Below are 55277 nucleotides of genomic sequence, written 5' to 3' on the forward strand. Positions count from 1 at the left end.
GTCGTGGATCTCGAGGCGTTCCAGCCAGCGGTTGCCCGGTTCACCCCCGCCGACATACACGGAACGGGGACGATCCGGGTCTCGCCGGTGTTTGCCGGGACGACGGATGAGCAGCGGACGGAGCCCGTGCGACCGTCTCAGGTTTTCGAGCAGCTCACGGCGCTCGGCGGGGAAGGCCTCGTCGAGGACGTTTTCCAGCGCGTCCGCGGGCCAGGGGCCCGGCTGCTCGATGAGCAGCCAGCACCGCATGTCGGCCGCGGTGCCGGCGGGGCTCGCCCCGAGCATGCGCGCGACGGTGGCGCAGCCCGGCAACGCGGCGGGCGGCGCTTGCGTGTCCGAGAGCTGAGTGGTCATCGGCTGACCCCTCCGGACCTCACCTTAGGCATGCCTTAGCTTACCCCGTCCGGGCTCCCTTCACACTTCTCGCCTCCTGTGACTTTCAGCCGATCGAGAGCAATCCCTGCGTGGTGAGCTCGCCGAGGAAGGCCCGCACCGTCCCCCGATCGAGTTCGGACAGCTCGGCGAGTCGCTTGACCGCCTGCGGCGTGCCGTCGAGCAGCGCCTTCAGCAGCGGGGCCGCGGCTCCCGCGAAAACGAACCGTTTCCCGTCCGCGAGCAGGGTCACCCGGCCGTCACCCTCTTCGAGCACCGCCCTCGGGACCAGGAACCGGACCTCGGTCTCGTCGCCGTCCGGCAGCAGGCCGGGGGTCGCCGCCCAGGGCAGGCCGACGCGCGGATGCGCCGGGGCCGCCGAATCGCGTTCGGCGAGGAACCTGTCGACGACGTCGGTGGTCAGCGTGGCTTCCAGTTCCGCGCGCAGTGCCGCCGCGCGGGCCGCGCGCTCCTCCGCCGTCCCGAACCTCGGGAGGTCCTGCCGGAAGGCGGTGCTCGCCCGCAGCTTGTCGGCGAGCCACGAGACGAGGTCGATCCCCGTCGCCGGGCTGAAGCCGAGCGTGAGATGCAGCGACATCTCCCCCACCGCGGTGACGTCGTGCCAGTGCCCGCGCGGGACGTAGAGGACGTCGCCGTCTTCGAGGACGAAGTCGTCGATCGGTTCACCGGGCCGCTCGGGCTGCTCGACGTCGCGATGCAGCGGCGCGGGCCTGGTCGGGCCGTGCATCCGCCAGCGTTTACGGCCGGCGACCTGGATGATGAACGCGTCGTGGTCGTCCCAGTGCACGTCGAAGCCGTGGGTCACGCCCCAGCCGGCGTACAGGTTGACCTGAACGCTCTCCCGGAGGTCGTGTTCGAGGCTCCTGGCGAGATCGCCGATCGGGTCGCTGAGTTCCTGGATGGCGTCGAGCACCATCGTCGCGCCGCCGCGCAGGTGCTCGGTGAACGGAGCGGCCTGGAGGCGGGGGACGGTGCCACTGCGGCGGGTGGGGACGAGATCGGTGTAGCTCTCCATGGGCACCGGGGTGCCGTCGAGCGCGAGGCGCAGCCGCGGGAACTCCAGGCGGTGCTGCCGGAGGATCGCGTTCAGCGCCGGCCACGGCAGCAGGTCGGCGAACCGGCCCGCGCGGCCTTCGAAACGGCGGTAGGTCTCGCCCTGGACGTCTTGGAAGAACTGGCTGACCCCGAGCGGAGCCACGAGGTCAGCCAGCGTCGGCGTTCCGGGCACTCAGCCGTCGTTGCCGTCGTTGTCGGCGGCCGCGCCGTTGGCCTTCCCGCGGTCGACCGCGGTCGGGATCTTCTCGACCTCCAGCAGCAAACCGCTGTCGGGAGCCTGCGTACCTGACTGTTCCTGTGCCATCCTGCCACCTTTTTCTAGACGAGCGGACGGACCGAAAATCGGCCTGGAGCGCCGCCAAGCCTACGACACGTTTCCGGAAAATTCACTGTCCAGCAGGGAAAAACGGCCTTGTGAGCGATCTTCGACACCGTGGCGCCAGTTCACCCGGACAGCGGTTCTAAGCTGCCATTCATGGCTGAACCGGCATCCGTCCCCCGCCCGCGCCGGGACGCGTTCGCGGCCATCGGGGCGGGTGGCGCGGTGGGCAGTCTCGCCCGCTACGGCCTCTCCGTCGCGATCCCCCACTCCCCCGGCCGGTTCCCGCTTTCCACCTTTGCCACCAACGTTTCCGGCTGCCTGCTGATCGGTGTCCTGATGGCGCTGCTGACCGCGGCGACGAAACCGCACAGACTGCTGCGGCCGTTTCTCGGGGTCGGGATCCTGGGCGGCTACACCACGTTTTCGACCTATGCGGCGGACACACTCGATCTTGTGACGGCGGGACGTCCGTTCACCGGGTTGGCGTACGCGTTCGCCACGGTGGCCGCCGCACTGGTAGCCGTCTACGCCGGACACGAGATCACCCGCGCGGTGAGGAAATGACCGTTCTGTTCGTCGCGCTCGGCGGCGGCCTCGGCGCGATCCTGCGCTTCCTGACCGACCGGCGCGTCCAGGCCTGGCGGAAACCCGCGTTCCCGTGGGGCACGCTCACAGTGAACGTCGTCGGCTCGGCGATCCTCGGCGTGCTGACCGGCTGGGCCCTGCACGGCGGGCAGCCGGACGCGGTCCGCGCGCTGCTGGCCGTCGGTTTCTGCGGCGGGCTCACGACGTTCTCGACGTTCGGGTACGAAACCCTGCTGCTGTTCACCGGAAAGACGCGAGCACGCGCCGTGCTGTACGTCGGCGTCACGATGGCCGCCGGGATCGGCGCCGCGGCGATCGGACTGCTGATCGCGTCCGCGATCTGGCGCTGACTCAGTCTTCGGGCGCCATCCGCCACGCGGCCGCCGCGATCGCCTCGCGCTGCTCCGCCGGGAGGTCGGCCGCCATCTCCTCCAGCTTCTCGACGACGCCTTCGTGGGCGGCGTTCGCGAGCCGGAGCCCTTCTTCGGTCAGCGTGATCTTCAGCGCGCGGCGATCACAGGAATCCGCGACCCGCTCGACGAGCGCGCGCCGCTGCACACGATCCACCAGGCCGGTGACGCTGGACTTCTCGAGGTTCAGCATCTTGCCGAGGTCGGTCATCCCAACGCCCGTCTCCCCCTGTGCCAGCACGCAGAGCAGCTGTGCCTGCTGCGGCGTGAGGTCGTGGGACCGGCCGACGTCGATGAAAGCCCGCTGCACGAGATGCGAAAGCCGCACCAGCGCCGTCGCGAATCCGAGGTCTTCGGCCGTGGTCATGACCGCAGTCTACTTGACGATCGTTCGGAGTACGAACTACTGTAGTTCGTAGTACCAACATTACGCACTACGAACTAGGGGATCTCATGACCACGACCGTGGCCGTCATCGGCGGGGGATACGGCGGCACCACCGTCGCCAAGGAGCTGGACTCGTTCGCCGACGTCGTGCTCGTCGAGCCGCGCGAGGACTTCGTCCACCACGTCGCCGCCTTGCGGGGGCTCGTCGATCCCGAGTGGACGGATCGGCTCTTCTACCCGTACGCCGGGCTTCTCGAACGCGGGCGGGTGCTGCGCGACCGCGCGGTGAGCGTGGACCAGGGCGGCGTCACGCTCGCGTCGGGCGAGCGGCTCGCGCCGGACTACGTCGTGCTGGCGACCGGTTCGGCGTACCCGTTCCCGGCGAAGATCGATTTCCAAGACAGCGCTTCGGCGAAGGCGAAGATCCGCGCCACCCGCGAGGAACTCGCGGGCGCGGAGAAGGTGCTGCTGCTCGGCGCGGGCCCGGTGGGGCTCGAACTGGCGGGCGAGATCAAGACGGTCTGGCCGGAGAAGACCGTGACGATCGTCGACCCGGCGCGGGAGATCCTGGCCGGTTTCCCGGACGAGTTCCGCGCGGAGATCCGCCGCCAGCTCGACGAACTGGGCGTCGAACTCCTGCTCGGCACTTCACTGACCGAGGCCCCGGTCTCCGAGCCGGGACAGGCCAAGACGTTCACCTCGGGCCTCACCGGCGGTGGTGAAGTGACCGCCGACCTGTGGTTCCAGTGCTACGGCGGCGCGCCGCACACCGCGTACCTCGACGGCGAACTGGCCGCCGCGCGGCAGGCGAGCGGGCGGGTCGAGGTGACGCCGGAACTGCGTCTTCCGGGGCAGCCCCGCGTGTTCGCGCTCGGCGACATCACGGCGCTTCAGGAGGGGAAGCTCGCGAAGGTGGCCGGTGATCACGCGGAGATCGTCGTGGCCAACATCCGGGCGCTGATCGAAGGCGGCGAACTGCGGACGCACACGCCGGGCGGGCCGATGATCTCGCTACCGCTCGGACCTTCCGGGGGCGCGACCTACGCGGAGGAGGTCGGCGTCCTGGACGCGGCGACGACCTCGGAGATCAAGGGGTCGCACATGATGGCGTCGCGGTACGACGAGCTGTTCAACGTCGCCTGAGTGCCTCGGATGTCATGAAAGGGTCGTTCAGGACAAAAGATGTCCTGAACGACCCTTTCATGACACGCGTCAGCGCGGAGCGAGACCCCGCACGTGCGCGAAGGGATCCTCCCCCGTCGGCAACAACGCGATGATCGGCGTCGTCAACCCGTTGTCCACATAGGACTGCACCTGCTCGCGGCAGGATTCGAGGCTGCCGTGCACGATCAGGTCGTCGACGACCTCGTCCGGGATGACCTGGTTCGCCTTCTGCCGGTCGCCCGCCGCCCACGCCTCGTGCATCGGCGCGAGCGCGTCGCCCCGGCCGAGCCATTCGTGGAACGCGGCGTACACCGGCACGGTCAGGTAGCTCGAGATGAGCATCCGCCCGAGCCCGCGCGCGGCGTTCTTGTCCTCGGTGGGACACACGAAGATCCGCGCCGCCAGTTCGACGTCCGGCCCGATCTCCGCCCGCACCTTCGGCACGTCGGAGGCGGCGAGCCAGTTCGTGATGGCGCCGTCGGCCTCCTTCGCGGCCAGCCGCAGCATCCCCGGCCGCAGCGCGGCGAGCATGATCGACGGCGGCGGGTCGGCGGGCCGCTCCAGCCGGAACTTGCTGACGGAGAACGATTCGTACTCCTCGGTGACCTTCTCCCCCGCCAGCGCGGAACGCAGGAAGCGCAGGGTGTCCCGCGAGCGCGCGAACGGCGCTTCGAACTCGGCGGCGTTCCAGTTCTTCACGATCACCGGCGACGACGCGCCGATGCCGAGCACGAACCGGCCGGGCGCGAGTTCCGCGACGGTCGCCGCGCTCATCGCCAGCAGTCCTGGCCCGCGCGTGTACACCGGCACGATCGCGGTGCCCAGCCGCAGCTGCGGCGCCCATTGCGAAGCCAGCACCAGCGGGGTGAAGGCGTCGTGGCCCGCCGTCTCGGCCGACCACGCGTCGGTGTAGCCGAGATCCGGCAGCTCCCGCACCATCTCCTCGTGCGCCACGAGCGGCACCCCGGTCAGCGGAATGGTGATGCCCCACCGTTTCATGCGTTCTCCTCGCTCTTGACCGCGGCACCGGACAGCTCACGCACGATCCAGTCCACCTGCGTGCGCATCAGGTTCTCCGCGACCTCTTCGGCCTGCGGCGTCATATGCGTCGCGCCGGCCAGCGGCAGGAACACGTGCGCGCGTCCCTTGGCCAGCAAGGCCGACGACAGGCGCAACGAGTGGGCGACGAAAACGTTGTCGTCGGCCAGTCCGTGCACGATCAGCAAGGCCCTCGAGAGGTCACCGGCGCCGGCGATCAGCGAGTTGTGCTCGTACGCCGCCGTTTCCTCCTGTGGCAGCCCGAGGTACCGCTCGGTGTAGTGCGTGTCGTACAGCGACCAGTCGGTCACCGGGGCACCCGCGACACCGGCGTGGAAGACGTCGGGACGCCGCAGCACGGCCAGCGCGGACAGATAGCCGCCGTAGGACCAGCCGCGGATCGCGACCCGTTCCAGATCCAGTTCCGGATGGAGCGCGGCCGCCGCGTGCAGGGCGTCGACCTGGTCGGCGAGGGTGACGTCGGCGAGTTTGCCCGCGATCTCCTTCTCCCAGGCCGAACCCCGGCCGGGCGTCCCGCGCCCGTCGGCGACCAGCACGGCGAAACCCTGGTCCGCCAGCCACTGCGGCGTCAGGAAGGCGTTCCGGGTCTGCAGGACACGCTGGGCGTGCGGGCCACCGTACGGGTCGAGCAGCACCGGGAGCTTGCCCTCGCTCTCCTCGTACCCGGTCGGCAGCACCAGCGCGGCACGCAGGCCCCGCTCCCCCAGCGTCAGCCAGGTCAGGTTCGGCACGACGTCGGGGTCGACGGTGTAGGAACCGATGCGCGCCACGGTCTTCTCGCCGGACACGACGGTCACGACCGGGCCACTGCGCTCCAGGGTCCACGACGAGAGCACGGTCAGCGAAGCGTTCCCGGAGCCGACGTGCACACCGTCCTCAGTGGACAGACGGCGGAGCTCGCCGCCCTCGGTGCGGAAGACGTGGATCTGCGTCGGGTCGGCCTCCGACGCGCTGAACAGCACCTCGTCGCCGACGTGCAGGACCGAGCGCACCTGCAGTCCCGGCGGGGTGACGGCCACGCCGTCGACGACCAGCCGGTGGTCGCCGTCGGCGGCGCTCTCGCGCACCAGGCGGCCGTCGGAGGTCCACGCCGGGACACCCGCGGCGAGCTCGACCCAGTCCTCGTCGGTCTCGGTGTGCAGCACCTCGACCGCGCCGGTCGACGGCTCGACCGCCTGGATCTCCAGCTTCCGCTGATCACGCGACTGGACCGACAGCAGCGGCTTGCCCGCGGCGGACCAGTGCACCGCGGCCAGGTACTCCCAATCGGTCTTCTCCACGTCGACGCGGGAGCCGTCGAGGCCGAGGACGGCCAGCGTCACGTCCGCGTTCGTGGAGCCCGCGGCCGGATACGCGACGACGTTGGCCGCCGACTGCGGGTTGGCCGGGTCGGCGATCGTCCAGCGCGGCACGGCGGCCCGGTCGGACCGCTCGGCGAGCACGCTCTTCCCGTCCGGCGACCACCAGTACCCGCGAGTGCGGCCCATCTCCTCGGCCGCGATGAACTCCGCGAGACCCCAGGCGATGTCGTCGCCCGCCTCCTCGACGAGCACGCGGTCCTCGCCGGTCGCCCGGTCGATCACCCGCAGGCGGCGGTCGCGGACATAGGCGACGTGCGTGCCGTCCGGGCTGGGCCGCGGGTCGACGACCGAACCGTCGACCAGCACTGCGACCTCGCCGGTGGCCAGGTCGAGGGTGTGGAGCTTGCCCGAGAGCGAGAACGCGGCGACGGTGAAGGCGTCGTCGACCGCGTAGCCGACCACGCCGCCGCCGGTCTCCCGGCTGCGCTCGCGGCGGGCGCGCTCCTCCGGCGGCAGGTCCTCTTCACCGGGCAGCAGCTCGGCCGCGTCGACCAGCTTCGTCTCCTCGCCCGACGCGACGTCGAACGACCACAGGCTGTGCCGCGGGTCCGTCCCGGACTCGGACCGCAGGAACAGGATGCGGGAGCCGTCCGGGGAGACCTTGAACTCTTTGGGCGCGCCGAGGGTGAAGCGCTGGGTGCGGGCCTGGCGGCGGAGGAACGGGAGATCTTCGAGGCTGATGTCGGTCACGCCCGCACTCTCTCAGACGATCAACCGGAGACGCCAACGCCTTCGAGCTTCTTCAGTTCCGTCTCCGGGTCGAAGTCGGCGGGCGGGAACTTCGGGTCCATCCCCTCGATCGTCTCGATCAGCAGCCGCGCGACCAGCCAGTTGCGGTACCACTTGCGGTCGGCCGGGACGGCGTACCAGGGCGCGCCCGCCGTGGAGGTCTTGGCGAAGATGTCGGCGTAGGCCTTCTGGTAGTCGTTCCACTGTGCCCGCGCGTCGAGGTCGGCCGGGTTGTACTTCCACCACTTCGCCGGGGTCTCCAGCCTCGCCCTGAGCCGCTTCAGCTGCTCCTCCGGCGAGATGTCGAGGAAGACCTTCACGATGGTCGTGCCCGCCTCGGTCAGCTCCTTCTCGAACGCGTTGATCTCGGCGTAGCGTTTGCGCCATTCCGCCGCGGGCACCAGCTTCTGGACGCGCGGTACCAGGATGTCCTCGTAGTGGGAGCGGTCGAAGACACCGATCTGCCCCGGCGACGGGAGCTGTTTGCGGATCCGCCACAGGTAGTGGTGGCGCCGCTCGGTCGCGGTCGGTGCCTTGAACCCGGCGTACCGCACGCCCATCGGGTTGACCAGACCGAGGACGTGGCCCACGGTTCCGCCCTTGCCGGAGGTGTCCATCCCCTGCAGGACCAGCAGGAGGCTGCGGTTCCCACCGCCGACGCCCTCCGCGTACAACGCCTCCTGCAGCTCGGCGAGCCTGCCTCCGGCGTCCGCGAGGTCTTTGAGCCCCTTGGGCTTCTTGGTCGGCCCGATCGGGAACGAGCCCGGATGGTGCCGCTCGACGCCCTTGCCGATCCTCAGCGTGTCCCGGACGAAGACGGTGTCCTTTTTCGCCATCCGGCGACGATAACCGCGGTCCGGGCCCGGCGCCTCCGGTGATCGAGTACGCCGCTGCACGATTTCGCCACTCGATGGAGTCGATACGCAACGAACAACGGGTCAAAGCAACGTTTCCCGGATGAAAGCAGCCGGATGGACATCTAACCTGAACGCATGACGACCGCCGACTTCATCGCGCTCGACGAGCAGTGGAGCACGCACAACTACCACCCCCTGCCCGTGGTGATCGCCACCGCCGAAGGCGCCTCGGTCACCGACGTCGAGGGCAAGACCTACCTCGATTTCCTCTCCGGTTACTCGGCGCTGAACTTCGGGCATCGCCACCCCGGGCTCATCGCGGCCGCGGTCGAGCAGTTCGGCCGGGTGACGCTGACCTCGCGCGCCTTCCACCACGACCAGCTCGGGCTGTTCTGCCGGGAGCTCGCCGAGCTGGCCGGTACCGAGATGACCCTGCCGATGAACTCCGGCGCCGAAGCCGTCGAGTCCGCGGTGAAGATCGCCCGGAAGTGGGCGTACCGGGTCAAGGGCGTCCCTGACGGGACGGCGGAGATCATCGTCGCGGGTTCCAACTTCCACGGCCGGACGACGACCATCGTGTCCTTCTCCACCGACGAGACCGCGCGCGCCGACTTCGGCCCGTTCACGCCCGGCTTCGTCACGGTCAAGTACGGCGACGCCGAAGCGCTGCGCGACGCCATCACCGAGCGCACCGCCGCGATCCTGCTGGAGCCGGTGCAGGGCGAGGCGGGCGTCATCGTGCCGCCCGCCGGGTACTTCGCCGAGGCGCGGCGGCTGTGCGACGAGCACAACGTCCTGCTGATCGCCGACGAGATCCAGTCCGGGCTCGCCCGCACCGGCACCGTCCTCGCGCTCGACCACGAGGGCGTCCGCGCCGACGTCTACACGCTGGGCAAGGCGCTCGGCGGCGGCATCATGCCGGTGTCCGCGGTCGTCGGCGGCAAGGACGTGCTCGGCGTGCTGCGGCCGGGTGAGCACGGCTCCACCTTCGGCGGGAACCCGGTCGCGTGCGCGATCGGCCGCGCCGTGGTCGGTCTGCTCAAGACCGGCGAGTTCCAGGAGCGCTCGCGGGAACTGGGCGCTCACCTGCACTCGCGGCTCGGCGAACTGGTCGGGAACGGCCTCGCCGAGGTTCGCGGACGCGGGCTGTGGGCGGGCATCGACATCGCCCCTGGCGGGCCGACCGGGCGCGAGGCGTCGACGGCGCTGGCCGAACGCGGCGTGCTGTGCAAGGAGACGCACGACCACACGCTGCGGATCGCGCCGCCGCTGGTGATCAGCCGTGAGGAGCTCGACCGCGGTATCGACGCCATCACGGAGGTCGTCAAGACGCGGTGAACCTTTCGGACGGGTTGTACGTTGCCTGTCCATGGGAGAAGAGCGGGAGTGGGTGGAGCGGCCGCTGGTCGGCACCGAGACGGTGTCGCCGGAGGACTGGTCCGCCAGGGGCAAGGCGCTGCGGGCCGAGGCGCCGACGTCCGCGCACGATCACGCGGCGGCGGGCGAAGGACGGCCGAGCGTGGCGGAGTTCTTCGCGCGCACGAACGAAGGCCGTCTGCCGGAGCTGGTGGAACTGCGGCGCGAGCGCATGCTCGCGTCGCCGTTCACCTTCTATCGCGGGGCCGCCGGGCTGATGGCCGCCGATCTGGCAGGCTCGCCGTCGTCCGGGCTGACGGCGCAGCTCTGCGGCGACGCGCACGCCGCGAACTTCGGGCTGTACGGCACGCCCGAAGGCCAGATCGTCATGGACATCAACGATTTCGACGAATCGGTGCCCGGCCCGTGGGAGTGGGATCTCAAACGGCTCGCCGCGAGCCTCGTCCTTGCCGGGCGTGAGGGCGGCATCGGCGAATCGGGCTGTCGTGAAGCCGCCGAAGACGCGGTGAAGTCGTACCGGCGCACCATCCGGGGGCTGGCGGAGCTGCCGTTCCTGCGGTCGTGGAACGCGTTGCCGGACGCGTCGGTGCTGAGCAAGGTGCGCGCGCACGATCTGATCGACGACTTCGAGGAAGCGGCCGAAAAGGCGCGGAAGAACACCAGTGCCAAGGTCACCGCGAAGTGGACCAGGCGGATCGACGACCACGAGACCGGCCTCGAACGGCACCGTTTCGTCGAAGACCCGCCCGTGCTCACGCACGTCGACGACGCGACCGCCGAAGCCGTCGTGACCGGACTGGTGTCCTATGTGGACACGCTGCGTGAATCGCGGCGGACGCTGCTCTCGCGGTACCGGGTGTCCGATGTGGCTTTCCGGGTGGTCGGCACCGGGAGTGTCGGGCTGCGCAGCTATGTGGCGCTGCTGCACGGGAACTCCGGCGAAGACCTTGTCCTGCAGGTGAAGCAGGCGAACCCGTCGGCGCTCGCGCCGTTCCTCGGCCTGCCCGCCCCGGAGCACGAGGGCCGCCGGATCGTCGAAGGCGCGCGGCTCGTGCAGGCCGAGACGGACATCCTGCTCGGCTGGACGACCATCGACGGCGTGCCGTACATCGTGCGGCAGTTCCGGAATCTCAAGGGTGACATCGACCCGGCGGAGCTGAAGAAGGACCACCTCGACGACTACGGCCGCCTGGCCGGCGCGTTGCTGGCGCGGGCGCACGCGCGGTCACTGCATCCCCGGATGCTGGCAGGGTACTTCGAGGACGACGAAGACCTCGATGAGGCCATCGGCGCCTACGCCATGCGGTACGCGGATCAGACCGAAGCGGACTTCGAGGCCTTTGCCGCCCTCTGACCCCCCGCCGCATTTAGTCCTCTGAATGCGGCAGGTTGGCGGCCGGGGAACAACCGATCCGGCACCTTCGCGCGGCTCCTCACGGTGGTCGTGAGTGGCGTTTCGGGTTCTAACCCGAAACGCCACTCACGACCACCTGGACCGATCGGCCGCCCTCGCGTGATCGAAGACGGAACTCGCGTGATCAGCGGCGGAACACACGAGTGCGGCCTCCAATCACGCGAGTCACGTCCCTGATCACGCGAGTCACGCCTTCGCTCACGCCGCGTCTGCCGCATTTAGTCCTCTGAATGCGGGACCTCACACCAGGGCCAGGACGTCGTCGGCGCAGCCCCAGGCGACGGTGATCCCCGCGCCCCCGTGCCCGTAGCAGTGCACGACGCGGCCGTCCCGCTCCAGCCGCACCTCGGGCCGGAACGGCCGCAAGCCGACCTTCGCGCCCAGCACGGGCGCGTCGGCCAGCGCGGGCACGAGTTCCCGGCACCGCCGCACGATGTCGGCGGTCACACCGGGGTCCGGTTCGACCGAATCGCGGCCGGGCTCCTGCGTGCCGCCGCAGACGACATGGCGGCCGTGCGGGATCACGTGCCGCAGCACCGGAGTCGAGCCGTCGACGATCCATTCGGTCAGTCCCGGATCGGCGAGGTGGACGACCTGGCCGCCGACCGGCACCACGGTGCCGTCCCCTGCCAACCGCCCCCCGCCGAGCCCGGCGGCGTTCACCACGAGATCCGCGTCGAGGTCGTCCAACCGTGACACGGTGCGGTGCTCGGTCCGGACGCCCAACGCGGCGACTTCGCCGGCGAGCCAGTCGAGGTACACCGGGGTGTCGACCACCGCGGTGGTGAAGCTGAGCCGTCCGGGTTCGTGGTCGAGGCCGGGCATGGACAGCGCCCACGACGGCAGCGCCGCCTCGCGCGGGACGACGTAGGTCCCCCGGAGCATGCGGACGCCGGGGGCCCCGAGGGTGCGGTACTCCTCGACGCTCGTCGCGGTCCAGCGGTCGACCCGGTCGGAGTTCGCCGCCAGCGGCGGGAACAGCACGCCACCCGCGACCGCCGACGTCGTCTCCCCCGGTCCGGCGTCGGTGAGCACCGTGACGTCGTGCCCGGCGCCCGCCAGCCGGTGCGCGCAGCTCAGCCCGATCACCCCGCCGCCGACCACACTGATCCGCATCGAAAGCCCCCTTCGTCCTCGCGAGCCGTCCCTGCATGGTGACTGATCGCCCGTCACGTAATCTCCCCGGATGAGCGGAAGAGCGCCGTACGGGCTGGTCGCGGTGACCTGTGCCGTGATCATGGTCGTGCTCGGCGTGCTGGTGTCCGGCGAAGGTGTCTCCGGTCCGGACGAGCTCGCCGTGCGATGGGTGGAGCGCGCCTTCGGCCCCGGCACCGACCTGCTGCGGCTACTGGTGCTGCCGACCGAGGCCTACGTCCTGATCCCGGTCGCGGTGCTCGCCGCCGTCCTGTGCCTGATCGGCGGCCGCAGGCTCGAAGCGGTGCTGACCATCGTGGGCCCGCTCGTCGCGATCCTCGCGAACACCTGGGTGCTCAAGCCGCTCTTCGGCCGCTGGAAGTACACCTACCTCGCCTACCCCAGCGGGCACACCGTCGCGCTGGTCGCCGTGCTGACCGTGCTCGTCCTGCTCGCCCGCCCCGGTGTCGCGAAGGCGGTCATCGCGACGGTGGGCGCGGTGGCGCTGTGCGGCGTGACGATCGGCATGATCGGCCTCGGCTACCACTACCTGACCGACGTCGTGGGCGGCACGCTGTTCGCCGTCGCGACCGTGTGCGCCACGTGGGTCCTGCTCACCTGGGCTGCACGGCGTCGCGCGCCAGTGCCGTCAGACGGCTGACGGCGCGCAGGTACTTCTTGCGGTAGCCGCCGTTCACCATCTCTTCGGTGAACAGTTCGGGCACGGGCTCTCCCGAGACCACCAGCGGGATCGCACGGTCGTAGAGCCGGTCGGCGAAGGCGACCAGCCGCAGCCCGACGTTCTGGTCGGGCACCGGGTGGATGTCGCGCAGGTGCACCCGGGTCACGCCGTCGAGAAGCCTTCCGTAGCGCGAAGGGTGCAGCTTGCCGAGGTGCTCGCACAGCGCGTCGAAATCGTCCACAGTGGACGCCGGATGCGCGGCGGCGGAGGCTTCCAGCTCTTCGGCGCTCGCCGGCGGCGGCGCGTCCGGCAGGCCGCGGTGGCGGTAGTCCGGACCGTCCACACGGCAGACGCCGAACCGGGCGGACAGCGACTGGATCTCGCGCAGGAAGTCCGCGGCGGCGAACCGGCCCTCGCCGAGTTTGTCCGGCAGCGTGTTGGAGGTCGCCGCGACGAACACCCCGGCCGAGATCAGCTCCTGCAGCAGCCGCGTGACGAGCATGGTGTCGCCGGGGTCGTCGAGTTCGAACTCGTCGATCGCCAGGAACCGGTGCTCCGACAGCCGCCGCACCGCCTCGGCGAACCCCAGCGCGCCGACGAGGTGCGTCAGCTCCACGAAGGTCCCGTACGCCTTGGGCGACGGCGTCTCGTGCCACGTCGAGGCGAGCAGGTGCGTCTTGCCGACGCCGAATCCGCCGTCGAGGTAGAGCCCCATCGGCCCGGACGGCGCCTCGTCCCCGCCGCCGAACAACGCGCGCAGCTTCGACTTCGGCTTCCGGTTCGAGGCCTCCGCCACGCGCTTCGCGAACGCGCCGCAGTCGACGACGGCCTGTGCCTGGCTCGGCTCGTCCGGGTTGGGCACGTAGGTGGAGAACCGGACCGCGTCGAACCTCGGCGGCGGGACGAGCGCGGTGATCAGCTCGTCGGCGGACAGCTCCGGACGGCGATCGATCAGGCGGGCGGGCATTCGCCGAGCGTAACGGCACCGTCGTCGCGGGTTCACTCTCCCTGACCGGGCGTATCCCCCGCTCAGCGGTGCCGTCGGGCGCGTGCTGGGATGGCGGTGTGCAGCTTTTGTGGCCAACGACACCGGCGGAACCCGTCTCCGACGGCGACCTCGAACGGCTCTACGGCTATCCGGAAGGCCTGACCCGGCCCTGGGTCCAGGTCAATTTCGTCAGCTCCGCCGACGGCGCGGTGGCGGTCGACGAGCTGTCCGAGGGGTTGTCCTCCCCCGCCGACAAGCGGATCTTCCTGATGGGGCGGCTGCTTTCCGACGTGATCCTGGTCGGCGCCGGCACGGCGCGCGCCGAGGGCTACCGCGGCGCGCGGGTCACTCCCGAACGCGCCGCCCGCCGCGTCGCGCTCGGGCTGTCCGAGGTGCCGCCGATCGCGGTGGTGACCCGTTCCGGTGAACTCGACCCCGAAGGCCCGTTGTTCACCGACACCAAGGTGCCGCCGATCGTCATCACCACCGGGAAGGCGCCCCGGACAGCGCTGGAACGCGCGGGCGCCGAGGTGCTCGTCGCGGGGACCGAAGACGTCGACCTGCACCGCGCGCTCGCGCTGCTGGACGAACGCGGGCTGCGCCGGATCGACTGCGAGGGCGGGCCGGCGCTGTTCGCCGACCTGATCGCGGCCGACCTCGTCGACCAGCTGTGCCTGACCGTCGCCCCGCTGCTGGCCGGCGCGGGCGAACGCCGGATCGCCGACGGCCGCCCGTCCCCGGAACCACGACGGATGGACCTCGCGTCCGTGCTCTTCGAAGACGGTTTCACCATGCTGCGCTACCGCCGCCGGGAGAGCGGGTGAACGAGGCCGCGCCGGTTCCGGACGAGGAACTGGCGACCCGGGCCGCCGCCGGGGACCACGGTGCCTTCGACCTCCTGGTCCGGCGGCACACGGCCAGGATGTACCGGGTGGCGCTGCGGATCACCGGCAGCTCGTCGGAGGCCGAGGACGTCGTCCAGGAGGCCTGGCTCTCCGCGTGGCGCGCTTTGCCCGGCTTCCGGTTCGAATCCGCGGTGTCGACCTGGCTCTACCGGGTGACGACGAACGGCGCACTCGGCGTGGTCCGCCGCCGGAAACCGACGGTGCCGCTCGACGAGGGCGACGCGGGTGTCGTGCCTGGTCCGGAGGGGTACGTGGTGAGCGCCGAACAGGTCGGCACGGTGCTGCGCGCGATCGCCGAACTCGACGTCGGCCAGCGGATCCCGCTGATTCTGCGAGAATTCGAAGGGTTGACCTACGACGAGGTGGCCGAGGTGCTGGAAGTCAGCGTGCCCGCCCTGCGCGCCCGCCTGCACCGCGCGCGGGTGGCGCTGCTGGCGAAACTCGGCGACAACTTCCGACCCGGGGAACGGTGATGAGCGAGGATCCGCGCGACGACCCCCGGTGGCAGCAGGTACGCGCCGCCGCGAGCCGTCCGGTACCGACGCCGCCGGGACTCGTCGAACGGGTGCTCCGTTCGGTCAGCGGCGTCCGGGGCGGGCACACGACCGCGCCGCTCGACCTGCCGTCCTCGGGCGGGAAGACCCAGGTGTCGGAGCGGGCACTGGTGCTGATGACCAGGAGCCTCGCCGCCGAAATCGGCCGCGAACTCGGCGGCGTCCACGTCTCGGCCGTCGCACTCGAAGAGGACGTGCTCCAGGTGCTGGTGACGATCCGGTTCGGCGTCGAGGCGGCCGTCGCGGAGCTGTTGCGGCACCGGGTCGGCGCGGCGCTGTCCGGCCAGCTCGGTTCGGCCCCGCCCACGATCAACGTCCACGTCGTCGACGTCCACCCGGACTGAACCGCAACTGATTACTCCATCCGGGGGATGAAGCGTGACGGCTCGGCGTGCGCGTGTGTCCAGGTCGGTGAGAGCGTAGGGACCGCCGCGCGCGCAGGTCGCGCGGTACAGGCCGAGAAGGAGCGAACTTCATGGCGCAGCCGAGCGCGAGCAAGCCCGACACCCCGGTCACCGGGGCGTCCCTCAACGAGGAAGGAGCCGCCGGCAAGACCACGATCTCGTCGGTGGTGGTGCAGAAGGTGGCCGGACTCGCCACCCGCGAGGTGACCGGGATCCACGCGCTGGGCGGCGGCGTCTCGCGGGCCTTCGGCGCGATCCGCGAGCGCATCCCCGGCTCCGGGACCGTCACCACGTCCGGTGTCTCGGTCGAGGTCGGCGAGAAGCAGGCGGCGATCGACCTCGACGTGGTCGTCGAGTACGGCGCCCGCATCGTCGACGTCGCGCGCGCGGTGCGCCGCAACGTGATCGGCCAGGTCGAGCAGATCACCGGCCTCGAGGTGATCGAGGTCAACATCGCGGTCAACGACATCCACCTGCCGGACGAGAACGGCGGCGAGACCGAGACCTCGCGGGTGGAGTGATGAACGGGACCCAGACCGGCCTGCTCGCCGGCCTCATCCTCGGCCTCGCCGCGACCCAGGGCTTCACCGCGTTCCTGGTGACACTGGCCGTCGGCGTCATCGGCCTCGTCCTCGGCCGCGTGCTCGACGGCGAACTCGACCTCGGCGACCTGTTCGGCCGGGGCCGCGACAAATGACCCTCCCGGCCGAACCGGAGGACCGCGGCACCCTCACCATCGCGCCGTCCGTGGTCCGCAAGATCGCGCAGCACGCCGCGGACCAGGTCGACGGGACCACGCGCGCCGAGCGGCGGATCGCCGGGCTCGGGCTGGGGACACACGGTGCGAGCGCGAAGGTCGGCGGCGAGGGCAACGACGTCGATCTCGTGCTCGACGTCGCGCTGAACTACCCGGCGCCGGTGCGGCGGATCGTCGGCGACCTGCGCGCCAAGGTCACCGAGGAGGTCGAACGGATCACCTCGTACCAGGTGCGGGACATCTCGGTGACGGTCTCCGCGCTCCTGCCCGACATCGCACCCCGCGTCCGCTAAAAGGAGCACCCGCATGCGTTTGTTCGTCCGCCTGCTGTCGGCCCTGCTCGGGCTGGCACTGGCCGCCGCCGGGGTCCTGCTGGCGCTGGAGGTCGGCTGGGGCTGGTGGCGGCCGGGACGCGGGCCGCTGTTCGTGCCGTGGGACGACTGGCGCGACAGGCTCGCGGAACTGTCCTGGAACACCCCCGAAGTCCGGTATCTCTCCATCGCCGTCGCGGTCGCCGGGCTGCTGCTGATCCTGGCGGCCGCCTCGGCCGGGCGGCGCGCCATCCGGCTGACCGATCCGGCGAACGAGGTCAGCGTGACCACGTCGCCGCGTTCGCTGGCCAGGCTCATCGGGGTGACGGTGCGCGCGCAGGACAACGTCGTGGGCGCGAAGGTCACGGCCACCGCCAAGAAGATCCGCGTCCGCGCGACGAGCAGGCTGGAAACCGAAGGCGAGCTGCGGCCGCGGCTGCTGGAGACGGTGTCCGGTCTGCTCGACGACGTCCCGCTGGTACGGCGGCCGAAGGTGTCGGTCGTCGTCGACTCCCCGAAGGACCGCCGATGACCCGTTCGGTCTCCGCCAAGGCACTCGGCCGGTCCACCGGCACGGAACGGACGCTGACCGTCCTCATCGGACTCCTCGCGCTGCTCGGCGGGGCAGCGGCGCTGGTGGTCGGCGCGGGCTGGCTCGGCACGTACCGCGCGGGCCGGCCGCTCGTGGACCCGATCGCCCTCGATTGGCTGTCGGGGCACGCGCTCGCCGCCCGCATCGGCGCGATCGTGCTCGGTGTCGTCCTGCTGTGGCTGGGCCTGTGGTGGTTCTTCCGGTCACTGCGCCCGGAAGGCCGCCCGGACCTCGAACTCGACGACGATCTCGTGGTGACCTCCTCGGCGATCTCCGAGGCCGTCCGCCTCGACGCCGAGACGGTCGACGGGGTCGGGCGCGCCCGGGTCCGCGCGGTCGGCGACAAGGAGAACCCGGCGCTGCGCATCACGCTCTGGCTCGTCGAGGGCACCGACCTGAAACGGGTCTGGGAGCAGCTCGACCACACCGTGCTGGCCCGTGCGCGGGAGTCGCTGGGAGTGGACGTCCTGCCGACCGCCGTCCGGATCGAACTCGACACGACGGCACCGCAACGGGTGCGCTGACCGCGCCGGTGCGGCAAGAATGGCCGTCATGTCGCTTCCCTTGACGCCGCCGGTCAAACCGATGCTCGCCAAACCGGCGAAGGCGATCCCCGATTCCGGCGGGCTGCTGTTCGAGCCCAAATGGGACGGCTACCGCTGCCTGGTGTTCCGCGACGGCGACGAGCTGACCCTGCAGTCGCGGTCGGAGAAGCCGCTGAACCGCTACTTCCCCGAAGTCGTCGAGCGCTTGAAGGCTGCGCTGCCCGAGCGGATCGTGCTGGACGGCGAACTGGTGGTCGCCCGGGGCGGGAAGCTGGACTTCGACGCGCTCACCGACCGGGTCCACCCCGCCGAAAGCCGCATCAAGCTGCTGGCGGAGCAGACCCCGGCGGAGTTCGTCGCGTTCGACCTGCTGGCGCTCGGCGACGAGTCCTTTCTGGACGAACCCACGTCGAAGCGGCGGGAACGGCTGGAGAAGCTCGCCTCCGACGGCATCCACCTGACCCCGGCCACCGCGGATCCGGCGATCGCGCGGCACTGGTTCGAGCTGTTCGAGGGCGCCGGGCTCGACGGCGTCATCGGCAAACCGCTCGACGAGCCCTACACGCCCGGCAAACGGGTGCTGCTGAAGTACAAGCATTCGCGTACCGCCGACTGCGTGCTCGCGGGGCTGCGGTGGCACGTCGACGGCGAACCGGGCGAGCTGGTCGGCTCGTTCCTGCTCGGGCTCTACGACGAGAACGGCGTGCTGCACCATCCCGGTGTCGTCGGCTCGTTCCCGGTCACCCGGCGGCGTGAACTGGCCGAGGAGCTGGCGCCGCTGATCACCGACGGGGCCGATCACCCCTGGCTGGGTGACAACGTGCGGGAGCACCAGCGGATCCCCGGCGGGATCACCCGGTGGAAGGCCAAGGAAGCCCCGTGGGTGCCCCTGAAGCTGGAGAAGGTGGTCGAGGTCGGCTACGAACACACAGAAGGCGGATATCCGTCGCGGTTCCGCCACACCGCCCAGTTCAAACGCTGGCGCCCCGACCGCGAGCCGGACTCCTGCACCTACGCCCAGCTCGACGAGGTGGCCCGCTACGACCTGGACGCGGTGTTCCGCGGCGAGGTGAAACGCACCCGCTAACCGTGTCCTGACATCCGACCTGCGAAGCTCTGTCCCGAGCTTTGTCATGCCTTGGAAGTGAGGACCAGCCCGTGAGCACCGCCCGCCGCACGCCACGGCTGATCCTGACGACCACCGTGGTGGCGGCCGTGCTCGCGGGCTGCACCGCCGGGCCGTCGGTCCGGCCCGCGGTGATCGACAACGACGGAAAGCCGGAGCCCGGCGGCCAGACGACGGCGCAGCAGGTGCCGCTGCCGCCGCTGGCCGAACCCCGGTCGCCGTCGATCAAATGGGAGGACTGCGACGAAGCGACCAGGCAGCGGCTGGGGCAGCCGTCCGTGCCGGACACGCTGAAGTTCTCCTGCGCCAGGGTGGCCACCACGCTCGACGCGCCGGACCTGCCCGGGCGCGGGCTCTCACGGCTGTCGGTGGTCAAGACCGGCGGCGGGCCGATCCCGCTCGTCGTGGTCAACGACGTCGACGGTGAGCCGGGTTCGCTGTACGCCGCGCGGCTGGCCACGACGCTGCCGCCCGAGTTCCTGCAGAAGTTCTCCCTGATCGGGGTGGACCGGCGAGGGACCGGATCGTCCGCGCCGGTGCAGTGCATCCCGGCGGAGATCCGCACCGAACTGCTGGGCGGCGACCCGGCGGCCGCCGACCTCGAAAGCGTCGTCGACGCGGCCCGCAAGGCGGGCCAGCAGTGCGCCATCGAACTGGACGACTCGCAGTTCGCGATGGACAGCTGGCGGGCCGCGGGCGACCTCGAAGAACTCCGTGAACAACTGGGCATGGACAAGCTGCACGCGCTGGGCCGCGGCGACGGTTCGAAGGTCCTCGCCGAGTACGCCGTGCGGTACCCGGCACAGGTCGGCCGGGTGATGCTCGACGGGCTGCCCGACCCCGCCCCCGACGCGACGGCCGTGCAGGAATCGGTCGCCGCGAGCGCGCAGGCCACCCTCGACGCTTTCGGAGCCGACTGCATCGCGAGGGGCTGCCCGATCGGCGACGCCCGCTCCGCCGTGACCGCCGTCGCGGACCGGCTCCGTTCCGCCTCCGCGACGACCACCGACGGCGCGGAGATCACGCCGGGGATCGCGTTGTACGCCATCTACTCCGGGCTCGCGCAGCGCTCACGCTGGGTGGAACTCGCCGAAGCGCTCAAGACCGCGCAGACCGGCGACGTCACCCCGCTGGCCGCGTTCGCCGAACCGGTGCTGAAGGACTCCCGGGCGCGGCCTTCGCGGCTGGACGGCACGCTCGCGACCAAATGCAACGACAGCGCGAGCCGGCTCTCGGCCGAGGAGCTCACGCGCGCGGCCACGACACTGCGCGACAAGTACCCGCAGTTCGGCGTCTTCGCCGCGCAGCAACTGGCCTGGTGCAGCCCGTGGCCCGTGCGCCGCGAACCGCTCCCGCCCGCGGGCGCACCGGGGGCGCCGCCGATGCTCGTCGCGGGCACGGCGACCGACCCGGTCACCCCCGAACAGGGCACCGGCCGGGCCGCCGACCAGATGCCGAGCGCGGTCACGATCACCTGGCAGGGTGCCGGACACGGCGCGCTGAGCCTCTCGCCGTGCGTCGCGGACGCGACGCGGGCGTTCCTGATCGACGGGAAGGTGCCCGTCGACGGGACTCTGTGCCCGGCCTGACTTCCCGCCGCCTGCGTCGCCTCGCGAAATGTCATGAAAGGGTCGTTCAGGACGTTTTTCGTCCTGAACGACCCTTTCATGACACTTCTGGTGCGACTCCAGCGAGCATCCCGCGCCCCGCCGAGCATGGCGTCCCTCGGGCCAGCGCGCCTTGCGAAAGCCACTTTCGCAACGTTGAAGGTTGCGAAAGTGGCTTTCGCAACCTCACCCGCCCCACACTTCCCACCCGCGTGCCATGAACGGTCCGTTCCTTGCAAATTTTGCAAGGAACGGACCGTTCATGGCGTCAGCCGGGACCAAAAGGGCTACTGCCGGTAGGACTCCACCTCGGAAACCGGCCGCGCCGTGGCCTGATCCGGGTCGTCGTCGAACTCCACCCGCGCCCGCCGCTGCCGCAGCAGGTCCCAGCACTGGTCCAGCTGCTGCCCCACGCTCGCCAGGCGGGACCGGTCGTCCGAGCTGAGCCCGGTGCCGATCGCCCGCGAACGGAGTTCGTGCTCCTCGCTGACCAGCTCGTCGATCCGGCTGAGGATGTCCCCGTCGGCCATACGCACCTCCCGCGAAACGTGGGTTGCTCCATCCGAGACGCTACGCGCACTCGCGGGAATGCGCGTCCCGCCCGATTCGTTACGCCGGGCATGAGCACTGTGGAGCTGACCGCCGCCAACTTCGACCAGGTCGTTTCCGAGAACGACTTCGTCATCATCGACTTCTGGGCGGGCTGGTGCATGCCGTGCCGTCAGTTCGCGCCGACGTACGAGAAGGTGTCGGAGAACCACGACGACATCGTGTTCGCGAGCGTCGACACCGAGGCCGAGCAGCAGCTGGCCGCCGCCTTCGACGTGCGCTCGATCCCCACCCTCGCGGTCATCCGCGACAAGACGGTGATCTACGCCCAGCCGGGCGCGCTGCCGGAGAAGACGCTCGAAGACCTCATCCAGCAGGCGCGCGACATCGACATGGACAAGCTCAAGGAAGAGGCCCAGGAGGCCTGACGAGTATGGAGAAGGCGCCCTTCCCGGCGGGTTTCGCCGGGAAGGGCGCCTTTGTCTTTCAGCGGAACAGTGCCACTCGGGACCGGGTCAGCCCCTGGTGGCGAGTCCGCGCAGGAAGAACGCCAGGTTCGCCGGGCGTTCCGCCAGCCTGCGCATGAAATAGCCGTACCATTCGTCGCCGTAGGGGACGTAGACGCGCATCGTCTTGCCGTCGCCCGCGATCCGGCGCTGCTCTTCGGGACGGATCCCGTACAGCATCTGGAATTCGTGATCGTCCGCCTTGCGGCCCGCGTCCGCCGCGAGCTTCTCGGCGATCGCGATCATCCGGGGGTCGTGCGAGGCGACCATCGGATAACCCTTGCCCTGCATGAGGATCTTCAGGCAGCGCACGTAGGACTTGTCCACTTCGGACTTGTCCTGGAACGCGACCTCCTCGGGTTCGGCGTAGGCACCCTTGCACAGCCGGACGCGCGACCCCTCGACCGCCAGGTCACGGCAGTCCTGCTCGGTCCGCCGCAGGTATGCCTGCAGCACCGCGCCGACCCACGGGTACTCGGTGCGCAGTTCCTTGAGGATGCCCAGCGTCGAGTCGGTGGTGGTGTGGTCCTCCATGTCGAGGGTCACCGTGGCACCGACCGCTTCGGCCGCCGCGCAGATCTTGCGGGCGTTCTCCAGCGCGACCTTCTCGCCGTCGGCGGGCAGGGACTGGCCCACCGCGGACAGCTTCACCGACACGTCCGCACCGAACGCGAGGCCGTCGGCCGCCAGCGCGGTCAGCAGTTCCTCGTAGGCGCGGACCGTGGTCGCGGCCTGCTCGGCGTCGGCGGTGTCCTCGCCGAGGTGGTCGAGGGTGACCCGGAGGCCGTCGTCGGCCAGTTCGCGGACCACCCGGGCGGCGTCGGGCGTCTTCGCGCCGGCGACGAACCGGCTGACCACCGATCGGGTGGCGGGGACGACCTCGACCAGCTTGCGCATCCGCTGGGATCGAGCGGCGGCGAGCAACGGGGCACGCAACATCACGAACTCCTGGTTCTCAGCCCTGGTGGGGGTAACGGACGCTGGTGGGCGGGACGAAGGTCTCCTTGACCGAGCGCGGGCTCGTCCAGCGGAGCAGGTTGAACACCGAACCGGCCTTGTCGTTGGTGCCGGACGCGCGACCGCCGCCGAAGGGCTGCTGGCCGACGACCGCACCGGTCGGCTTGTCGTTGACGTAGAAGTTGCCGGCGGCGAAACGCAGCGCCTCGGACGCCTTCGCCACGGCGGTGCGGTCGTTCGCGATGACCGCACCGGTGAGCGCGTAGTCGGCGGTCTCGTCGACCAGCTTCAGCACCTTGTCGAAGTCCTCGTCCTCGTACACGTGCAGCGCGAGGATCGGGCCGAAGTACTCGGTGCGGAAGATCTCGTGGTCCGGGTTGTCCGACACCAGGATCGTCGGGCGCACGAAGTAGCCGACGCTGTCGTCGGCGGTGCCACCGGCGATGACCTCGATCTCGGCGTCTTCGGCCGCGCTCTTCAGCACGGCGGCGTGCTTGTCGAAGGCGCGGCGGTCGATCACGGCGCCACCGAAGTTGTCCAGGTCGTTGACGTCGCCGTAGGTGATGGCCTCGGTCTCGGAGACCAGCTCGTCCTTCAGGCTCGCCCAGAGCGAACGCGGGACGTAGGCGCGGGACGCGGCCGAGCACTTCTGGCCCTGGTACTCGAAGGCGCCGCGGATCAGCGCGGTGCGCAGGACGTCGACGTCGGCGGAGGCGTGCGCGAGCACGAAGTCCTTGCCGCCGGTCTCGCCGACCAGGCGCGGGTACGTGCGGTAGCCGGAGATGTTGGCGCCCACGGTGGCCCACAGGTGCTGGAAGGTCGCGGTGGAACCGGTGAAGTGGATCCCGGCCAGGTCGCGGTGGGTCAGGGCGACCTCGGAGACGGCCTTGCCGTCACCCGGGAGCAGGTTGATGACGCCCGGCGGCATACCCGCCTCTTCGAGCAGCCGCATCAGCATGTGCGCGGCGTAGCTCTGCGTCGGCGACGGCTTCCACAGCACGACGTTGCCCATCAGCGCGGGCGCGGTCGGCAGGTTGCCGGAGATCGCGGTGAAGTTGAACGGCGTGATGGCGTACACGAAGCCCTCGAGCGGGCGGTGCTCCATCCGGTTCCAGATGCCGGGCGAGCTGACCGGCTGCTCGGCGAGGATCTGACGGCCGAACGCGACGTTGAAGCGCCAGAAGTCGATGAGCTCGCAGGCGGAGTCGATCTCGGCCTGGAAGGCGGTCTTCGACTGGCCGAGCATGGTGGCGGCGTTCAGCTTGGCGCGCCACGGGCCGGCGAGCAGGTCGGCGGCGCGCAGGATGATGGCGGCGCGGTCGTCGAAGGACAGCGCGCGCCAGCCGGGAGCGGCGGCCTTGGCGGCGGCGATCGCGTCGTGGGTGTCCTGCGCGGTCGCGCTGTGGATGACGCCCAGCACCGCCTTGTGGTTGTGCGGCTGGACGACCTCGATCTTCTCGCCGCCGCCCTTGCGCTGCTCACCACCGATCGTCGCGGTGATGTCGATGGGGTCGGCGTTGCCCAGCAACTTGAGCGCGCCCTCGAGTTCAGCGCGCTCAGCGCTGCCCGGCGCGTAGTTCAGCACCGGCTCGTTCTTCGGGGCGGGGGTCTGGGTCACGGCGTCCACTGACTGCTCCTGACTTCACTTCGCCGGATAGAGGTCTCACCCCGAACGGTAGACCGGACGGCTTCGCCACGGCTTGTTCGACTGGCTAGAATCGGGGTGACCATCTTGTCCGATCGGCTTAATCCGGTGATGATCTGACCACGGATACGACCACAGGCGCCTCGCTCCGGCATGTCCTCGCCACGCTCGGGGAACCGCTGGTCAGGATGCTCGCGGCCCCTGGCGGGCTCGGCGTGCAGGTGGAGGACGTCGTCATCCACGATCCGGAGGATCCGCCCGACGCCCATCCGGGTGACCTCGTCCTGGTGATCGGCGCTCGCGGGCGCTCGGCCTCCGGCGCGATCCGGGCGGCGGGGCGGTCCGGCGCGGCCGCCGTGGCGGTCAAGAACGGCTCGGCCGTCGTGAACGTCGCGGCCGACGCGGGGATCGCGCTGATCGAGGTCGGCCACGAGGCGCGCTGGGAGCAGGTCGAAGCCCTGGCCAGGGGCGTGGTCGACGCGGCGCGCACGGGTGGCGAGGCGGACAGCGGCGAGGTGCTGGGCGATCTGTTCTTGCTCGCGCAGACCATCGCGACGCTGACCGGCGGCCTGGTCAGCATCGAGGACACCGCGAGCCGCGTGCTGGCCTATTCGCGGGCGGGCGACGAGGTGGACGAGCTGCGCCGGCTCTCGATCCTCGGCCGCGAAGGCCCGGAGCGGTATCTCGCGATGCTGCGCGAATGGGGTGTCTACCAGCGGCTTCGCGCCGGTGAAGGCATCGTCCGCATCGACGAGCGGCCCGATCTCGGCATCCGGCGGCGGATCGCGGCCGGGATCCACGCCGGATCGCAGCCGCTGGGCACGATCTGGGTCCAGGAGGGCGCGCATCCGCTCACCGAAAGCGCGGAGGTCGCGCTGCTCGGCGCGAGCCGGGCGCTGGCACCGCAGCTGATCCGCCACCGGACGCTGCCCAGCCCCGAGCTCCGGCTGCGCGAGGACCTGCTGGCGGGCCTGCTCGACGGACGCGTCGACGCCGAGTCCGTCGCCGACGACATCGGCGCGGATCCCGGGAAACCCGCCATGGTGCTGGCGTTCTCGCTCCCCCGCGACCGGGCCGCGACCGACCGGCAGCTGCGGCGCGCCGAGCTGGTGCACCTGATCACCGTGCACACCGCCGCGTACCGGCGGAGCGCGCTGGTGAGCGTGATCGGCGGCCGGGTCTACGCGCTCCTTCCCGACCTCCCCGAACACGCCGAAGCGCGGATCCTGGCGCTGGCCAAGGAAATCGTCGGTACCGCGCAACGGCATCTCGACGTCCGGGTGCGCGCGGCGCTGGGCGGTGTCGTGCCCCGGCTCTCGGACGCGGCGGCCTCACGCGGCGACGCGGACCGCGTGCTGGCGACGATGGCGCGCGGGCACGAGACCGCGGACGTCGCCTCGCTGGCCGACGTCCGCGCCGAAGTCCTGCTCTCGGAGGTGCTCGCGTTCCTCGGCGAGCAGCCGAGGATCCGCGATCCGCGGCTGACCGGACTGATCGCGCACGACGCCGAGCACGGCGGCATCCTCGTGCCCGCCGTGCTCGCCTACCTCGACGCGTTCGGGGACGTCCGGCGCGCGGCACGCGAGCTGAACATCCATCCGAACACGGTCCGCTACCGGGTGCGCCGCGCCGGCGAGGTGTCCGGGATCGACCTGGACGACCCCGCCCAGCGCATGCTCACCCAACTCCTTTTGCGCCTCTAGGTTTCCACCCGGGTTCAGGCCAGGGTCAGGCTGAACCGGCGGTTCTGGACGTCCAGTTTGTCCAGTCGCACCGCGACGGCCGCCCCGGCGGCGAACGGGCCGGTTCCGCCGACGGTCGGCAGCAGCCCTTCCATCCCGGGGGCCACTTCGACGAACGCGCCGAACGGGAGCACCCGGGTGACGATTCCGTCCAGAACGCCGCCATCGGCGTGCGTGACGACGAACTCGCGCCAATTCTCGGTGGGAGACATGCGATTCACCTCCTTTCCGCGCATGGTCCACATGAGGACACCTACGCGGAGGCGGGCTGCGGGCCCGCGCGGAGATCAAGCGGCGGCCGGGGAATCCGTCCGCTCACGGCACGAGGCCGACCCGGCAGTCATGGCCGTGACCCTAGCAAAGGTCACGACACCGCGGCGAGGCTCCGCAACCCGGCGACCTCGGCCAGCGCGCGATAGGACTCGAGCCGCTCCGCCTGGTCGAAAGTGCTGGTGGTCACCAGGATCTCGTCGGCACCGGTCTTGGCGACGAGATCGGCCAGCCGGTCGCCCACCTCGTCCGGGGTGCCGGCGAGCTGACCGTCGAGCGCGCGGTCCAGCCGGTCCCGGTCGCGGTCCGACATCGGCCCGGCGAGGATCTCGTCCACCGGCGACAACGGCGGGAAGACACCGTGCGTGCGCGAGTACACGGTCGACCACGCTTCGGGGATCAGCAGCCGCCGGGCCCGTTCGGCCGTCTCGGCGACCGCGATGGCCGTGGACACCACGACATACGGCCGCGAAGCCCGCGCGGAAGGGCGGAACCCGGAGCGATACCCCTCGATGGCCTCCAGCAGCGGCCCCTCGCCCCGGACCGGCGCGATCACCAGCGGCAGCCCCAATTCCGCGGCCAGCCGCGCCCCGGCACCGGTGGCCAGCAGGAACGCGGGCACGCGCAGTCCCTCCGCGGGGATGGCGTGCACGCCCGGATACGTCGTCTGATCGCCCGCGAGGAAGCCCAGCAGCTCGCGGACCTGCTCGCCGAAGCGATCCGCGTCGTCCTTCTCGTGCCCGAGCGCCTGCCGCACCCCGCCGGTGAATCCGACCGACCGCCCCAGCCCCATGTCGATCCGGCCGGAGAAGAGCGATTCGAGCACGCCGAACTGTTCCGCGACCACGAGCGGCCGGTGGTTGGGCAGCATCACGCCACCGGTGCCGACCCGGATCCGCTCGGTCGCCGAGGCGACCGCCGCCGCCAGGACGGTGGGCGCCGAACCGGCGACCCCGGGCACGCTGTGGTGTTCGGAAACCCAGAACCGGTGATAGCCCAGGGCTTCGATTTCCCGCGCGAAGGCGACGGTCTCCCGCAACGCGCGGGGCGCGTCGCCGCCGCGGCGGGTCGGGGACCGGTCCAGTACCGAAAGCGTGATCACCCTCGGGTCAACGCGTCCGGGCCCGGCGGGCATTCCCCGCTCAGGGGCGCCAGCGCTCGCTGTAGTCCGGGTGGTCGGCGTGCGGCAGGGCCAGCAGCCGCAGGGTCAGGCACCAGTTCGTGCCTGCCTCGTCGGCGGGCACGTGGCAGGTCTCGCACCAGTACTCGTTGCCGTACAAGGGGAATCCCGGGACCTTCTCCGAAACCGTGGTGCGATGTGCCTGCAGGAGCCGCCGGGTCGCCTCGATCTCGTTGATCATCTGATTGACCGCGTCGAGTTCGATGTCGTTGAGCGAGCGGATCTTCTTTTCGATGACGACCTTGGTCTCACCACGATTGAGCGATTCGTTGATCTCGGTTTTCTTGACCGCCTGCATGATCAACGCCTGGCGTTGCCCCACACGCGCGGCGAGAAAGGCGATCAGGTCGTCCACGGATACTCCTTCGTCTCCCCCAGCCTAGTGTTCGGAGGGAACCGTCGCTGGCAGGAAGCCCGGCGTTACGACTGAGTCCCACGCGTCACACAGTCTTGTATCGGTTCCCGACGGACCGGTAACCGGTTTCTGGATCGACACGAAAGCGCAATCACTCCGCGAGCAAAACGAAGGAAAAACGTGAATTCGTCACCGACACCGCACGCGTCGTCACTTGACGCGTGCTACGTGTCGTCCCGCGCCTTGCTCGGCTGGACGCGTTTCGGCTCGCCCGGCATCTTCGGATAGTCCGGCGGGTACGGCATCTCGCCGAGGCCGTGGTCGCGCTCGTCCCGCGCGTACCACTCCAGCAGGGTCTCGATACCGAACGCCTGCTCGTCCATCGGCGCGTGCAGGTCGCCACGCTCGGCGTAGAAGGCGCCCGCGGTGAGGACGTCGAAGTCGTCCGGATCGACCTCGGTCAGCAGATCCCAGGTCAGCGGCGTCGACACCGTCGCCCGCGGGGTGCCGCGGACCGACCAGGACGACGCCACCGTGCGGTCGCGGGCGGCCTGGTTGTAATCGATGAAGACCCGGCCGCCGCGTTCTTCCTTCCACCACGCGATGGTCGCCTTGTCCGGGATCCGGCGCTCGACCTCGCGACCCAGCGCGATCACCGCGTGCCGGACGTCGATGAAGTCCCAGTCCGGCCGGATCCGCACCAGGACGTGCACCCCGCGCCCGCCCGAGGTCTTCGGATAGCCGGTCAGGCCCGCCGAGTCGAGGACCTCGCGCACCACGCCCGCGACCTCGACAGCGTCGGAGAAGCCCGCCTCGTCCGGCGGGTCGACGTCGATGCGGAGTTCGTCGGGATGGTCGACGTCGGGCCGCCGCACCGGCCACGGGTGGAAGTCGAAGGTGCCCAGGTTCGCCGCCCACGCGAACACGGCGGGCTCGGTCGGGCAGACCTCCTCGGCGGTCCGGCCCGACGGGAAGGTGATCTTCGCGGTCTCCACCCAGTCCGGGGCGCCCTTCGGCACTCGCTTGGCGTAGAACCACTCGCCCTCGACGCCGTCGAGGTAGCGCTTCAGCGTCGTCGGCCGCTCCCCGATCGCGCGCAGCAACGGTTCGCCGACCGCGACGTAGTGCTCCACGACCTGGCGCTTCGTGATCCCGCGGGCCGGGAAGTACACCTTGTCCGGGCTCGACACCCGGACCTTGCGCTCGCCTGCCTCGACCTCGATCGGCTCACCGTTCTTGGGCATGCGCCCACCGTATCGCCGATCAGGGCCGGGGATCGGTCTTCAGCACCGCCATCGTGACGACGTCATGCCATTCGCCGTCCCACCACAGCGCGTCGCGCTGGAGCCCCTCACGGACGAACCCGGCCTTCTCGTAGGCACGCTGGGCACGCGGGTTGTAGTCGAAGACCTCCAGCGAGACCCGGTGCAGGCCGACGACGCCGAACGCGTAGTCGAGGACCAGCCTGGTCGCCTCGGTGCCGTAACCCTTGCCGAAGAACTCCGGCCCGTTCAGGGCGATGCGGAACGCCGCGGAGCGGTTGTCCTCGTCGATGTCGTTGAGCGCGAGGTCGCCGATGTGCGCGCGATCGGTCTTGCGCAAGATCGCGTAGTCCGCGCGATCGTCCAGGCCCGGCCGTCCGGCCAGCCAGGTCCGGACCTGTTCGGGGGTGAACTCGGTGTGTGTGCCGGTCAGCCTGCGGCTTTCCTGATCCCGCAGGGCCTCCCAGCCGGTCTCGAAGTAGGTTTCGTCGAGCTGGGTGAGCACGACGCTCTCGCCGGTGAGTTCGGGCTGTGCCCGCAGCGCCTCGGTGTCGATCACGGCGGACACGGTACGGTGGACGCGGTGTCCGGGCGTACCAAATTAATCCTCGCGCTCACCGTGCTCGCCCTGTTCGTGGCGGCGGCGGTGCTGCTGCCGATCCCGAGCCCGGCCGGGCTGCGGGCCTGGGCCGCCGAGACCGGCCCGGCCACTCCTCTGGTGTTCTTCCTGGTCTATTCGGTGCTGACGGTGGCGCCGATCCCGCGCACCGTGTTCAACCTGGCGGGCGGGCTGCTGCTCGGCGCCACGACGGGCATCCTCGTCGGCATCCTGGCGACCACGGTCGCGTCCGCGCTCTCGTTCGCTCTTTCGAGGGCGCTCGGCCGCGACCTGGTCACCCGGCACCTGCATCGGGCGAAGATCCGGGCGGTCAACGACCGGCTTTCGGACGGCGGGGTACTGGCGATCACCTCCTTACGGCTGATCCCGATGGTGCCGTTCGCTCCGTTCAGTTACCTGTGCGGAGTGTCATCCGTCCGTTTCGCCCCGTATCTGATCGGGACCGCGCTCGGCAGCCTGCCGGGTACGGTCGCGGTCGTCGTCCTCGGCGACGCACTGACCGGGGAAACACCTCCCGCGCTGCTGATCTGTTACGCCGTGTTCGCCGCGGCGGGGGCCATCGGGCTGGTCAAGGTCTTCCGGCGCAAGGCCCGGCCGATACCCGAACCGAGCGGCGAGGAAGAATTGCCCGCCTCCGCACCGGCGAGCTGACGGGGAGCCGAAACCGCCGCCCGCTACACTCGATCGGGTGCGCGGGACCTGTCAGGCCGCGTAGCGCCACCATCACCCGGAGAATGTGTCAGGAGCAGTCGCCATCGACACCGGTCAGCTGATCGCTGGGCACTATCGCCTGGTCGAGCAAATTGGTAGCGGTGCCATGGGGGTGGTCTGGCGTGCCATCGATGTCCGCCTCGAGCGCTCGGTGGCGGTCAAGCAGATCCTCCCGCAGCCAGGTGTCTCCGAGGCCGAACGCGACAACATGCGCCAGCGCGCCATGCGCGAGGCGAAGAACGCGGCCCGGTTCCAGCATCCGAACGCGATCGTGGTGTTCGACATCGCCGAGCACGGCGGCGACCCCTGCCTGGTGATGGAGTACCTGAACGGCCCGAGCCTCTCGGCGATCATCTCCGACGAGGGCACGCTGCCGCTGGGGCGCGTCGCGAAGATCGGCGAGCAGGTCGCGTCGGCGCTGGTCGCCGCGCACCGCGCCGGGATCGTGCACCGCGACGTCAAACCGGGCAACATCCTGATCGACGAGGCCGGTACCGCGAAGATCACCGACTTCGGCATCTCCCGCGCGGCCGGCGACATGACGCTCACCCAGACCGGCCTGATCGGTGGCACCCCGGCGTACCTCGCGCCCGAGCTGGCGCGTGGCTCGGATCCGGTGCCCAGCTCCGACGTCTTCGCGCTCGGCGCGACGCTCTACCAGGCGATCGAGGGCCAGACCCCGTACGGGAACAGCTCCAACCAGCTCGCGCTGCTGTACGCGGCCGCGAACGGCCAGATCAACCCGCCGCAGCAGGCGGGCGCCGCGACGGCGCTGCTGATGAGCCTGCTGCGCACCGAGCCGACCGAGCGCCCGACCATGGCCGAGGCCAGGGAGCGCCTCGCCGCGCTGGCGGCGAACGAATCCGGCGCGGGCACGGCCGCTTCGCCGCGGCTGTTCGGAGCGGGCGGCGGTAGACAGCCCGCCGTGCCCGAAACCCCCGGACACGGCCTCCCCGGCGGGGACCGCCCGCCGTGGCAGCGGACTGACAAGCCGGTCCCCTCCGCCGCGGCTCCCCCGCAACCCACCAAGACGCACACGCCGACGGCCGCGTTCATCCCGATGCGCTCGCCGTCCGCCCCGCCGAACACCCCGCCACGCCCGGTCGCCGCGATGAGCCCGCCGCCGTCGGCGGCCGCCCCGATGCGGCCGTCGCCCGCCAAACCGGCCGACGCCAAGCGCAAGGCCGTCCTGTTCGCGGGCGCCGGTGCCGCGGTCGTGGTGATCGCCGTGATCGTGTTCCTGATCCTGAACTCGAGCAACGGCTCCAACACCCAGGCCGGGGGCAACACCGGGGTGAACCCGCAGCCGGGCACCTCGGCGCCCAAGTCGAGCGCCCCGTCTTCGTCGCGCCCCTCGCCCGCGGGACTGGGCAAGACGCCCAGCGAAAAGATCACGAGCTACTCCAGCGTGGGCAGCTTCGTCCTCGACTTCTTCGACACGGGCAAGATCGGCACGTCCGCGAGCTGGAACATGCTCACGGACGCCGCGAAAGAGGTCTACGGTTCGGAGCAGGCTTTCGCCGAGTACTGGAGCACTCACAAGGTCACCAGCGCCGACACCGCCCGGGCGGACAAGGGCGGCGGCAATGCCGACGGCTCGATCGACATGAACATCACGCTCAACAAGGGAACACGCCCGGCGCTACGGGTCGTCCAGGTCGGCGGCCAGTACCTCATCGACGCCGACACGCGAGTACTCGGCAACTGACGCAGCGTGGCGGCGGTGAGACCCGCCTCGCTGGTGGTAGGACAATCGCCGATCGTGGCTTACTGTTGCCGGTATGGCCGATAGCGGACCTTTCGGACCTCGCCAGAATCCTCGCTTCCAGGAAGACCTGGTAGGCCTCGACCCGCACGACCCCGAGGCCCGAGCCTTCGCCGAGCATCTGGACCGCATCGAACGTTGCGGCCCGAACTTCACCGTGGAGGCCTGCCTCGACGGTGTCTCCGATTTCGCCGACTCCAGCAACCGCCTCGGCGGGCTGCGCTGGTGGGTTTCGGCACTGGTCGTGGTCCTCATCGTGCTCGGCGTGATGGTCACCGCATGGGACATCATCGGCCGGGCCATCGCGTGGCTCGCGGGGTAACGTGGAACCGGTGAAAGGCATGAAACCCGTTGTCGGAGCCACGCCGCGCGTGGTCAAGTCCGAGCAGGAATGGCGGGAGCAGCTCAGCCCCGACGAGTACGCCGTCCTTCGCCAGGCGGGCACCGAGCGCCCCTTCACCGGTGAGTACACCGATGAGAAGACCACCGGGGTCTACCAGTGCCGAGCCTGTGGCGCCGAACTGTTCCGCAGCGAAACGAAATTCGACAGCCACTGCGGTTGGCCGTCGTTCTACGACCCCGCCGACACCGACGCAGTCCTCCTGCGCGAGGACACCACCATGGGGATGCGCCGGATCGAGGTGCTGTGCAAGTCGTGCCACAGCCACCTCGGGCACGTCTTCGAAGGCGAGGGCTACGCCACGCCGACGGATCAGCGGTACTGCATCAACTCGATCTCGCTGAAGCTCGTTCCCGAGTCGTAACCGACCGAAGCGAACCACCGCCCTCTTCGACGCGTTCACGAGAAACAAGAACAGCGTCGGGGAGGGCGGTGTCGTATGAACGGACCTTGGGGGATCGTCGCCCTCCTGCCCACCGTTCTGGCGGGCTTGTACGTGTGGTGGCTCCGACGCGGCTTCCATGACGGAGGCAGGTTGCCGAGCCTTCAGCACGTGGCCGCGCTGGCCGGCGGCGCGGACCGCGTCATCGACACCGCGGTGACCGCCCTGCTCGAACGCGAGCAGATCCGGCCCACCCTCACGGGAAGGCTCTACCGGACGCCGCTGACCCCCACCGACCCGCTCGGTCTCGAACTCGTCGCCCTCCTGCCAGGCATGCAGGGGATCGAGCTGTGGCACACGTTGAGCCGGGGCGACGGGATGCGGTCCTTACAGCAGGATCTGGTCCGTCGCGGGCTCCTCGTCCCCGAACGACGGCGCAGGACGGCTTGGCGGATAGCGTCGTTCTGCTCGTTGCTCCTCGTCGCGTTCGGGCTGGCCTTGCCGGATTCGCTGCCCGTGCCGCTCCTGTGCGCCTTGTTCGGCGCGCTCGTCGTCACCGCGTGGTTCGGGCGAACGCGCTACCAAGGCAGGCCGACCCGGGCAGGCCGCCGGGTGCTGGCGGGCGCGGCCACCGATCTCAGTCTCGTGACCGGAGCGGCAGGTGCCGTGGCGCTCGGCGGCCTCCGCGCGCATCCCGACGCGGTGTACGCCTCGGCGCTTGGCCGGCTGCATGCGGCGACCCGCCGTATCAGATCCCGCGGCGTGCGCCGCCGGAACCGGGCCGACGGGGGTTTCGCCCGGAACACGGGCGAATCGTTCGGCGGCTTCGGTCTGCTCGCGTTCTGGCACGACGGCGGTGGGAGTGACGATTCCTGCGGGGGCGGCAGCTCTTGCGGCGGCGGGAGTTCGTGCGGAGGGGGTGGCGGCGGCGGTTACTGATGTGCTGGAACCACCACCGGACGGAAAAGCGTCCGACTACGGTAAGTGCACCTGCTCGTGAAAGGCCCGTGCGATGGAAGACACCTGGGGCATCCCCGGACCCACGTTCCTGGCGATCTATGGCGCCCTGATCGTGTTCCCCGTGGTCGCCGGTTTCGTGTGGACGATCGTGGCCAAACTGGGCACGAGAAGCCCGAGCCCCGAGGTGAGCGGCCCGCAGCCGACGGTGTACGAATTCGCCTATCTCGCCGGCGGCCCGGACCGGGTGGTCGACACGGCCATCGCGACGCTGGTCGACCGCGGGACCTTGCGGGTCAGCAGTACGAAGCAGCTCCAGCTCACCGGTCCCGAGCCCGCCGACCCGATCGAGAAGATCGTCGCCAAGGGCGCCAAGCCGGGCTACAACGCCACGACCCGCGGCATCCGTGACCGGCTGCGGCTGTCGGGGCCGATGCAGGCGCTCGCCAAGGGGCTGGAGGCACGAGGGCTGGTCGTCGTCGACCAGACGCCGCGGATCCGCCGGGTCGTGTACTTCCTGTACCTCGCCGTGCTCGTGCTCGGTGTCGTCCGCCTGATCGCCGGCATCGCCGGCGATCGTCCCGTCGGTTACCTCATCCCGCTGCTGATCTCGGCCGTGTTCGCGACGGTGATCTCCCGTGCGCTCAAGAACAAGCGGCCGGGTCCGCGTCCGACCAGCGAGGGCGCCCGCGTCCTCCACAAGGCCAGGTCCGCCCACGGACGGGAGCGCAAACGCGGCATCCCGAACGGCCCGGGGTACGTCGGCGGTGCCGTCTTGGGCGGCGCCGCGGCGGCGGTCGCGTTCGGTGGCCTCGCCTCGTACCCCGACGAGGAGCTGAGCGCGGCCCTGATCCCGCCGCCGGTCTCCAGCGGTTTCGGCGGAGGTTCGTCCGGCAGCGGCTCTTCCTGCAGCAGCGGCGGAAGCTCGTGCAGCAGCGGCAGTAGCGGCGGCGGCGGTTGCGGTGGAGGCGGTTGTGGCGGCTGACGGGCCCGGGACGCTCGGGATCGGCATCGGCTGGCGGCACGAGCTCGACCTTTCGATCGCGCGGTTGCCGGGCGTCGACTGGGTCGAGGTCGTCGCCGAGAACCTGCACGCCGGGCATCTTCCGGAAACCCTGCTCGCGTTGCGCGACAAGGGAATGCCGGTCCTGCCGCACGCGGTCTCGCTGTCGCTGGGCGGAGCCGAACCGCTCGACACAGCGCGCGTCGAGCATCTCGCGGAGATCACCCGCGAGCTCGGTGCACCGCTGGCCAGCGACCACGTGTGCTTCGTGCGCGCGGGCGGCCTCGACTCGGGCCATCTGATGCCGCTCCCCCGCACCCGGGAGGCGCTCGACGTCCTGGTGGACAACGTCAAACTGACCCAGTCCATCGTGGAGGTCCCGTTCGCGCTGGAGAACATCGCGGCGGTGCTGGAATGGCCGGACGCGGAGTTCACCGAGTCGGAGTTCCTGCGGGAGCTCACCGACCGGACCGGCTGCCTGCTGATCGTCGACGTGGCCAACCTGTACGCCAACGCCCGCAACCTCGGCACCGATCCCGAGCGGTTCCTCGACGAGATTCCGTGGGAGCGCCTGGCGTACACCCATATGGCGGGCGGGGTCGAACGGGACGGCGTCTACCACGACACGCACGCCCATCCGGTGGTGCCGGAAGTGCTGGATCTGCTGCGCGAACTGCGGCGTCGCACCGAACCGCCCGGCGTCCTGCTGGAACGCGACGACGACTACCCGTCCGACACCGAACTCGCCGCGGAGCTGGCCGCGCTGCGGGAAGCGGTCTCGCCGTGACGTCGCCCCGGGAGCGGCTCGCCGGGCAGCAGGCGGAGCTGCTCAAGGCGCTTCTCGCCGGTGGCGACGCCCCGGCGGGCTTCGACGCGGACAGGCTCCGCATCGAGGCCGGCGTCTTGCGGAACAAGCAAAGCAGACTGGCCGCCTACCTCCGGCCGGACCTAGCCGAAACCCTCGGTGACCGGTTCGCCGCGCTGTTCCGCGAGTACGCGACGGCTCACCCGAAGACCGACGCGATCCGCGCGCGGGCCTACGCGGACGCTTTCGGCACGTGGCTCGTGGAGCGCGGCGAGGTCCCGAAACCCCGGGGCCGGTTCGCGAGCTGGCTCCGCCGCATTTAGTCCTCTGAATGCGGCGTGGTCACCAGACCGCGCGGTCGCTCCCCGGTACGTGCGTCGCTTCCGTCCATTGTGGATTCGAGCCCGGCAGGGTGCCCGCCATCTTGACCCGGGTGACGCGGCCGAGCTGGCCGTCGACGTCTTCGAGCCACTCGCCGCCGTCAAAGCCGACAGGCCCGGCTTCCTTACGCCCCAACGAGTTCAGCCACTCCCCGGTCCCGGCGAGCGAGGTACGGACATGCCGGCTGCCGCCTTCGGTGGCCGCCTGACGGACGGCGGTCATGATCGCCGCCGCGGTGAGCCAGCCGGTCGCGTGGTCGAGCGCCTGCACCGGAAGCGGTCCCGGGCCGTCGAGCCCGGCCGCCTTGCCGCCCTCTTCGGCGATCCCCGACGCCATCTGCACCAGGCTGTCGAACCCGCGCCTGCGTGCCCACGGCCCTTCCCAGCCGTACGCGGACAGATCCGCGACGACGATGCCCGGCCGCAGCTCGGCGATCGCTTCCGGGGAGAAACCCTTGGCGGTCAACGAACCCGGCCGGAAACCCTGCAGCACGACGTCGGCGCGGGCGATCAGCTTGCGCAGCCGCGAGCGCCCGGCTTCGGTCTCCAGGTCGACGTACGCCGAGAGCTTCCCCATCCCGGTGTCGACGGCCAGCGGCGGCACGGTCGGCAGCTGCGCCGAACCGATGTGCATGACGGTCGCCCCGTGCGCGGCGAGCACGCGGCCCGCGACCGGCCCGGCGATGACGTGGGTCAGGTCCAGGATCCGCACCCCGCCCAGCGGCCGGCCGGATTCGAAGAGCCGCACGGGTTCCGAGGTCCCGAGCGGCCGGATGTCGGCGACCGGCAACGCGCTCGACGCCTGTCCTTGCTTGTGCGCCAACCACTCGTCACGGGTGCGCATCACGGCGGCGGCACCGCCCGCGCCGACCACGGCCGACTCGACCTCGTACTTCGACTTGGCCGCCACGACCTTCTCGAACGCCGCCCGCGTCGCGGGTACGCCGAGGCCCCAGCACACGGCGGACACGTGACGCGGGTAGTTGCAGTGCAGCCGCACCCAGCCGTCGTTCGCGCGGTAGTCGCCGGACAACGGCGCGCTGAACGGCACCGGCTCCCCATCGACGCGGAGGTACTGCTCGCTGTGGAACGCCGCCGCGGCGTGCCGGGTGTCGACCGAGACCTTGCCCGGCTCGATCCCCCTCAGCCGCAACAGTTCCCCGGCCGCGAGCGTCGCCGCGGCGATACTCGTCGTCGCCGCCTCCTCGACCCGGAAGGTCCCGGGCAGCACCGACTCGGGGCCGGTGATCTCGACGGCGTCTTCGGCGAGGGTGTCACCGGTGAGCGTGGTCCAGACGCGGGTGTCCACTAGGGCAGCAGGCCGATCAGCTCGGCGGGCGCCACCTTCGTCCCGGTGTAGAACGGGATCTCCTCGCGCACGTGGAGGCGGGCCTCGGTGCCGCGCAGATGACGCATCAGATCGACGATGCGGTGCAGTTCGTCGGCCTCGAAGGCCAGGATCCACTCGTAGTCGCCCAGCGCGAACGACGCGACCGTGTTGGCGCGGACGTCCGGGTAGTCGCGGGCCTCCTTGCCGTGGTCGGCGAGCATCTTGCGGCGCTCGTCGTCCGGCAGCAGGTACCACTCGTACGAGCGCACGAACGGGTACACGCAGATGAACTTGCGGGCCTCTTCACCGGCGAGGAACGCCGGGATGTGGCTCTTGTTGAACTCCGCCGGGCGGTGCAGCGCGACCTGGCTCCACACCGGCGCCGACGCGCGGCCGAGCGGGGTGTGCCGGAAGCCGCTGTACGCCGCCTGGACCTGCTCGATCTCCTCGGCGTGCCACCAGATCATGTAGTCGGCGTCGGCGCGCAGCCCGGAGAGGTCGTAGACACCGCGGACGACGACGCCCTTGGCCTCCAGCGCGTCCAGGTACTCGGTGGTCTCCGCGGTCGCCTTCGCCCGGTCTTCGCCGAGCTTGCCCTGCTCGGCCCGGAAGACCGACCAGGCGGTGTAGCGGATGGTGTCGTTGAGCTCGTTGTAGTTCAGCCGCGCCATACCGCCATCTTGGCACTGCCGGTGCTCAGGAGCCCTCGTGGGGCGGTGTGATCCCGGCGATGCGGCGGGCGGCGGCGTCGGCGGTGGCGATGCAGGCCGGGAGCCCGACGCCGTGCAGTGTCGCGCCCGCCACGGCGAGCCCGGGGACGGCGGCGACGGCGCGTTCGATCCGCTCGACGCGGACGAGGTGTCCAGTGCCGTACTGCGGGAGTCCGCCACCCCATCGGGTCACCACGGTGTCGATCGGCTCGGCGGTGACCCCGGTCAGCCGGGCGAGGTCTTCGCGGACCACGCGCACGAGTTCGTCGTCGTCGGCGTGCAGCGCGCCCGGTTCGCCGAAGCGCCCGACCGAGCCGCGCACCAGCACCGGACCTTCGCCGTACTGCGCCCACTTGCGGGAGGAGAAGGTGAACGCCTTGGCGGCGAACGGCTTCCCCGCCGCGTCCCGTTCCCCGGCGCCGATCAGCACCCCGGACGATTCCGGCAGCGCGGTCCCCGGCGGGAGCGCGAGTGCGACCACCGCCATCGACGCGAGTTCGATCTTGGCGAACACCGACGAGGCGACTCCCGCGACACCGTCGAGCAGCCGCCGCGCCGAGGGCGCCGGGACGGCGAGAAGGACGGCGTCGGCGTCGAGGTCGTCGACCTTCCAGCCGGTGGGGGTGCGGTCGAGTGCGGTCACCGTGGTGCCGGTGCGGATCTCGGCGCGGGACAGCTCCGCGAGCCGCGCGATCAGCGTCCCGAGCCCGCCCAGCAGGGTGCCGAAGACCGGCGCCGTACTCGGAGAGGCGGGCAGGAGGGAGGCTGCGCCTTCGGTGAGCGAGTGCGCGCCGCGATCGATCGCGGAGGCGAGACCGGGCATGGTCGCGCGCAGGCCGAGCCCGTCCGCTCCCCCGGCGTACACCCCGCCGAGCAGCGGATCGACGAGCCGGTCGACCAGTTCGTCGCCGAACCGTTCGCGCAGCAGCGGGCCGAGCGGCACATCCTCCGCGGGCAGGTCCAGCGGAGGCAGCGACGCCTCGGCCTCGACCAGCGCGCGGCCCTTCTCCGACAGCATCCCCGCGACCGCGTCGGCCGACGCCGGAACACCCATGACCGTGCCCGGCGGCAGGCCGAGCACGGAACCGCCGGCGTGGATCTTCGCGCGGGCCTTGGTGGGATGGACGAGGCTGTCGCCGAGCCCGACCTCACGCACCAGCGCGAGCGCTTCGGGCCGGCGGGCGAGGAAGGCCTCCGCGCCGACGTCGTAGCGCTCACCGGCGAGTTCGACCGTGCGGAGCTTCCCGCCGAGCGACCCGGTCGCCTCGAAGACGACGATCCTGGCGTCCTCGCCGAGCAGGGTCCGCAGCCGGTACGCCGCGGTCAGTCCCGAGATACCGCCACCGACGACGGCGATCGTGCTCATTACAGCTCGTGCACCAGCCCGACCACGCGCGTCAGGACGTCCGGGTCGACGCCGGGCAGCACACCGTGGCCGAGGTTGAAGATGTGGCCGTCGGCCGCGCGGCCCTCGGCGTGGATGCGCCGCACTTCGGCCTCGATGACAGGCCAGGACCCGTGCAGCAGCGCCGGGTCGAGGTTGCCCTGGACCACGCCGCCGCCGAGCCGCCGGACGGCTTCGTCGAGCGGGATGCGCCAGTCGACGCCGACCACGTCGGCACCCGCGTCGCGCATGGCCACGAGCAGCTCGCCGGTGCCGACGCCGAAGTGGATCCGGGGCACGCCGTAGCCCGCGACCGCGGACAGCACCTTCGCCGAATGCGGGAGGACGAACTCGCGGTAGTCCCGCTCCGAGAGCGCGCCCGCCCACGAGTCGAACAGCTGGATCGCGTCGGCCCCCGCGTCGAGCTGCGCGGACAGGAAGGTGATCGCCATGTCCGCCAGGCGCCCCGCCAGCTCGTGCCACAGCCCGGGCTCGGAGTGCATGAGCGCCTTGGTGTGCTCGTGGTTGCGGCTAGGCCCGCCCTCGATGAGGTACGAGGCCAGCGTGAACGGCGCGCCGGCGAACCCGATCAGCGGCGTCTCGCCCAGCGACCCGACCAGCAGCCGGACCCCTTCGGCGACCCGCTCCACCTGCTCCGGCTCCAGCACCGGCAGCGCGCGCACGCCCGCGGCGTCGCGGATCGGCTCGGCGACGACCGGCCCGGTGCCCGCGACGATGTCGATGTCGAGGCCCGCCGCCTTGAGCGGGACCACGATGTCACTGAAGAGGATGGCCGCGTCGACGCCGTGACGGCGGATCGGCTGGAGCGTGATCTCGGCGAGCATCTCGGGGTCGAAGCACGCCTCGAACATCGAGGTGCCTTCGCGCAGCGCCCGGTATTCGGGCAGCGACCGGCCCGCCTGGCGCATGAACCACACGGGGGTGTGAGCCGGGCGTTCGCCGCGCGCGGCGGCCAGGAAGGGCGCACCGGGCAGGGCGCGACGGGCCGCCGGGACGGTCTGCGCGGGAGAAGCAACTGAAGGAGACATCACGGTTCATGGTGCCATGTGCGCTCCGAGGCCTTACTCTCGGCGCGCCTGCGCCCCGAACCGGACGATCGCGTCTTACAGTCGGTTGGTGACCGCGATGACGTCAGTACCCGATCTCTTCCGTGAAGCCGTCGCGGCGTTGCAATCGGTCCGGCCCCGTCCCGAAGTGCGGCTGGAGAAGATGCGCCCGCCGCAGCGCCTGGCGCCGTGGTCCTACGCGGTGAGCTGCGAGGTGGAAGGGCCGGCGGACGTGCTGGCGTCGGGGCGGCTGGTGCTGCTGCACGATCCGGAAGGCCAGGAAGGCTGGGACGGGGTCCTGCGGCTGGTCATGTACGTCCGCGCGGAACTCGACCGGGAACTGGCGACCGATCCCTTCCTGCCCGCCGTGGGCTGGTCGTGGCTGACCGACGCGCTGGAGACCTCCGGCGCGGAGTGGACGGCGCTGGGCGGCACGGTCACCGAGACGTCTTCGGCCCGCTTCGGCGACATCTCCGGGCCCGCGCGCACCGACGATCTGGAGCTTCGGGCGTCCTGGACGCCGACCGACGCCGCGCTGCGGCCACACGGGCAGGCGTTCTGCCAGGTGATGGCGAGCGTCGTGGGGCTGCCGCCGGTCGGCGTGACGCTGTTCGAGCAGCGCCAGTCCTCCTGAGCGGGTTCCGGTCGTCAGTGGCTCAGTAGCACCACCAGCCACAACCGCTGCGCGTGAAGGCCCCCTTCCCGCGGCTCAGCCGAGGAAACTCGACCTTCACGTCTTCCCCAAGTACGTGAAGGACCCCTTCCTTGCGCCTAGGTACATGAAGGGGGCCTTCACGTACTTCACTCGAGCTACTCACGTGCGGCGCGCGCCAATCCCTGAGCCGCTTCGAACCGCTTATGCGCTCTGCCACGGCCCCGACACGCCGGGTTCCCATCAATCGAGACATAGCATTCGGGTTATATTGCGAACGTCGGCCATCTAGCGACGCTAGAAAAACTAGCGCGGTAGCAAAGGTCCCTTGCTCCCCTCGCGGAGCCGTGAAGGCCTCCTTCACTACCCTCAAAGTAGGCAAGGAGGCCTTCACGGACAGCCGCCATGCCCGCGAAGGGACCCGAAGCGCCTTCGCTACCCCATTCGCGAGCCCCTCAGAGCGTCCGTACGCCGCCGAAGGTCGCTTCGCGGCCATCTGGACTAGACCAGCCCTCACCTGCGCGGAGCCGCCCGCACAGAGGTCTGGACCACCCCGTTCGTGCTAACCCGGCCGTCACCGTCAGCAACAAGATCGAACCGGCCCCCGAATCCGCCGAGACGCTTCCGGAGCGTTACCATCACCGTCACCGAGCGGAGCGATCATGACTCTCCGCGAAGTTGATCAAGACCGACGCCGGAGGCACTTTCCGGCCCCCGCCACCCCGCCCCGCGAACGTCCCGGGCAGAGGCACCGGCAGGTGCACGGCTCATCTGCACAGTCGGTTGGACCCCGGTAACCCCAGTGCATCGTGTTCTTTCGGCGATGTGTTAGCCACCGGCTGTGTACTAGCCCGATCGTGTTACTACGAACTCCCTGAGTGACCACTGGTTTGAGATAGATACCCATTCGATCCCCCCGCGAAGGCCTCAGGGCGGCTACAGTGCCATCGACGACACCACTTTCGGTCTAAAGCTGGCGCGGCTAAACGGCCGAAAGTCCCGGTGCCGGTCGGGGGGCACGACCGACTCCAGGGAGGTAGTGACGTGGCTACCGTCGGCATTTCTCAGGCCGTCCGATCCACGCCAGCCGGTTCATTGCCGGCGAGCATGGTTCCGCACCCGCGGGAAGAGCTTTTTTCCGTGTTGGTGGTCGATGACCACCCGCTGTTGAGGGAGGCAATCTCAGCAAGACTCGCACAGATGGGTGCGGGCACCGTCCACGAGGCCGCCACGGTGGCCGAGGCGAGGGCGCGAGCACAGGCCACCGGGCCTTGTGACCTGGCGATCCTCGATCTCGGACTGCCCGATGGCAGCGGCATCGAGCTGGTTACGGAACTCCGTAGCCACGGCTGGCCTCGAGTAGTGGTGCTCGCTTCATCAGACGACCCGTACGCGGTCAGGTCGGCGTTCCAGGCCGGCGCCCAGGCATACCTGCTCAAGTCGGCTTCGCCGGTCGTGGTGACCGACGGCGTCCGCAGGGTGCTCGAGGGCGGCGTCTACGCGGACCCGAGCGTCGCACCGGTCTTGGCCACCGGCACCCGGGTCGCAGGCACCGACAACACCCCGCGCGAGCTTTCCGCGCGCGAGGTCGAGGTGCTGCAGCTCGTGGCCGACGGCCAGAGCAACAAGGAGATCGGCGAGGAACTCAGCCTCTCCGCTCTCACCGTGAAGTCTCACCTCTCCCGCATCGGGCGCAAGCTCGGCACGGGTGACCGGGCTCAGATGGTGGCGCTGGCCATGCGTGCTGGCGTGATCCGCTGACAAAGGCGAACAGCCCTGCGGGGCGGGCGGGCCAGGCGCGGCCCGCTCGTCCCGTAGGGTCTTCACCTATGGAAGGCGACCGACCCGGAGAACCGCAGACGGACCCGAAGACCGGCACCGACGACACCGGTGGACCGGTCCTGCTGCGCGAGCCCGCCGAGGGCACTCCACCGGTGATCGCCGACGCGACGGCCCTCGCCGAAGCCTGCGTGAAGATCGCGGGCGGCAGCGGGGCCATCGCCGTGGACACCGAACGCGCGTCCGGCTACCGATACTGGCCCAAGGCCTATCTCGTGCAGCTGCGCCGCGAAGGTGCCGGCTCCTTCCTCATCGACCCCATTCCGCTCGAAGGGCAGCTCGAACCCCTCGCGGAAGTGCTCAACAACGCCGAATGGGTGCTGCACGCGGCCTCTCAGGACCTGCCGTGCCTCGCCGAACTCGACCTGCGCCCGAAGAGCCTGTTCGACACCGAACTCGCCGGACGGCTCGCCGGGTACGAGCGGGTCGCGCTCGGCACCCTCGTCGAACTCCTCCTCGGCTACCAGCTGGAGAAGGGGCACAGCGCCGCCGACTGGTCGAAGCGCCCGCTTCCCGTCGACTGGCTGAACTACGCCGCCCTCGACGTCGAGCTGCTCATCGAGCTGCGCGAGAAGCTCGAAGCCGACTTGGCCGCGCAGGGCAAGCTCGAATGGGCCCAGCAGGAATTCGAGGCCGTCCGCACCGCACCGCCGCCCGCCCCTCGGGCCGAGCCGTGGCGCCGGACGTCCGGGGTGCACAAGATCCGCAGCGCCCGCGGCCTCGCCGCCGTCCGCGAACTGTGGCAGGCACGCGACGAGCTCGCCCGCAAACGCGACCGCGCGCCGAGCCGGATCCTGCCCGACAGCGCGATCATCAACGCCGTCACCGCCGACCCGAAGACCGTCGAGCAGCTTCAGGCGCTGCCGGTGTTCAGCGGCCGGGTGCAGCGCAAGTACACCGCGAGCTGGCTGCGGCATCTGCAGGCCGCCCGCGCGCTCCCCGCCGACGAACTGCCCAGCCCCGCGCAGCAGACCGACGGGCCGCCGCCGGTGAACCGGTGGTCGGACAAGGATCCCGACGCCGCAGCCCGGCTTTCCGCCGCCCGCGCGGCGCTGTCCGCGATCGCGGAGGACCGGCGGCTGCCGGTGGAGAACCTGCTGCTGCCGGAACTGGTGCGCCGCACCTGCTGGCGTCCGCCGTCGGACCTGAGCGAGGATTCCGTCGCCCAGGTCCTGCGCGAGGGCGGCGCCCGGCCTTGGCAGGTCGAGCTGACGGTCGCGGTGCTGAGCAAGGCGCTCCACTCCACCGCCGCCTGACCCGCTTTCAGCCCTCCAGCAGCGCTCGCGCGGAGCCGCGCAGAACGGCGTCCGGCTCCCCGAGCCCGACGAGCCTCAGCACGCTGTCGGCCCCTTCGACGGCGTGCGCCTCGACGTCCAGGTCCGGCTGGTCGCGCCGGACGATCGCGATGCTCTCGACGAGCCCGAACACGAGGTCGGTCCGGATCCCCTGGAGGGCGGCCGTGACACCCGCCGCCGCGACGAGCGAGCCGTAGACGCGTTTGAGCTCCGCCCGTTCGGCCCGGAACCGCGCCAGCCGCGGCGAGGAGATCTCCGGCAGCAGGTACAGGGCGCCCAGGTTGTGCCGCGCGCTGCCGAGCAGATGGATGTCCGCGTAGGCCAGCGCCCACAGCCTCGTGCCGACCGGCGCGAACTTGGCCGACAGCCCGCCCGCGACGTCCAGCGACGGCCGGACGGTGTCCTCCAGCAGCGCCGCGAGAATGTCCTCTTTGGACGGAAAGTGGTAGTAGAGCGACGCCTGGCGCAGCCCGGCGCGTTCGGCGATGGCCCGCGTGGTCGTCGCCGCGTAGCCGGCGCCGGTGAACAGCTCCCCCGCCGCGTCCAAGACGGCGAGCCGCGCCTCGCGCTTGCTGGCGGCGGCGCCGCTGGCTCTCGGTCTGCCCACCCCGGTCGTTTTCGTCATCTATCCGATCCTGCCATTTCTCCGCGAAGATCTTTGTTACGTCCGGCGGTCGGCCCAGGTTACCGAATCCGGTATCTGTTAACACCGCGCTTACCCGGCGGAGATCGGAAGGTTCCCGCACGCGCTTAATTTCGGTCAGCCGATCGAAATCCGGCCCTTGAGACAGGAGCCTCCGCAATGCCTTCCGAAGACCTTTCCGCCTTCGGGTACCGCCAAGAACTTCGCCGGACACTGGGCGGTTTCTCCGCCTTCGCCGCCGGTTTCTCCTTCGTTTCCATCCTTACGACGGTGTTCCAGCTGTTCGCCTTCGGCTATTCCTTCGGCGACACGCTCTTCTTCTGGACGTGGCCGCTGGTGATCGCCGGGCAATTGCTCGTCGCGCTCAACTTCGCCGAACTCGCCGCCCGATTCCCGCTGGCCGGATCGGTTTACCAGTGGGCGAAACACCTCTCCCCCGGATTCGCGGGGTGGCTCGCCGGCTGGATGATGCTGGTGGGCTGCGTCGTGGCGCTCGCCGGGGCCGCGATCGCGCTGCAGGTCGTCCTCCCGTCGGTCTGGAGCGGGTTCCAGCTCGTCGGCGGGGATCCGGCGATCACCTCCCCGACCGGCGCCAGCAACGCGGTGCTGCTCGGCACCCTGCTGATCGTCCTCACCACCGCGATCAACGCGGGCGGCGTGCGGCTGATGGCGCGGATCAACGACGTCGGGGTCGCGGCCGAACTCGTCGGCGTCCTCGTGCTGATCGCCGGTCTCGCGCTGTTCGCCGTCCGCGGCCCGCAGGTCGTGCTCCAGCCCGCGGGCGACAGTCCCGGCGCCGGCGGCGTCCTCGCATCGGCGTTGATGGCCGCGTACGTGCTGTACGGCTTCGATACCGCCGCCTCCGTCGCCGAGGAGACGAAGGACGCGCGCCGCACCGCACCGCGTGCCGTGCTCCGCGCCCTCCTGATCTCCGGGATCGGCGGGCTCGCCGTCGTCCTCACCGCGCTGATGGCGGCACCGAGCCTGACCGACGGGCAGCTCGCCGGGAAGGGCCTGCCGTACGTGATCACGGCCGTCTTCGGCGACACCCTCGGCCGGGTCTTCCTCGCCGACGTCGCGATCGCGGTCGTCGTGTGCACCCTGACCATCCAGACCGGCACGGTCCGGCTCATCTACTCGATGGCCCGCGACGGCGCGCTCCCCGGCGCCAAACGCCTGTCCACGGTGAACGCCCGCACCGGCACACCGATCGCGCCCGCCGTGCTTTCCGGGGCGCTCGCCATCGGGCTGCTTCTGCTGAACCTGGGGAATCCGACGATCTTCAGCACCATCACCGGCACTTCGGTGGTCGTGGTCTACCTGGCCTATCTGCTGGTGACCGGACCGCTGCTGCTCCGGCGCCGTCAAGGCCGGTTCACCGCCGAACCCGGCCATTTCTCCCTAGGGCGATGGGCTATTCCGGTCAACGTCGCGGCAGTAGGGTACGGCGCGATGATGATCGTCAACATCGCCTGGCCACGAGCCGAGATCTACGACCTGGCGGGCACCGGTTCCGTCTGGGTCCTGTTGTTCCCGATCGAGTTCGTCGGCGCCGCGCTGCTCACCGGCTACCTCTGCTGGCGCCGCCGCTCCGCGCTCACCACGGTTCCCGTCCCCGCGACCTGAAGGAAGGTTCCATGAGCACGACATCGACCACGTACGGCGCTCGCGACCACGCGCGCGCCCAGGCGGGCACGGTGACCGAAGCGATGCCGGCCATCCCGGCGTCCACCTGGCCGGACCCGCCGCCCGGGATCGACCCGGCGAAGCTGGTCTGGGCCGAGACCGTCGCCGGTGGCGGCTACACCCACAAGGTGCTCGCGAGGGGCACCGAACTCCGGCTCACCGACGTCGAAGGCGACGCCTGCGCGCATATGCTGCTGTACAACGCCGACCAGCCTTGGGAACGGCTGAACGTCGCGGACACGGTGAAGGTCCAGTGGAACGCCTATCTCGGCGAGGCGATCGCGCTGCTTTCGGATCAGGCGCGGGTGCTCGCGACCGTCGTCACCGACGAGAGCGGCAAGCACGACGCCCTCTGCGGAACGTCCACTGTGGACGGACTGACGCTGTTCACCCTCGCCGCCGCCAAACACGGCCTCACCCCACGCGATCTCCCGCCGAGCCTGTCCTTCTTCCAGGGCGTCCGCGTGGAGACCGACGGCGGGCTGACGTTCACCGGCTCGGCGGGCCCCGGCAAATCCGTGGTCCTGCGCACCGAACTTCCGGTGATCGTCCTGATCGCCAACGTTCCGCACCCGCTGGACCCGCGCCCGGACTCCCCGATCACACCACTGCGCGTCCTCGCCCAGCGCTCCGCTCCATCCACACCGGACAGTCCTGAATGGACAGCGTCACCCGAAGCGCAGCGCGCCTTCGAGAACACCGCCGACTACCTCACCGCTAGGGGCCTGGCATGACGACGATCATCTCCGACACCGAGGTCGCCGCGCGGGCGCCGTACTCCACCGTGCTACGGAAGGGTGAGACGCTCGCGATCATCGATCTCGGCGGCAACCAGGCCGTCGACTTCCTCTGCTACGACGCCGCCGACACGGCGAAGAGATACAGCGCGGCCGCCACGATCGCCGCACAGCGCAACATCTTCCTCACCACCGGCAGCGTGCTGCGCACCGGCGAGGGCGCACCGCTGCTGACCGTCGTCGGGGACACCTGCGGGCGGCACGACACGATCGGCGGCGCCTGCAGCAAGGAATCGAACAGCCTCCGCTACGGCCAGCACACGCGGTACCAGCACGCCTGCGTCGAGAACTTCCTGACCGAGGGCGCGAAATGGGGCCTCGGCAAACGGGACCTGGTCAGCAACGTCAACTGGTACATGAACGTGCCGGTGGAACAGGACGGCACGCTCGGCATCGTCGACGGCATCTCCGCGCCCGGTCTCGAAGTCAAGCTGCGCGCCGAGACCGACGTGCTCGTACTGGTGTCGAACTGCCCGCAGATCAACAATCCGTGCAACGGCTTCGACCCGACGCCGGTCCGGATGATCGTCACCGGCGGTGGCGCGTGAAACTGCTCGTCGCCAACCGGGGGGAAATCGCCGTCCGGATCATCCGGACGGCAAGGGAGATGGGCATTCCGACGGTCGCCGTCTATTCCGACGCCGATCGGACGGCCGCGCACGTACGGCTTTCCGACGAAGCCGTACGGCTCGGCCCGGCGCCGGCGAGGGAGAGTTATCTCCTCGGCGACGCCATCATCGAAGCCGCGCTGAAGACCGGCGCGGACACGATCCACCCCGGCTACGGTTTCCTGTCCGAGGACGCCGCCTTCGCCAGGGCGGTGGAGGCGGCCGGGTTCCGGTTCGCCGGTCCCACGGCGGACCACCTCGAAATCTTCGGCAGCAAGCACACCGCACGGGAGAAGGCCGTCGAAGCCGGGGTCCCGCTGCTGCCGGGCACCGGACTGCTGGCCACCCTGGCCGACGCCGAAGCGGCGGCGGACGAGATCGGCTACCCCGTGATGCTCAAGGCGACCGGCGGTGGCGGCGGGATCGGCATGCGGGCCTGCGCGTCGGCCGGGGAACTCCGCGACGCCTGGGAGGCGGTGCAGAGCATCGCGACCAAGAGCTTCTCGACCTCGGGGGTGTTCCTCGAACGGCTCGTGACCCGCGCGCGGCACGTCGAGGTCCAGGTGTTCGGCGACGGTACGGGTGAGGTGCTGGCACTGGGCACGCGGGACTGCACCCTGCAGCGGCGCAATCAGAAGGTGCTCGAAGAATGCCCCGCCCCGGGACTTTCCGAAGCGGTGCGGGAGAAACTGGTCTCGGCGGCCGTCGACCTCTGCGCTTCGGTGCGCTACCGCTCGGCCGGGACGGTCGAATTCATCTACGACCCGGCCCGCGAGGAAGCCGCGTTCCTCGAAGTCAACACGAGGCTGCAGGTCGAACATCCGGTCACCGAGGCGGTATACGACATCGACCTGGTCTCGTGGATGCTCCGGCTCGCCGACGGCGACACCGGGATGTTCGCCACCACCCCATCGCCACGCGGGCACGCGATCGAAGCCCGCGTCTACGCGGAGGATCCGGCCGCCGGGCACCGGCCGAGCGCGGGCCTGCTGACCCGCGCCGACTTCCCCGCCGGAGTCCGGGTCGACACCTGGGTCGAGGCCGGGTCGAAGGTGACGACGCATTACGACCCGCTGCTCGCCAAGGTGATCACCGTCGGCGCGGACCGGGCCGAGGCACTGGCCGCGTTGGGCGAGGCGCTCGGCGAGAGCCGGGTGGACGGCGTCCGGACGAACCTCGGCCAGCTGCGCGCGGTCGCCGCGGATCGACGACTCGGCGAGGTCACGCACGACACCGCGACACTAGACACGATCACCGACCCCGAACCGCGGATCGAGGTGCTGCGGGGCGGCACGATGACCACCGTCCAGGACTGGCCGGGGCGGCTGGGCTTCTGGCACGTGGGGGTCCCGCCGAACGGGCCGATGGACGAGCTGTCCCTGCGGCTGGGCAACCGCGCCCTCGGCAATCCCGAAGGCGCGGCGGGCCTGGAGTGCACTGTGGACGGTGTCTCGCTGCGGTTCACCGAGGACGCAATCGTTTGCGTCACGGGATCGCCGTCGCCGGTGACCGTCGACGGCGCTCCGGTTCCACAGTGGACACCGATCGAGATCCCCGCGGGCGGCGTGCTCGACGTCGGCACCGGGACCGCCGGGCTCCGCGCGTACGTCCTGGTGCGCGGCGGGATCGACGTGCCGGACTTCCTCGGCAGCGCGGCGACGTTCACGCTCGGCGGTTTCGGCGGGCACGGCGGACGCGCGCTGGCGACCGGCGACGTCCTCTACCCCGGGCCGCTGCCGGAGAACGCCGTCATCGGTCCCGTCCCCGAGGCCGAACGCCCGGTCTTCGCCACGCACTGGGAGATCGGCGCGGCCGAGGGACCGCACGCGGCGCCGGAGTTCTTCACCCCGGACGACGTCGAGACGTTCTACGCCACCGATTGGGAAGTGCACTTCAACTCCGCGCGAACCGGTGTCCGGCTCGTCGGGCCCCGGCCGCGCTGGGCACGGGAGGACGGCGGCGAGGCGGGGCTGCACCCGTCGAACATCCACGACACGCCGTACGCGATCGGCGCCGTCGACTACACCGGCGATCTGCCGATCCTGCTGGGCCCGGACGGGCCGAGCCTCGGCGGGTTCGTCTGCCCGGCGACCGTGGTGACCGGGCAGCGCTGGAAACTCGGCCAGCTGCGGCCGGGCGACACCGTGCGGTTCGTGCCGATCACCACCGAGCACGCGGGCTCTTTGCGTGTCTCGCCGGGTACGGCGGTCAAGGCGAGCCGGAAGCCGATCGACGACGGCGGCATCCTCGGCCGTCTGTCCACATCGGACGAGAACCCCGAGGTCACCTACCGGCGCAGCGGCGACGACAACCTGCTGATCGAGTACGGGCCGATGAAACTGGACCTGGCGCTGCGGATGCGGGTCCACGCGCTGGCCGATCGGCTGGCCACGGAAGGGCTCGACGGTGTCGTCGACCTGACACCGGGAATCCGCTCGCTGCAGGTGCACGTCGACCCGGACGTTCTCCCGGTGCCGAAGCTCCTCGGCCTCGTACAGGAGGTGGAGCACGATCTGCCGCGCACCGGCGATCTCGTCGTGCCGAGCCGGACCGTGCGGCTGCCGTTGTCCTGGGACGATCCGGCGACGCGCGAGGCGATCGAGCGGTACATGGCGGGCGTACGCGACGACGCGCCGTGGTGCCCGTGGAACATCGAGTTCATCCGCCGGGTGAACGGCCTGTCCAGTGTGGACGATGTCTACCGCACGGTGTTCGACGCGGAGTACCTCGTGCTCGGCCTCGGCGACGTCTACCTCGGCGCGCCGGTGGCCACTCCCCTGGACCCGCGGCACCGGCTGGTGACCACGAAGTACAACCCGGCCCGCACGTGGACCGCGGAGAACTCGGTCGGGATCGGCGGCTCGTACCTGTGCATCTACGGGATGGAGGGCCCCGGCGGCTACCAGTTCGTCGGGCGGACGGTGCAGGTGTGGAGCGGCTGGCGGCAGCGCGGGTCGTTCGAGCCGGGTTCGCCGTGGCTGCTGCGGTTCTTCGACCGGATCTCCTGGTATCCGGTGAGCGCCGAGGAATTGCTCGACCTGCGGGCCCAGAGCTCGGCCGGGGAGCTGGAACTCGACATCACCGACGGCGAGTTCGCGCTCGCCGACCACGAACGGTTCCTGGCCGACAACGCGGCCGACATCGCCGCGTTCCGGGCGAAGCAGAGCGCGGCGTTCGAGGCGGAGCGGCAGGCGTGGGCGGCGGCGGGCGAGTTCGACCCGCGGCCGGAACCGGTCGGCGCGAAGGTCCCGACCACGAAGGTCGAGGCCCCGCCCGGCGGGCACGTCGTCGAGGCGCCGTTCGCGGCGACCGTGTGGCGGGTGGACGTCGAACCAGGCAAGAAGGTCGACGCGGCCGAGACGCTGGTGATCCTCGAAGCGATGAAGACGGAGGCGCGGATCCCCGCGCCCGCCGGCGGCGAGGTCGTCGAGGTCCTCGTCTCGCCCGGTGATCAGGTCGCGCCCGGCACGCCGCTGGTGGTTCTGGGAAGGAGCCCGGGATGAGCGTGCGGGAGCGGGTGCGCGCCGCGTACCACCGGATCGCCCGGGTCGACCGGCCCGAGATCTGGATCGACCTGCGTCCCGAGGAGGACGTGCTCGCCGACGCGGAGAAGCTGGAAGCCCGTCGCTTGGCGGGGGAATCCCTGCCGCTGTACGGGAAACTCGCCGCGGTCAAGGGCAACATCGACGTCGCCGGGCTGCCGACGACGGCAGCGTGCCCCGAGTACGCCTACTCGCCCGTCGAGGACGCGCCGGTGGTGGCGCGGCTGCGCGCGGCCGGGGCGCTGATCCTGGGCACGACCAACCTGGACCAGTTCGCGACCGGGCTCGTCGGGGCGCGCAGCCCGCACGGGGCGGTGCGGAACGCGATCGATCCGGCGTACGTCTCGGGTGGGTCGAGTTCGGGGTCGGCGGTCGCGGTGGCACTCGGGATCGCGGATCTGGCGCTGGGCACGGACACCGCCGGATCCGGCCGGGTTCCGGCGGCGTTCAACGGGATCGTCGGGCTGAAGCCGACGCGGGGGCTGGTTCCGACGGCCGGTGTCGTGCCCGCGTGCGCGAGCATCGACTGCGTCACGGTGTTCGCGCGGACGGTCGACGAGGCGACGGCCGCGTTCGCCTGTCTCAGCGAGCCCCGGGATCTGCCAGTGCTGAACCGTCCTTTCCGGATCGGCGTACCTGCCGAGCTGGGCCCTCTTCAGGACGGCTGGGCCGAAGCGTTCGCCGCGGCGTCCCGGTCGTATTCGGACGCGGGCGCCCAGCTGGCCCCTGTCGACATATCGCCGTTCCTGGCAGCGGCGCGTCTGCTGTACGAAGGCGCCTTCGTGGCCGAGCGGTATTCGGCGGTCGGCGAGTTCATCGACGCGCATCCGGACGCCGTCGACCCGGCCGTGCGGCAAATCATCGGCGCGGCGAAGGACATCCCGGCGCATCGATTGTTCTCCGACCTCGCCACGCTCGACGGTCTTTCTAGTGAAGCCTCGGCCGTTTTGTCCACAGTGGACTGCCTGCTGCTGCCCACGACGCCGGAACACCCGACGATCGCCGAAGTCGAGGCCGATCCGCTGGGCGTGAACGCGCGGCTGGGCCGGTTCACGAACTCGACGAATCTGCTGGGCCTGTCGTCGCTCGCCGTGCCCGCCGGGACCGTCGGCGGGCTGCCGTTCGGGGTGATGCTGGTCGGGCCCGCGTACGCCGACCGGATCCTCGCCGACGTCGCCCGCTCGGTGCCGCGGCGGACGCGGATCGCGGTCGTCGGCGCGCATCTGCGCGGGCAGCCGCTGAACCACGAACTGACCTCGCGGGGCGGCCGGTTCGTTTCCGCGGGACCGACGGCGGCCGAGTACCGGTTCTACGCGCTGGACACCGTGCCGCCCAAACCCGGTCTCGTCCGGGTCGCTTCGGGTGGCAAGCCGATCGAGGCGGAGGTGTGGGATCTGCCGCTGAGCGGCTTCGGCGAGTTCGTGGCGGGCGTTCCCGCGCCGCTGGCCATCGGGAAGGTGCGGCTCGCGGACGGGAGCGAGGTGCCGGGGTTCGTCTGCGAGCCCGGTGCGGTGGAAGGAGCCGAGGACATCACGGGGTACGGCGGGTGGCTCGGGTACTTGAGCCGTTGACTCTCGTCTCGTGGGTGGCGTTTCGGGTTCTAACCCGAAACGCCACTCACGACCACCGGACCAGGCGTTTTCCGATTTGGTTGGCTTCACGGGGCGTTCTGGGAAGAAGCTCACAAACCGTGGCGGCCCGCCGGGGGCTGGGTAGTTTCGGAGTGGTGCCGACCACATCCACCTCCAGCCGCAGGACCGTGATCAGCGTGTTCGCCGCGCTGGGCCTCGTCGTGGCCGCGATGGTGACGCTCGGCGCCACCGGCCTGGCCGTCAAACCGGTGAACGGGCAGGCGCTCGCGGTCCTCGAAGAGGTCCCCGGTCCCGAGAGCGGCCCGACCTGCGCCGTCGACAAGCGTTACGTCGACGAAGACACCTTCGGCATGCGCCCGGACGTGATCGAAGCGTGGAACGCCATGCGCGCCAAGGCCAAAGCCCAGAACGTCACGCTCTGCGTGAACGACGGCAAACGCAGCCGGAGCCAGCAGCAGCGCGAGTTCGACAAGGCCGTCGAGCGGTTCGGCTCCGTGGAGCAGGCCAAGAAATGGGCACTGCAGCCCGAGACGTCCATGCACGTCAAGGGAATCGCCGTCGACATCCAGCCGCTGAACTCGGCCTCATGGGTGGACAAGAACGGCGGCCCGCTCGGCTGGTGCCGTCGCTACGACAACGAAAAATGGCACTTCGAGTACGACCCGGCCTACAAGACCGCCGGCTGCCCGGCCCTGCTCCCCAGCGCCACCGGCAACTAAGGCGTAACTCGCGTGATTGGACGCGTAACTCGCGTGATTGGAGGCGGAACTCATGAGTTCCGGCTTAGATCACGCGAGCTTTTCGACGACGTACTTCGCGGCCTCGGCGAGCAGCGCTTCGTCGTACGGAGCGTCCTTCGCCGCCTTGCTGGACATGACCGCCAGGACGATCGGAGCCTTACCGGGAGGCCAGAGGACGGCGATGTCGTTCAGCGTGCCGTACTCGCCCGTTCCGGTCTTACCCGCGATGGTCCAGCCGGGCGGCAGGCCCGCCCGGATCCGGCCGGCGCCGGTGACCGTGCGCTGGAGCAGGTCGCGCAGGAAGTCGCGTTTGTCGGCGGCCAGCGTGTCCCCCAGCACGATCTCCCGGTAGTCGGCCGCGAACGCCCGCGGTGTGGTGGTGTCGCGAAGGTCACCCGGCGTGGCCTCGGTGATGGCCGGTTCGATCCGGTCCATCCGCGTGACCGTGTCACCGAGACCGCGCGTGAACGCCGTCAGCGCGGCGGGGCCGCCGAGATCCCGCAGCAGGAGGTTGCCCGCCGTGCCGTCGCTGAACCGGACGGCGGCGTCGCACAGCTGGCGGATCGTCATGCCGGTGGCCACGTGCCGCTCGGTGACCGGGGCGTGCTTCATCAGGTCGGCCCGCGAGTAGCGGACCCGGGTTTCCAGATGCGACAACGGGTTGCGCTGCAGCACCGCGGCCGCCGCGACCCCCTTGAACGTCGAGCAGAACGCGAACCGCTCGTCCGCGCGGTGCTCGACGGTGCCGCCGTCTCCGGTGTCGAGCGCGTACACACCGAGCCTGGCGTCGTACTTCTTCTCCAGCTCCATCAGCCGGTCGTGGAACTGGCGGGTGGTGGACGGCGGCGGTGGCGGAGGCGACGGCGCGGGCGGGTTCGCCCGCGTGCAGGCGGCCAATGACGCGAGGACCGCCATCCCCAATAGCGCGCGACGGGTGACGGCCGGCCCCGGCGAGTCCATCGTGATCCCTCCCCCTGATCACTTCGAACATAGCAATTTCCCCACCTCCCCCGGATCGGCCAAGCGGCCGAGGCGGGTGACCCCGGGAGTGTGCCTTCCCCCACTCGACCGGGCCACCATCCTGGTTACCGACGGGTAACCGGGGCTAGGGTGCGGTCAGGACAACCTCTACTTCAGGAGCATTCGTGGCCGCAGGAGCAACACCGCTCGCGCCGAACGCGCGGT

At 70.6% G+C, this 55277-nt stretch carries 59 protein-coding genes (2 of these 59 cut by a window edge); 36 read left to right on the top strand and 23 right to left on the bottom strand.

Annotated features, from left to right (window positions below; genetic code table 11):
• From AVR91_RS30965 to AVR91_RS44350, 3 genes are all read right to left on the bottom strand, one after another.
• A protein-coding gene (locus tag AVR91_RS30965; protein ID WP_063274236.1) for a sucrase ferredoxin crosses the window boundary here: on the bottom strand, window positions 1-354 show its 5' portion. The gene continues 594 nt to the left of window position 1, outside the view; the window shows 354 of its 948 coding nt (coding positions 1-354); it begins with the start codon at window positions 352-354; the stop codon falls past the left edge of the window.
• An 85-nt stretch (window positions 355-439) separates the two neighbouring features.
• Window positions 440-1621, bottom strand: a complete 1182-nt coding sequence (locus AVR91_RS30970; RefSeq protein ID WP_063274237.1) for a cupin domain-containing protein — start codon at window positions 1619-1621, stop codon at window positions 440-442.
• Entirely contained in the window at window positions 1622-1753 is a 132-nt protein-coding gene (locus AVR91_RS44350; RefSeq protein ID WP_005157133.1) for a hypothetical protein, read from the bottom strand.
• 171 nt (window positions 1754-1924) lie between these two features.
• Between AVR91_RS44350 and crcB (AVR91_RS30975) the strand changes: the two genes are divergently transcribed.
• Both crcB (AVR91_RS30975) and crcB (AVR91_RS30980) read left to right on the top strand, forming a co-directional pair.
• Window positions 1925-2335 (top strand): fluoride efflux transporter CrcB, encoded by a 411-nt coding sequence (crcB, locus tag AVR91_RS30975; protein WP_063274238.1) that lies wholly within the window; start codon window positions 1925-1927, stop codon window positions 2333-2335.
• The gene (gene crcB / locus AVR91_RS30980) at window positions 2332-2706 is read left to right on the top strand and encodes a fluoride efflux transporter CrcB (RefSeq protein ID WP_063274239.1); all 375 of its coding nucleotides are present in this window, start codon (window positions 2332-2334) and stop codon (window positions 2704-2706) included. The genes crcB (AVR91_RS30975) and crcB (AVR91_RS30980) overlap by 4 nt, the downstream gene beginning before the upstream one ends.
• Before the next feature lies 1 nt (window position 2707).
• Here the strand turns inward: crcB (AVR91_RS30980) and AVR91_RS30985 are convergent, their stop codons facing one another.
• Window positions 2708-3133 carry a MarR family winged helix-turn-helix transcriptional regulator gene (locus AVR91_RS30985; RefSeq protein WP_016333033.1) on the bottom strand — a complete coding sequence of 142 codons (426 nt, stop codon included), beginning with the start codon at window positions 3131-3133 and terminating at the stop codon, window positions 2708-2710.
• A gap of 86 nt (window positions 3134-3219) precedes the next feature.
• Here AVR91_RS30985 and AVR91_RS30990 point away from each other — a divergent pair, with 86 nt between their 5' ends.
• Entirely contained in the window at window positions 3220-4296 is a 1077-nt protein-coding gene (locus tag AVR91_RS30990) for an NAD(P)/FAD-dependent oxidoreductase (RefSeq protein ID WP_063274240.1), read from the top strand.
• A gap of 69 nt (window positions 4297-4365) precedes the next feature.
• On the opposite strand, the gene AVR91_RS30995 is transcribed toward AVR91_RS30990, so the two are convergent.
• Genes AVR91_RS30995 through AVR91_RS31005 form a run of 3 tightly spaced genes read right to left on the bottom strand, consistent with a single transcriptional unit; the run spans window position 4366 to window position 8302 of the window.
• Window positions 4366-5316, bottom strand: coding sequence for an LLM class F420-dependent oxidoreductase (locus tag AVR91_RS30995; protein WP_063274241.1), 951 nt, complete (start codon window positions 5314-5316; stop codon window positions 4366-4368).
• A complete protein-coding gene (locus AVR91_RS31000) occupies window positions 5313-7427 on the bottom strand; it encodes a prolyl oligopeptidase family serine peptidase (RefSeq protein WP_063274242.1) in 2115 nt (704 codons plus the stop codon). The genes AVR91_RS30995 and AVR91_RS31000 overlap by 4 nt, the downstream gene beginning before the upstream one ends.
• Before the next feature lie 20 nt (window positions 7428-7447).
• On the bottom strand, window positions 7448-8302 hold the full coding sequence (locus AVR91_RS31005) for a PPK2 family polyphosphate kinase (protein ID WP_063274243.1): 855 nt from the start codon (window positions 8300-8302) through the stop codon (window positions 7448-7450).
• Between the two features lie 156 nt (window positions 8303-8458).
• On the opposite strand from AVR91_RS31005, the gene rocD reads away from it, so the two are divergent.
• Together rocD and AVR91_RS31015 are read left to right on the top strand one after the other, a co-directional pair.
• Window positions 8459-9661 (top strand): ornithine--oxo-acid transaminase, encoded by a 1203-nt coding sequence (gene rocD, locus AVR91_RS31010; protein WP_063274244.1) that lies wholly within the window; start codon window positions 8459-8461, stop codon window positions 9659-9661.
• A gap of 31 nt (window positions 9662-9692) precedes the next feature.
• Entirely contained in the window at window positions 9693-11054 is a 1362-nt protein-coding gene (locus AVR91_RS31015; protein WP_063274245.1) for a DUF2252 domain-containing protein, read from the top strand.
• A 300-nt stretch (window positions 11055-11354) separates the two neighbouring features.
• Here AVR91_RS31015 and AVR91_RS31020 read toward each other — a convergent pair whose 3' ends face one another.
• On the bottom strand, window positions 11355-12230 hold the full coding sequence (locus tag AVR91_RS31020; RefSeq protein WP_063273581.1) for an FAD-dependent oxidoreductase: 876 nt from the start codon (window positions 12228-12230) through the stop codon (window positions 11355-11357).
• A 70-nt stretch (window positions 12231-12300) separates the two neighbouring features.
• On the opposite strand from AVR91_RS31020, the gene AVR91_RS31025 reads away from it, so the two are divergent.
• A complete protein-coding gene (locus AVR91_RS31025; protein WP_063273580.1) occupies window positions 12301-12909 on the top strand; it encodes a phosphatase PAP2 family protein in 609 nt (202 codons plus the stop codon).
• On the opposite strand, the gene zapE is transcribed toward AVR91_RS31025, so the two are convergent.
• A complete protein-coding gene (gene zapE, locus AVR91_RS31030) occupies window positions 12863-13897 on the bottom strand; it encodes a cell division protein ZapE (protein ID WP_063273579.1) in 1035 nt (344 codons plus the stop codon). The genes AVR91_RS31025 and zapE overlap by 47 nt on opposite strands.
• Window positions 13898-13995: 98 nt before the next feature.
• On the opposite strand from zapE, the gene AVR91_RS31035 reads away from it, so the two are divergent.
• From AVR91_RS31035 to AVR91_RS31075, 10 genes are all read left to right on the top strand, one after another.
• The gene (locus AVR91_RS31035; RefSeq protein WP_063273578.1) at window positions 13996-14742 is read left to right on the top strand and encodes a pyrimidine reductase family protein; all 747 of its coding nucleotides are present in this window, start codon (window positions 13996-13998) and stop codon (window positions 14740-14742) included.
• On the top strand, window positions 14739-15296 hold the full coding sequence (locus AVR91_RS31040) for an RNA polymerase sigma factor (protein ID WP_063273577.1): 558 nt from the start codon (window positions 14739-14741) through the stop codon (window positions 15294-15296). The genes AVR91_RS31035 and AVR91_RS31040 overlap by 4 nt, the downstream gene beginning before the upstream one ends.
• Window positions 15296-15721: a hypothetical protein gene (locus AVR91_RS31045; protein ID WP_063273576.1), complete on the top strand. Its 426-nt coding sequence runs from the start codon at window positions 15296-15298 to the stop codon at window positions 15719-15721. Before AVR91_RS31040 ends, AVR91_RS31045 begins: the two co-directional genes overlap by 1 nt.
• A gap of 131 nt (window positions 15722-15852) precedes the next feature.
• The gene (locus AVR91_RS31050) at window positions 15853-16302 is read left to right on the top strand and encodes an Asp23/Gls24 family envelope stress response protein (RefSeq protein WP_063273575.1); all 450 of its coding nucleotides are present in this window, start codon (window positions 15853-15855) and stop codon (window positions 16300-16302) included.
• Window positions 16302-16478 (top strand): hypothetical protein, encoded by a 177-nt coding sequence (locus tag AVR91_RS42930; protein ID WP_005157087.1) that lies wholly within the window; start codon window positions 16302-16304, stop codon window positions 16476-16478. The genes AVR91_RS31050 and AVR91_RS42930 overlap by 1 nt, the downstream gene beginning before the upstream one ends.
• Window positions 16475-16831 (top strand): Asp23/Gls24 family envelope stress response protein, encoded by a 357-nt coding sequence (locus tag AVR91_RS31055; RefSeq protein WP_016333019.1) that lies wholly within the window; start codon window positions 16475-16477, stop codon window positions 16829-16831. The genes AVR91_RS42930 and AVR91_RS31055 overlap by 4 nt, the downstream gene beginning before the upstream one ends.
• Window positions 16832-16844: 13 nt before the next feature.
• Window positions 16845-17381, top strand: a complete 537-nt coding sequence (locus tag AVR91_RS31060; RefSeq protein WP_076857474.1) for a DUF6286 domain-containing protein — start codon at window positions 16845-16847, stop codon at window positions 17379-17381.
• The gene (gene amaP, locus AVR91_RS31065) at window positions 17378-17965 is read left to right on the top strand and encodes an alkaline shock response membrane anchor protein AmaP (RefSeq protein ID WP_063273688.1); all 588 of its coding nucleotides are present in this window, start codon (window positions 17378-17380) and stop codon (window positions 17963-17965) included. Before AVR91_RS31060 ends, amaP begins: the two co-directional genes overlap by 4 nt.
• A 28-nt stretch (window positions 17966-17993) precedes the next feature.
• Complete coding sequence (locus AVR91_RS31070) at window positions 17994-19073, top strand: ATP-dependent DNA ligase (protein WP_063273690.1); 1080 nt, start codon at window positions 17994-17996, stop codon at window positions 19071-19073.
• 71 nt (window positions 19074-19144) lie between these two features.
• Complete coding sequence (locus AVR91_RS31075) at window positions 19145-20701, top strand: alpha/beta hydrolase (protein ID WP_063273689.1); 1557 nt, start codon at window positions 19145-19147, stop codon at window positions 20699-20701.
• Window positions 20702-21006: 305 nt separating this feature from the next.
• Here AVR91_RS31075 and AVR91_RS31080 read toward each other — a convergent pair whose 3' ends face one another.
• Complete coding sequence (locus tag AVR91_RS31080; protein WP_063274466.1) at window positions 21007-21249, bottom strand: DUF2630 family protein; 243 nt, start codon at window positions 21247-21249, stop codon at window positions 21007-21009.
• A gap of 90 nt (window positions 21250-21339) precedes the next feature.
• Here AVR91_RS31080 and trxA point away from each other — a divergent pair, with 90 nt between their 5' ends.
• On the top strand, window positions 21340-21696 hold the full coding sequence (gene trxA, locus AVR91_RS31085) for a thioredoxin (RefSeq protein ID WP_007033511.1): 357 nt from the start codon (window positions 21340-21342) through the stop codon (window positions 21694-21696).
• 87 nt (window positions 21697-21783) lie between these two features.
• Here trxA and AVR91_RS31090 read toward each other — a convergent pair whose 3' ends face one another.
• Entirely contained in the window at window positions 21784-22713 is a 930-nt protein-coding gene (locus tag AVR91_RS31090) for a proline dehydrogenase family protein (RefSeq protein WP_063274467.1), read from the bottom strand.
• Between the two features lie 16 nt (window positions 22714-22729).
• Entirely contained in the window at window positions 22730-24358 is a 1629-nt protein-coding gene (pruA, locus tag AVR91_RS31095) for an L-glutamate gamma-semialdehyde dehydrogenase (RefSeq protein ID WP_063274468.1), read from the bottom strand.
• A gap of 206 nt (window positions 24359-24564) precedes the next feature.
• Between pruA and AVR91_RS31100 the strand changes: the two genes are divergently transcribed.
• A complete protein-coding gene (locus tag AVR91_RS31100) occupies window positions 24565-26079 on the top strand; it encodes a PucR family transcriptional regulator (protein ID WP_063274469.1) in 1515 nt (504 codons plus the stop codon).
• Between the two features lie 14 nt (window positions 26080-26093).
• On the opposite strand, the gene AVR91_RS31105 is transcribed toward AVR91_RS31100, so the two are convergent.
• The 5 genes from AVR91_RS31105 to AVR91_RS31125 form a co-directional block, all read right to left on the bottom strand.
• Window positions 26094-26330 (bottom strand): S1 RNA-binding domain-containing protein, encoded by a 237-nt coding sequence (locus tag AVR91_RS31105; protein WP_063274470.1) that lies wholly within the window; start codon window positions 26328-26330, stop codon window positions 26094-26096.
• A 152-nt stretch (window positions 26331-26482) separates the two neighbouring features.
• Window positions 26483-27523, bottom strand: a complete 1041-nt coding sequence (locus AVR91_RS31110; protein ID WP_063274471.1) for an LLM class flavin-dependent oxidoreductase — start codon at window positions 27521-27523, stop codon at window positions 26483-26485.
• 7 nt (window positions 27524-27530) lie between these two features.
• On the bottom strand, window positions 27531-27923 hold the full coding sequence (locus AVR91_RS31115) for a DUF6221 family protein (RefSeq protein ID WP_016333007.1): 393 nt from the start codon (window positions 27921-27923) through the stop codon (window positions 27531-27533).
• 224 nt (window positions 27924-28147) lie between these two features.
• Window positions 28148-29167: a DNA polymerase domain-containing protein gene (locus tag AVR91_RS31120; RefSeq protein ID WP_063274472.1), complete on the bottom strand. Its 1020-nt coding sequence runs from the start codon at window positions 29165-29167 to the stop codon at window positions 28148-28150.
• Between the two features lie 19 nt (window positions 29168-29186).
• Entirely contained in the window at window positions 29187-29744 is a 558-nt protein-coding gene (locus AVR91_RS31125; RefSeq protein ID WP_063274530.1) for a GNAT family N-acetyltransferase, read from the bottom strand.
• Window positions 29745-29768: 24 nt separating this feature from the next.
• Here AVR91_RS31125 and AVR91_RS31130 point away from each other — a divergent pair, with 24 nt between their 5' ends.
• The 8 genes from AVR91_RS31130 to AVR91_RS31165 all read left to right on the top strand — a co-directional run bounded on the left by AVR91_RS31130 (window position 29769) and on the right by AVR91_RS31165 (window position 36150).
• Window positions 29769-30455, top strand: a complete 687-nt coding sequence (locus AVR91_RS31130) for a TVP38/TMEM64 family protein (RefSeq protein ID WP_063274531.1) — start codon at window positions 29769-29771, stop codon at window positions 30453-30455.
• Between the two features lie 166 nt (window positions 30456-30621).
• Window positions 30622-32223 carry a serine/threonine-protein kinase gene (locus tag AVR91_RS31135; protein ID WP_063274473.1) on the top strand — a complete coding sequence of 534 codons (1602 nt, stop codon included), beginning with the start codon at window positions 30622-30624 and terminating at the stop codon, window positions 32221-32223.
• A 73-nt stretch (window positions 32224-32296) separates the two neighbouring features.
• Window positions 32297-32602 carry a hypothetical protein gene (locus tag AVR91_RS31140; protein ID WP_038515722.1) on the top strand — a complete coding sequence of 102 codons (306 nt, stop codon included), beginning with the start codon at window positions 32297-32299 and terminating at the stop codon, window positions 32600-32602.
• 19 nt (window positions 32603-32621) lie between these two features.
• Window positions 32622-33044 carry a peptide-methionine (R)-S-oxide reductase MsrB gene (gene msrB, locus AVR91_RS31145; RefSeq protein ID WP_016333001.1) on the top strand — a complete coding sequence of 141 codons (423 nt, stop codon included), beginning with the start codon at window positions 32622-32624 and terminating at the stop codon, window positions 33042-33044.
• A gap of 75 nt (window positions 33045-33119) precedes the next feature.
• Entirely contained in the window at window positions 33120-34001 is an 882-nt protein-coding gene (locus tag AVR91_RS31150; protein WP_063274474.1) for a TIGR04222 domain-containing membrane protein, read from the top strand.
• A gap of 73 nt (window positions 34002-34074) precedes the next feature.
• Window positions 34075-35004 (top strand): TIGR04222 domain-containing membrane protein, encoded by a 930-nt coding sequence (locus AVR91_RS31155; RefSeq protein ID WP_063274475.1) that lies wholly within the window; start codon window positions 34075-34077, stop codon window positions 35002-35004.
• A complete protein-coding gene (locus AVR91_RS31160; protein WP_063274476.1) occupies window positions 34994-35809 on the top strand; it encodes a DUF692 domain-containing protein in 816 nt (271 codons plus the stop codon). Before AVR91_RS31155 ends, AVR91_RS31160 begins: the two co-directional genes overlap by 11 nt.
• On the top strand, window positions 35806-36150 hold the full coding sequence (locus AVR91_RS31165) for a hypothetical protein (protein WP_063274477.1): 345 nt from the start codon (window positions 35806-35808) through the stop codon (window positions 36148-36150). The genes AVR91_RS31160 and AVR91_RS31165 overlap by 4 nt, the downstream gene beginning before the upstream one ends.
• 19 nt (window positions 36151-36169) lie before the next feature.
• On the opposite strand, the gene AVR91_RS31170 is transcribed toward AVR91_RS31165, so the two are convergent.
• The 4 genes from AVR91_RS31170 to hemE are packed head-to-tail and all read right to left on the bottom strand — an operon-like array spanning window position 36170 to window position 40680.
• Complete coding sequence (locus AVR91_RS31170; protein WP_063274478.1) at window positions 36170-37516, bottom strand: CoA transferase; 1347 nt, start codon at window positions 37514-37516, stop codon at window positions 36170-36172.
• Complete coding sequence (hemQ, locus tag AVR91_RS31175) at window positions 37516-38208, bottom strand: hydrogen peroxide-dependent heme synthase (RefSeq protein WP_063274479.1); 693 nt, start codon at window positions 38206-38208, stop codon at window positions 37516-37518. The genes AVR91_RS31170 and hemQ overlap by 1 nt, the downstream gene beginning before the upstream one ends.
• Before the next feature lie 25 nt (window positions 38209-38233).
• Window positions 38234-39613, bottom strand: coding sequence for a protoporphyrinogen oxidase (gene hemG, locus AVR91_RS31180; RefSeq protein WP_063274480.1), 1380 nt, complete (start codon window positions 39611-39613; stop codon window positions 38234-38236).
• A complete protein-coding gene (gene hemE / locus AVR91_RS31185) occupies window positions 39613-40680 on the bottom strand; it encodes a uroporphyrinogen decarboxylase (protein ID WP_063274481.1) in 1068 nt (355 codons plus the stop codon). Before hemE ends, hemG begins: the two co-directional genes overlap by 1 nt.
• A gap of 88 nt (window positions 40681-40768) precedes the next feature.
• Between hemE and AVR91_RS31190 the strand changes: the two genes are divergently transcribed.
• The 3 genes from AVR91_RS31190 to AVR91_RS31200 all read left to right on the top strand — a co-directional run bounded on the left by AVR91_RS31190 (window position 40769) and on the right by AVR91_RS31200 (window position 44445).
• On the top strand, window positions 40769-41332 hold the full coding sequence (locus AVR91_RS31190; protein WP_063274532.1) for a DUF3000 domain-containing protein: 564 nt from the start codon (window positions 40769-40771) through the stop codon (window positions 41330-41332).
• 1062 nt (window positions 41333-42394) lie between these two features.
• On the top strand, window positions 42395-43111 hold the full coding sequence (locus tag AVR91_RS31195) for a response regulator transcription factor (RefSeq protein WP_034318331.1): 717 nt from the start codon (window positions 42395-42397) through the stop codon (window positions 43109-43111).
• Window positions 43112-43179: 68 nt separating this feature from the next.
• Complete coding sequence (locus AVR91_RS31200; protein ID WP_016332993.1) at window positions 43180-44445, top strand: ribonuclease D; 1266 nt, start codon at window positions 43180-43182, stop codon at window positions 44443-44445.
• Between the two features lie 7 nt (window positions 44446-44452).
• Here AVR91_RS31200 and AVR91_RS31205 read toward each other — a convergent pair whose 3' ends face one another.
• Window positions 44453-45109, bottom strand: coding sequence for a TetR/AcrR family transcriptional regulator (locus AVR91_RS31205; RefSeq protein WP_016332992.1), 657 nt, complete (start codon window positions 45107-45109; stop codon window positions 44453-44455).
• 177 nt (window positions 45110-45286) lie between these two features.
• Here AVR91_RS31205 and AVR91_RS31210 point away from each other — a divergent pair, with 177 nt between their 5' ends.
• From AVR91_RS31210 to AVR91_RS31235, 6 genes are all read left to right on the top strand, one after another.
• Complete coding sequence (locus tag AVR91_RS31210; RefSeq protein ID WP_063274482.1) at window positions 45287-46753, top strand: amino acid permease; 1467 nt, start codon at window positions 45287-45289, stop codon at window positions 46751-46753.
• Between the two features lie 11 nt (window positions 46754-46764).
• The gene (locus AVR91_RS31215) at window positions 46765-47547 is read left to right on the top strand and encodes a DUF1989 domain-containing protein (RefSeq protein ID WP_063274483.1); all 783 of its coding nucleotides are present in this window, start codon (window positions 46765-46767) and stop codon (window positions 47545-47547) included.
• Window positions 47544-48158 carry an urea amidolyase associated protein UAAP2 gene (locus AVR91_RS31220; RefSeq protein WP_063274484.1) on the top strand — a complete coding sequence of 205 codons (615 nt, stop codon included), beginning with the start codon at window positions 47544-47546 and terminating at the stop codon, window positions 48156-48158. Before AVR91_RS31215 ends, AVR91_RS31220 begins: the two co-directional genes overlap by 4 nt.
• Entirely contained in the window at window positions 48155-51721 is a 3567-nt protein-coding gene (uca, locus tag AVR91_RS31225; protein WP_063274485.1) for an urea carboxylase, read from the top strand. The genes AVR91_RS31220 and uca overlap by 4 nt, the downstream gene beginning before the upstream one ends.
• Window positions 51718-53331: an allophanate hydrolase gene (gene atzF, locus AVR91_RS31230; RefSeq protein ID WP_063274486.1), complete on the top strand. Its 1614-nt coding sequence runs from the start codon at window positions 51718-51720 to the stop codon at window positions 53329-53331. The genes uca and atzF overlap by 4 nt, the downstream gene beginning before the upstream one ends.
• 152 nt (window positions 53332-53483) lie before the next feature.
• Window positions 53484-54071, top strand: a complete 588-nt coding sequence (locus tag AVR91_RS31235) for a D-alanyl-D-alanine carboxypeptidase family protein (RefSeq protein WP_063274487.1) — start codon at window positions 53484-53486, stop codon at window positions 54069-54071.
• 69 nt (window positions 54072-54140) lie between these two features.
• On the opposite strand, the gene bla is transcribed toward AVR91_RS31235, so the two are convergent.
• Window positions 54141-55052, bottom strand: coding sequence for a class A beta-lactamase (gene bla, locus AVR91_RS31240; protein WP_063274488.1), 912 nt, complete (start codon window positions 55050-55052; stop codon window positions 54141-54143).
• A 185-nt stretch (window positions 55053-55237) separates the two neighbouring features.
• On the opposite strand from bla, the gene AVR91_RS31245 reads away from it, so the two are divergent.
• A protein-coding gene (locus AVR91_RS31245; protein WP_063274489.1) for a thiolase family protein crosses the window boundary here: on the top strand, window positions 55238-55277 show its 5' portion. It continues 1193 nt past the right edge of the window; the window shows 40 of its 1233 coding nt (coding positions 1-40); it begins with the start codon at window positions 55238-55240; the stop codon falls past the right edge of the window.

The organism is Amycolatopsis keratiniphila subsp. keratiniphila (assembly GCF_001620365.2).
Taxonomy (GTDB): domain Bacteria; phylum Actinomycetota; class Actinomycetes; order Mycobacteriales; family Pseudonocardiaceae; genus Amycolatopsis; species Amycolatopsis keratiniphila.

What these genes read in the sequence shown, in the direction of transcription:
- hemG (WP_063274480.1), bottom strand. Translation starts at nt 39,613, where the DNA reads ATGAGCACGATCGCCGTCGTCGGTGGCGGTATCTCGGGACTGACCGCG.
- AVR91_RS31045 (WP_063273576.1), top strand. Translation starts at nt 15,296, where the DNA reads ATGAGCGAGGATCCGCGCGACGACCCCCGGTGGCAGCAGGTACGCGCC.
- AVR91_RS31140 (WP_038515722.1), top strand. Translation starts at nt 32,297, where the DNA reads ATGGCCGATAGCGGACCTTTCGGACCTCGCCAGAATCCTCGCTTCCAG.
- AVR91_RS30985 (WP_016333033.1), bottom strand. Translation starts at nt 3,133, where the DNA reads ATGACCACGGCCGAAGACCTCGGATTCGCGACGGCGCTGGTGCGGCTT.
- msrB (WP_016333001.1), top strand. Translation starts at nt 32,622, where the DNA reads ATGAAACCCGTTGTCGGAGCCACGCCGCGCGTGGTCAAGTCCGAGCAG.
- AVR91_RS31215 (WP_063274483.1), top strand. Translation starts at nt 46,765, where the DNA reads ATGAGCACGACATCGACCACGTACGGCGCTCGCGACCACGCGCGCGCC.
- AVR91_RS31050 (WP_063273575.1), top strand. Translation starts at nt 15,853, where the DNA reads ATGGCGCAGCCGAGCGCGAGCAAGCCCGACACCCCGGTCACCGGGGCG.
- AVR91_RS31100 (WP_063274469.1), top strand. Translation starts at nt 24,565, where the DNA reads ATGCTCGCGGCCCCTGGCGGGCTCGGCGTGCAGGTGGAGGACGTCGTC.
- AVR91_RS31055 (WP_016333019.1), top strand. Translation starts at nt 16,475, where the DNA reads ATGACCCTCCCGGCCGAACCGGAGGACCGCGGCACCCTCACCATCGCG.
- AVR91_RS31015 (WP_063274245.1), top strand. Translation starts at nt 9,693, where the DNA reads ATGGGAGAAGAGCGGGAGTGGGTGGAGCGGCCGCTGGTCGGCACCGAG.
- AVR91_RS31110 (WP_063274471.1), bottom strand. Translation starts at nt 27,523, where the DNA reads ATGCCCGCCGGGCCCGGACGCGTTGACCCGAGGGTGATCACGCTTTCG.
- AVR91_RS31105 (WP_063274470.1), bottom strand. Translation starts at nt 26,330, where the DNA reads ATGTCTCCCACCGAGAATTGGCGCGAGTTCGTCGTCACGCACGCCGAT.
- AVR91_RS31205 (WP_016332992.1), bottom strand. Translation starts at nt 45,109, where the DNA reads ATGACGAAAACGACCGGGGTGGGCAGACCGAGAGCCAGCGGCGCCGCC.
- AVR91_RS44350 (WP_005157133.1), bottom strand. Translation starts at nt 1,753, where the DNA reads ATGGCACAGGAACAGTCAGGTACGCAGGCTCCCGACAGCGGTTTGCTG.
- AVR91_RS30990 (WP_063274240.1), top strand. Translation starts at nt 3,220, where the DNA reads ATGACCACGACCGTGGCCGTCATCGGCGGGGGATACGGCGGCACCACC.
- AVR91_RS31150 (WP_063274474.1), top strand. Translation starts at nt 33,120, where the DNA reads ATGAACGGACCTTGGGGGATCGTCGCCCTCCTGCCCACCGTTCTGGCG.
- AVR91_RS31060 (WP_076857474.1), top strand. Translation starts at nt 16,845, where the DNA reads ATGCGTTTGTTCGTCCGCCTGCTGTCGGCCCTGCTCGGGCTGGCACTG.
- AVR91_RS31200 (WP_016332993.1), top strand. Translation starts at nt 43,180, where the DNA reads ATGGAAGGCGACCGACCCGGAGAACCGCAGACGGACCCGAAGACCGGC.
- AVR91_RS31090 (WP_063274467.1), bottom strand. Translation starts at nt 22,713, where the DNA reads ATGTTGCGTGCCCCGTTGCTCGCCGCCGCTCGATCCCAGCGGATGCGC.
- AVR91_RS31005 (WP_063274243.1), bottom strand. Translation starts at nt 8,302, where the DNA reads ATGGCGAAAAAGGACACCGTCTTCGTCCGGGACACGCTGAGGATCGGC.
- AVR91_RS31070 (WP_063273690.1), top strand. Translation starts at nt 17,994, where the DNA reads ATGTCGCTTCCCTTGACGCCGCCGGTCAAACCGATGCTCGCCAAACCG.
- AVR91_RS31025 (WP_063273580.1), top strand. Translation starts at nt 12,301, where the DNA reads ATGAGCGGAAGAGCGCCGTACGGGCTGGTCGCGGTGACCTGTGCCGTG.
- AVR91_RS31080 (WP_063274466.1), bottom strand. Translation starts at nt 21,249, where the DNA reads ATGGCCGACGGGGACATCCTCAGCCGGATCGACGAGCTGGTCAGCGAG.
- AVR91_RS31120 (WP_063274472.1), bottom strand. Translation starts at nt 29,167, where the DNA reads ATGCCCAAGAACGGTGAGCCGATCGAGGTCGAGGCAGGCGAGCGCAAG.
- AVR91_RS31220 (WP_063274484.1), top strand. Translation starts at nt 47,544, where the DNA reads ATGACGACGATCATCTCCGACACCGAGGTCGCCGCGCGGGCGCCGTAC.
- hemE (WP_063274481.1), bottom strand. Translation starts at nt 40,680, where the DNA reads ATGTCTCCTTCAGTTGCTTCTCCCGCGCAGACCGTCCCGGCGGCCCGT.
- AVR91_RS31210 (WP_063274482.1), top strand. Translation starts at nt 45,287, where the DNA reads ATGCCTTCCGAAGACCTTTCCGCCTTCGGGTACCGCCAAGAACTTCGC.
- AVR91_RS31020 (WP_063273581.1), bottom strand. Translation starts at nt 12,230, where the DNA reads ATGCGGATCAGTGTGGTCGGCGGCGGGGTGATCGGGCTGAGCTGCGCG.
- amaP (WP_063273688.1), top strand. Translation starts at nt 17,378, where the DNA reads ATGACCCGTTCGGTCTCCGCCAAGGCACTCGGCCGGTCCACCGGCACG.
- crcB (WP_063274239.1), top strand. Translation starts at nt 2,332, where the DNA reads ATGACCGTTCTGTTCGTCGCGCTCGGCGGCGGCCTCGGCGCGATCCTG.
- hemQ (WP_063274479.1), bottom strand. Translation starts at nt 38,208, where the DNA reads ATGGCGCGGCTGAACTACAACGAGCTCAACGACACCATCCGCTACACC.
- crcB (WP_063274238.1), top strand. Translation starts at nt 1,925, where the DNA reads ATGGCTGAACCGGCATCCGTCCCCCGCCCGCGCCGGGACGCGTTCGCG.
- AVR91_RS31155 (WP_063274475.1), top strand. Translation starts at nt 34,075, where the DNA reads ATGGAAGACACCTGGGGCATCCCCGGACCCACGTTCCTGGCGATCTAT.
- trxA (WP_007033511.1), top strand. Translation starts at nt 21,340, where the DNA reads ATGAGCACTGTGGAGCTGACCGCCGCCAACTTCGACCAGGTCGTTTCC.
- zapE (WP_063273579.1), bottom strand. Translation starts at nt 13,897, where the DNA reads ATGCCCGCCCGCCTGATCGATCGCCGTCCGGAGCTGTCCGCCGACGAG.
- AVR91_RS42930 (WP_005157087.1), top strand. Translation starts at nt 16,302, where the DNA reads ATGAACGGGACCCAGACCGGCCTGCTCGCCGGCCTCATCCTCGGCCTC.
- rocD (WP_063274244.1), top strand. Translation starts at nt 8,459, where the DNA reads ATGACGACCGCCGACTTCATCGCGCTCGACGAGCAGTGGAGCACGCAC.
- AVR91_RS31135 (WP_063274473.1), top strand. Translation starts at nt 30,622, where the DNA reads ATGGGGGTGGTCTGGCGTGCCATCGATGTCCGCCTCGAGCGCTCGGTG.
- atzF (WP_063274486.1), top strand. Translation starts at nt 51,718, where the DNA reads ATGAGCGTGCGGGAGCGGGTGCGCGCCGCGTACCACCGGATCGCCCGG.
- AVR91_RS30995 (WP_063274241.1), bottom strand. Translation starts at nt 5,316, where the DNA reads ATGAAACGGTGGGGCATCACCATTCCGCTGACCGGGGTGCCGCTCGTG.
- bla (WP_063274488.1), bottom strand. Translation starts at nt 55,052, where the DNA reads ATGGACTCGCCGGGGCCGGCCGTCACCCGTCGCGCGCTATTGGGGATG.